This window comes from Nocardia sp. bgisy134 (genome assembly GCF_057708325.1).
Window position 1 is genome coordinate 1 of sequence record NZ_JBYIRW010000030.1, and the last position, 57,186, is coordinate 57,186.

The following is a 57,186-nucleotide window of genomic DNA, read 5'->3' on the forward strand; positions in this document are numbered from 1 at the left end:
AGCACCACAACGCGACATCAAAGCAGACCCTCACCACTCACAAAGCAGATCAGCCACAACAACTTTGAGGACGCACCCTAGCCGGCTACGGCGCTGTCCGGAGCAGCCACACCGCGATCAATAGGGCGCACGCCCATGCCGTCATGCGGCGTCGAGGACTTCCATCACCTCGTCAACCCGCCAACGGAATTCGGGCTATCGCTTTCCACCAGTACCCGTGTTGGCGGCGTTCGAGCAGGACCATGACAACCTCCGCTACCTTTACGTCAACCCTGCGGATCATGGTGCTTGCTCTTTCAGACGTCGCAGCAGCCATTGCCGAAAGATCTTCGCTGGCTGGGTAAGCCACCGTTACATGTGGATCAGATGCCGAGTCTTTTATTGGCGCCTCGGGGAAGACAGATAAGGTTGCCGAACGTAGCGCGTCGCGAAGGCCTCGCACCCGCTCGGCTGGCGACACCTTGAATCCGATTGCACCACGTAGGTTACTGAGCTGCTCAATCGTCATCATAAAGGGTGATTGATCCTGGCCGACGCGGCGAGCAGCGGTGACTATCAAATCAAGCTGCTTCGGTGCATGCACTCCGCTGTATGAGATTCGGTCCAGCGTTAGATGCAGACCCTCCCTGGAGACGGGATAGAAGTACGTAGTTCCTATCGCTTGTTGGCACTCTTCGGTCAGCGAGTGGAGGTCCGAGGCATGCTCGAAAGTGATGAACCAGTAGTAGCCCAGGGTTCCTGCGCGACGATCGCGCCGTTCATCGTCCGCACTATTCATTGGGTCCACCAAGGCTATTCATACTCGCCAACGCCTCGCGTACAGCACGCAATTGTGCCGATTCTCCCCACCTGGCCGCGGCATCTTTCACGAACTCGGAGCCTCGGCGGCGGACTTGCAGCATCGGCTTACCCGGCGACACGTGGAGGGCGTCGAGCATGATCCCCGCCGCGGAATCCAAGTCAGCGTCTTTCGCTAGAACTTGCGACCGAGCCAAGTCGATCATGACGAGCGAACGACCCCACGGCGAGTTCGTGTCATTCATCTCGGGCAAAGCAAGCTCCACATACTGTTCGACCTTGTCCGGCATCGCCAAAGAGAGATACGAGGTGGCTGCGTTGCCGGCCACTTGTGCCGAGCTGTAACTCTCGAGCGAGATGCTGGAGGGAACCCCCTCCGGCGCACCGCTGTTCGTCAAGTGTTCGTAGGCCTGATCGACCGCGCGATGCACACCCTCTATATCGCCGAGCTTTCCCATTGCCCGCGCGACGCCATTGATCGCGAGGCGGGCACGCTGTGGCCCGGATCCAGCATGAGTCAGGCCGTCTTGCGCGTAGTGCAGCGCCCTATCGTACTGTCCCGCGTAGTACTCGCAGAAACTTTGCAGGCCGCGTGCCCATGCTAAGAGAGTGTTGTCCTGCGCATGCTCGCCGAGCTGGAAGGACTCCAGGCAATAGGCGCGGGCGAGCGAGAAATTCCCGCACCCCACAGCGACATAGCCGAGCAGCCCTGAGGTTTCGCATGCGATCTCGAACAGTCGACCCCGCTGTCCCGGATGACCGCACTCGTCGATGAGTTGATCGAGCCAGACCCGCTGCTTCTCGAGTGCCGGAACAAGCTCGGAGGGATCAACCGTTTCGTACTGGGCGATGCTCTCGCACGTGATGCTTTGCAACTGCCGAATGATCTCGGGATTGATCGACCGGCTCAGCTTGTGGACACGAGCGAGTATGGTGATCAACTCTTCACTGATTCCCTGATATGAGGGCGACGACTCACTCGCTTCCTTGTCCCTGGTGCGCGGCATGCTGATCATGTCGTCATCTGCAGGCGTCGCGCTTCCATCCGTTGGCCGACGGGCTGGACGCTGGTGCCGGATACGCCAGGCAGCCTCCCCTTCAGCGACGATCTGTTCGAACCGTATCCGGTCTTCGGGTGTCGCTTTGAAGTCGAGCGTGGTGTCCAGGATGGCCTGCGTGTTCGAACGCGGTTTTACAGAGCTGAGGCCAGTCCGCCAGTTGTTTACGGTTGTCGTCTCCAGTCCTAGCGAAGCAGCGAAATCCCGAACCGATCGCCTCATAGCTTCTTGCAGAGCTACGGCTTCGAAGCCAGTCCATGCCCGCCCTCTGACCATTGCCTTACCTTACGATTTGCGTCCTGACCTGGAGAAATGCGTACGTTAGGCCAACAGTATCCGACCATCACGCGGTTCCGCGTACCAACCACCAACGGGCACTTTTGAACGGTGCCCGGTACCAAGCCGACGCCGCACCCCGTCGGTCGGCGCACCCGCCCCGGTGAGCCGGAGCAGGTGGCGAAAGCCCTTGGTACCGGGCGCCTTGACCGATCCATTTGTCCGCAGGGAAGGTACTCCCCAATGCCCGACGCGACGCCCGCTATCCATCAACTCGCCACCATGACCCCGCCTGAAACCCACCAGGCGCCCAGGCAGCCCTTTACGATCGACCAGGCCCATGCGGTGATGCAATTCCACGTTGCTTGTCGAGCCAAGAAATGCCAGCGCAAAGCCGCTGCACTCCGTACTCTGATCGCAGATGGCCGAGTTGTGCCTTCCGCCAGTAGGCCACGGTGATCAGCATTGAGACTCCTCGCCCATCCCGGCGTATTCGGCACATCCACATCGAATTCGGCACCCTGACGTTGGACTACCAGGCTGGCGCCGAACAGGCGCAGAACGTGGCAGATCAACTAGCACAGGGCTTTCCGGAGCTGATGGTCACCATCGATGACGACGTGCGTGCCGATCTACCTCCGTTACCGTGTGCCGCTCTATGGGATTGAGCCTCCGAGCCTTCCACTTCATTGCCCAACGCCACCAGGTCCTCGCGGCTGATTCGCGAGCACTTTGCGCGGTCGCCCTGGAACGCTGCCGATCAAGACCTCGTCGCGGGCGCCGTGATCAACGGTAGGTTCAGTGCGGTCAATATCCCCGGCGGGGCCGAAACCACCGCGGGCACCGCGTTCACGATCCGCATGGCCGTCGCCAGCAGCGTCGCGTAGTTGTGGTCGCCGCGCGGGCTCGAGGTCACCAGATCCATGGCGTAACAAGGTTCGCCGGTGATTTCCACCCGGTAGGAGCCTTCGGGGTGGGCGGGCTGGGGCCAGTCCGGGCACAGGTCGGGGCGCAGCCGGGTGACGTGTTCCAGCACCGTGACGATGCGCTCGCCGATCATGCCGCGGACCTCGAAACGTAGTGCGGCGGCGGTGCCTTCGGCGATGTGACCGGTGGCGATGTCGAACGATTCGGGTGCGGGGACGCGCTCGTAGGTCTCGGTGACCGCGTCCAGCGTCACGCCGATGCCCGCGGCGAGCTGGCGCACCACGCTCCCCCACGCCAGCGAGAGCACGCCGGGCTGCAACAGCATCGGCGTCTCGTCCAGCGGTTTGCCGAAGCCCATGATGTCGACCATGACCGCGCGGTTGTCGTAGCTGGCGTAGTCGACGATCTCCATGCACCGCAGCTGATCGATGCGCAGGCAGGTGCCTGCGAGCGCGAGCGGCAGTAGATCGTTGGCGAAACCGGGATCGATGCCGTTCACCCAGAGCGACGAATTACCTTGCGCCGCAGCTTCTTGCACCGGCTTCAGCAACTCGTCCGGCAGCACACCGAACGGGTACTGGAAGAACACCGGCGCGCACGCGACCACGTTGACGCCCGCCGCGAGCAGCATCCGCAGGTCCTCGATCGCCTCGGGCAGCCGGTTGTCGGTCATCGAGCAGTAGACGACGCAATCGGGCCGGTCGGCCAGGACGGCGTCGACGTCGTTGGTGGCGGCGACGCCGACGGCACGGTCCAGACCGGCGAGGATTCCCGCGTCCGTCCCGGCCTTCGCGCCGGATACCCACACACCGGTCAGTTCCAGGTCGGGGTTGGCGATGATGCCCGCCAACGCGTGGCGGCCGACATTGCCTGTGCCCCATTGCACTACGCGATAGGTCATGTCACAGATCCGGGATCGGGAGGTCGAGGTTGGGGGTGATCAGGCCGCCGTCGGGCTCGAGCACCTTGCCGGTGAGGTACTTGCCCGCCGGGGACACCAGGTAGAGCGCAGCGGCGGCGATGTCCTCCGGTTCGCCGATGCGGTGCAGCGGCGTCTTGGTCTCCAGCTGGGTGCGCATGGCGTCGTTCGCCGCGACCACTTCGAGCGCCGAGGTGCGGATCGAGCCCGGTGCGATGGCGTTGACGCGGATGCGCGGGTTCAGGTCCAGCGCGGCAAGCCGGGTGTAGTGCGCGAGAGCGGCTTTCGCGGTGCCGTAGGCGGCGAAGGCACGGCCGGGCAACCGGCCCATGGTCGAGGTGATGTTGAGAATCGAACCGCCGCCCGCGGTTTCCAGGATATGTGGCACCGCGGCGCGCACCAGGGCGTGCGCGTTGCCGACGTTGAACGCGAACGCCTCGGCCATCGCCTCGGGCGTGGTGTCCAGCAGCGGGCACGGCAGCGCGCCGCCGACATTGTTGACCACGATGTCGAGCCTGCCGAACCGGTCCACCGCCGTGGCGGCCAGGCCCGCGGCCGCGTCGGCGTCGCTCAGGTCGGCGGGCACCACGTGGGCTCGCCTGCCCACGGCCGCGATCTGTTCGGCGACCTCGTCGAGCTGGCTCTTGGTCCTGGCCGCGACGAGCACGTCCGCACCGGCCTCGGCGAACGCGAGGGCGATGGCCCTGCCCAGCCCGCGTCCGGCGCCGGTGACGACGGCGACCTGCCCGTCGATGCGAAACCGATCGAGAATCATGCGCGCTCCGATCCGATGTCGAATATTCGACACTGATTGTCCTATATTCGTCATCGTAAGTTCGACGACCGGACCGGCACAAGGGGAAGACCGATGCAGCACACCGAGCCCGACGAAGTCGCGCCCCGATCGCCCTCGCCACCGACCCGTCGCGTGGTCGAGATCGTGTCGCTGCTGGCGAGCGCGACGGAGCCGCTGCCCGTCGCCGCCATCGCCGAACGCCTCGGCATCGCCAGGGCCACGGCGACCGCGGTGCTCGCCGAACTCGACGCCGCGGACTGGGCGGTGCGCGTGCCCGACCGCGGCTATCGCATCGGGCCCGCGCTCGTCGCGCTGACCACGGCCCGCCTGCCGCGCGGGATCGGCGAGGTTCTCACCGAGCTGACCGCGAAGACGGGCTGTGGTGCGACGCTGAGCCGCATCGAACCCGATCACCTCACCGTGCTCGACGTCCGGCACGGACTGGACCGCACGGTGCCGGGAATCCCTGTCGGCCACCGGATTCCGCTCCAGTTCCCGGCGGGCGCGGCGGTCATGCCGTGGCGTTCGGCGGCCGAGCAGAACACCTGGCTGGCCACCACGGCCGAACCGGACCGGCGCACCGCGAGCGCCTTGCTCACGCTGGTGCGCGAGCGCGGCGTCGCGCTGTTCCGGCCGCGCGCCGACGACGCGGGCCTGGTCGACCTGCTCGCCGATCTGCTCACGGCCGTGGGAAGCGAACTGCTGCAACCGAATCTGCGCGCGCGGGCGCTGCGCCAGCTGGCCGCGCTCACCGCGCGCCCGTTCACCAGGAGCGAGCTGGACTCCGACGCCGACCTACCGCTGAGCTATCTCGCCGCGCCGGTGTTCGACGCGAACGGATCGGCGGCGTTCGAAGTGCAGCTCGGTCCGCTGCGGACCGGCACGACCAAACCACAGCGCGACGACTACATCGCCGCGACACTGGCCGCCGCACGAGCGCTGACGGCGGCCATCGCGGCGCGGTGAACGATCACGCCCGGTGAACGATCAGGCGCGGCGAGGACTCAGCAGCGGTGACCGACAGGCGCTGTGAGCGCTCAGCGGCAGTAACCGATCAGCGGAGCGAGGATCAGCGACAGTGAACGATCAGACGCGGCGAGCGCTCAGTTGGTCAGCGCGTGCTCGGCGCCGCGGTGCAGCGGCACCGGCGTGGTCTCGCGCGCGGTATCCCTGCTGATGCCTTTGGCGGCCGAGTTCGCCTGTTCCAGTTGCGGTTTGCGATCGAAGAGGGTCTTGGTGAGCACGCACGCCAGGTCGGCGTCGAGGTCGTCGCGGACCAACAGGACGTTCGGGACGACGATGGTCGCCGCGTCGGCGGGCAAGCCGTAGGTGGCGGCGGGAATGGTGCCCGGTTCGTACACCGGGTTCACGGTGCGCAGGCGTGGGGCGAGGTCGGCGATGTCGAGGAAGCGGACCTTGTCGCGCGCCGAGGTGAACAGGTCGGTGATGCCGGGGGTGGGCAGGCCGCCGGAGAAGAACATGGCGTCGATCGAGCCGTCTTTCATGCCGTCGACGGTCTTGGTGAGATCGAGCCGCTGCGCGGAGATGTCGCGGTCGGGGTCGATGCCCGCGGCGGTCAGCACCCGCTGCGCGATGACCTCGGTGCCGGACTTCGGCGATCCGGTGGAGACGCGTTTGCCGCGCAGGTCCGCGACCGAATCGATGCCGGCCCCGGTACGCACGATCACCTGCGTGTAGTTCGGGTAGAGCCGCGAAAGCGCCTGCACCGGTTGCTTTTTGCCGTCGAAGCTGCCCGTGCCGAGCACGGCGTCGGCGGCGGTGTCGGCGAGCGAGAAAGCCACCTGGTAGGTGCCCGCCACCAGCTGCTGGATGTTCTGCACCGACGCGCCGGTCTCCGCCGCGGTGGCCTTCACCGTGCCGCCGGTGGCCTGCGCGACCTGCTCGGCGTAGGCGTTGCCGAGCGCGAAGTAGACGCCGGTGGCGTTTCCGGTCGCGATGCCGACGCGCGAATCCCGCGTCACCTCGCAGGTCACCGTGCCGCCCGCGTCGGTGCGCGGCGCGTCCTGGCGGCCACCGCAGCCCGCCAGCAGTCCGGCCGTCACGGTGGCGACGGCGACAATCGTTGCGACTCTTCTCACTTCGTCCTCCTTCGGGAGAGCATGGTGTACCCGGCGGCGGCCGCGAGCGCGGCGAGCCCGGCGATCAGCGCGGCGGGTTCCAGGTACAGCAGCGCCAGTCCGCCCGCCCCGGCGAGCACGCGCGCGGGCGCCGGGGCCGGGCCGATCCCCAGCAGCCAGCCGCCGCTCGCGGCGGCCAGGGCGGCGACGCCTGCACAGGCCACGACGCTCGTCCACAGCACGTCCAGCGCGGGGCCGGTGCCGAGCAGGTGTTCACCGGATTCGGTGAGCACGAACACGATCGGCACCAAGAACGCGGGCAGCGCGTACTTCAGCGCCTGCCACATGGTCGGCACCGTGCGGCCGCCGGTGACGGCCGACGCGCCGACCGCGGCCAGTGCGGTCGGCGGGGTGACCTCGGAGAGCACCGAGTAGTAGAAGACGAACATGGCCGCCGCGGGCGCGGGCACCTCCAGCGCGAGCAGCGCGGGCCCGATGATCGCCCAGCCGATGATGAACGAGGCGGTGACCGGCACCGCCAGACCGAGCAGCGCGAGGGCGATCGCGGCGAAGGCCACGGTGCACGCGAGCACGACGGTCTGGTTGTCCGACAGCGCCGAGGCGAATCGCACCAGCAGCGCGGCCAATTGGGCGCCGAGCCCGGTCTTGGTGGTCATCGCGGTGATCACGCCCGCGGCGGTGCACACCGCGACCACCGGAAGCGCGGAGCGGACGCCGTTGCCGAGCGCGTGGAAGACCGCTCGCGGCGAACGGGCCAGGCGGCGGGTGCGCGCGTCGAGGAACGACAGGGAGAAGGCCAGCGCGGTGGCGTAGACGACGGCCCGCGTCGCGCTGACGTCGAGGAGCAGCAGCACCACGATCACGATCAGCGACAGGAAGTGATAGCCGAAGCGGGCCAGCAACTTCCAGGCCGACGCGCCGCCGATCTCGACCGGACGCGTGCCGAGCCGCCTGGCGTCGATCTCCACCGCGAGCAGGATGCCCAGGTAGTAGAGCACGGTCGGGATCAGCGCCCACCCGAGCACGGTCACATAGGAGACCTCGAGATACTCGGCGACGATGAAGGCCGCCGCGCCGAGGGTGGGCGGCGACAGGATCGCGCCGACGCCCGCGGCGGCCAGCATGCCGCCCGCCTGCTCCGGCGGATACCCCGCGCGCCGCAGAATCGGCCAGGTCACCGCGCCCACGCTCACCGCCGTGGCGGTGCCGGAGCCGGACACCGTGCCGAGCAGGAAGCCGGAGGCCACCGCCGTGCGCCCGGCCGCGCCGCGCGAGCGGCGGAACGCCGCGACCGACAGATCGACGAAGAACTGCGCGGCGCCGGAGAATTCGAGCACTGCGCCGTACAGGGTGAAGAGCACGATGTAGGTGGCCGCGACGTCGAGCGGGGTGCCATAGAAGCCGCTGCCCGAGTTGTACAGCGCGTCGACGATCTGCGCGAAGTCCAGTCCCGCGTGCGCGATGGTCCACTGCTGCGGCAGCAGTCCGCCGTAGTAGCCGTAGGCGAGGAACGTCATGCAGACCACGGGTAGCACCCACCCGGTGGTCCGGCGACAGGCCTCAAGCACCAGCACCAGCAGCACCGCGCCCATGGCGACGTCCACGGGATCGAGCAAGCCCTGCCGATCCAGGAACGCGTCGTATCCGCCACCGCCGGAACCGATGTCGAACGGCAGCACCGGATACAGGCAGACCGCCAGCGCCAGCGCCGCCAGCGCCCAGTCCAGCGCGCCCGGCCCGGAGGACCGGTCGAGCAGCCGCAGGCCCGAGCGATAGGCCAGGAACACCAGCGGCAGCGTGCCCGCGAGGAACACCACCAGGTAGTACTGGCTCCCCTGCGGCAGCGGCCGAAACACCTGCCACACCGCGAGGATCGCGATCGCGAAGGCCGCGACCGCGACCACCCGCTCGGGCCACCCGCTCAGTTCGCGGGCGGGACGCTCGGCGTCGTCCACCTCGAGCGTGTCGAGTGACGGCCGCTGCCGATCATCAGGCAGCTCCTCGTCGAGCTGCGGGTCCCGCGTGTCGGACATCGTGCGACGATATCAACGCGTCCCGTCCGATTCGCCCGATTTCACGACGGAGATTCGCTCGCGGCGCGCTCACCCCTAAATCTTTGCAGAATCATAAGGTTCGTACAGCACGACCGACCACGGCTTGCCCGGCGTCGCTTCGAGCGCGGCGCGGCGCTCGTGCGGTCCGGTGACCGGGTCCGCGAGCGCGACGCCCGCGCCGCGCAGCGCGGTGACGGTGGCGTCGAGGTCGGCGACCTTGACCGACAGCGCGGCCGCGTCCCCTTCCCGGTCGGACCCGGCCACCATGATTCGCGACGGCCCGACGTCGAACTGCGCCCATCGATCGCCGTCGACGAAGGTGGGCGCGACGCCGAGCAGCGCGGTGAGCAGCGCGACGGTGGCGGGCAGATCGTCGGTGGGCAGGATCGTCCCGATCCGTTCGATGCTCATTCGTCGCTCCCGAAGGCTCGTCGGACGGCCGAAAACGCCGCGGCGGCAGCCGCTTCGGCGTCCGGCAGGTGATCGGCCATGCTCACGAAACCGTGAAACTCCCCGTCGTAGCGAACCGTCTCGGTGGGGACACCCGCCGCCTGTAACCGGGCGGCGTAGGCCTCCCCCTCGTCGCGCAGCGGATCGAACTCCGCCGTGACGACGTGGGCGGGCGGTAGTCCGGACAGGTCGGCGGCGCGCGGCGGCGCGGCGTAGGGGTGATCCCGGTCGCCGCCATCGCCGAGGTACTGCTCCCAGTACCACCGCAGGTGCGCGGCCGTGGTGAAGTACCCGTCCGCGTTGTCCCGGTACGAGACGGTGTCGCAGGCCGGATCCAGCATCGGGTAGATCAGCAGCTGATGCGCCAGCGCGGGCCCGCCGCGGTCGCGGGACATCAGCGTCGCCACGGCGGCCAGATTGCCGCCGGAACTGTCGCCCGCCACGGAGATTCGGGCGGGATCGCCGCCGAGCTCGTCCGCGTGGCCGGCGACCCAGCGCACCACCGCGTAGGCGTCCTCGGCGGCCGCGGGGAACCGATGCTCGGGCGCCTGGCGGTAGTCGACCGACACCACGATCGCACCGACGCCGTTGGTCATCGTCCGGCAGAACCGGTCATGGCTGTCCAGGCTACAAATCGTGAATCCGCCGCCGTGGCAGAAGACCACCACGGGCAGGCCGGGCCCGGCGTCGACGGGCCAGTAGATCCGCACCCGCACCTCGGGCGCCCCGTCCGGCCCCGGCACCGTCCGCTCCTCGACCCGGCCGACCGGGAGCGGCTCGACCGCCGCCGCGGGCCGCGCCGCCAGCAGGCGACGGGCCTCGGCAGCATCGAAGACCTCGGTGCCGAGCTTCGGGAAGCCGGCCGAGGCCAGCTCCACGATGGCGCGGGCTTCGGGTTTCAACGGCACGATCCGCTCCTTACTCCATGCCCGGCAGCTGCGCGCCGGGTGGAATGAACTGTCCGGCGGACAGGCCGCCATCGATCGCGAGTTCCGCGCCGGTGACGAAGGCCGAGGCATCCGAGGCCAGGAAGGCGACCAGATCGGCGACCTCGCCGGGCAGGCCGACGCGCCCGAGCGGAAGCGCCGGGAAGCTCCCCGGACCGGTGTTCAATCCGAGGTGACCGATCATCGGCGTGTGGATCGGACCCGGATGCACCGAGTTCACCCGGATGCCCGCGGGGCCGAGCTCGAGCGCCGCGGTCTTCGTCAGTCCGCGCAGACCCCACTTCGAGGCGCCGTACGCGGCGTGCCCCATCAGGCCCTGCAAACCGGCCTGCGAGGAGATGTTCACGATGGACCCGCCGCCCGCGGCGGCCAGCGGACCGGCCACGGCCTTGATGCCGAAGAAGGAGCCGACCAGGTTGACCCGCAGAATCCGTTCCAGCTCTTCGGCGCTGGTGTCGGTCAGCGCCTTGGTGGTGTAGATCGCGGCGTTGTTCACCAGCACGTCGAGGCGGCCGAAATCGCGTTCGGCGGTCTGCACCGCCGCCGCCCACTCGGCTTCGCTGCTCACGTCGTGCGCCACGAAACGCGCCGCGTCGCCGAGGGATTCGGCTACGGCCTTGCCTTCGTCGGCCAGCACGTCGGTGATCACCACGCGGGCGCCGAGCTCGACGAACAGCCGAGCCTCGGCCTCGCCCTGCCCGCGCGCCGCGCCCGTGATGATCGCGACTTTCCCGTCGAGGGAGGTCATCTCACTCCTCGTTCTTCCGGCTGTAGTGTCCGTTCCGGCTCGCTGCGCTCGCTCGGAAGTGCGGAATCACCGTCTCGCCCCAGTGCCGGATGGTCTCCAGGCAGGCTTCCTGCGGCACGGTGCCCATCTGGATCAGGCACAGGATCTCGTCGGCGCCCGCCGCCTTCAACCGTTCGACGTAGGCGATGGCGTCCTCCGGCGAGCCGTAGGCGTGCTCGGCGTTGAACACCGAGGTCGCGCCGGTCTTCACCGGGATCTTGGCCTCGTGCAGGTAGGCGACGTGGTCGTCGGCGGCCTGCTTGATGGCGGCCAGCTCGTCGGCGTTGGGGTCGACGGCCTCGTCCGGCACCGGGCCCGCGCCGTACCAGTGCTTGATCGACTGCGCGAAGAACCGCTGGCCGCGCGCGCCGATCTGCTGCGCCCTCTCGCGATCCTCCAGCACGATCGTCGGGCACAGCGCCGCGAAGTGATCGTTGACGACGGTGGAAACGAACTTCTCGCCGGTCCGTTCGGCGATGGCCTGGTCGTAGGTGCGGCGCAGTTCGGCGATCTCCTCGACGCCCGCGAAACCGAGGACCAGTGCGCCGATTCCGTAGTCGGCGGCCAGCTTCAGGGTGTCCTTCTTGGTGCACGCCATGAACAGCGGCGGGTGCGGCAGCTGGACCGGGCGCGGCAGCATCGGGTGCGGGTCGATGTCGAGCAACTCACCGTGCCACTCGAATTCGCCCTCGGGGTCCTGCCAGGCCTTGCCGATGATGCGCAGCGACTCCTCGACCTCCTGGTAGGTGCGGTCGGGGTCGACGCCGCACATGGAGGTTTCCTGCGGGGTCGCGCCGCGGCCCGCGCCCAGGTTCACCCGGCCGTTGGAGAGCACATCGAGCATGGCGGCGCGTTCGGCGGCGCGCACCGGGTGGTTGAAGTTGAACGGCATGCAGACCACGCCGTGCCCGATCCTGATGCGTTCGGTGCGCGCGGCCACCCAGGTGAGAAAGATCTCCGGGGCGCTCATGTGCGCGTACCACTTCAACCCGTGATGCTCCACGGCCCAGACGGTGTCGAAGCCCATCTCCTCGGCGAGCACGGCCTGCTCCACGCAGTCGCGCAGCACCTGCCGTTCGTGCTCGGCCGACGGGTCGGTCATCTGCGCCTCGAAGATCATCGAGAACTTCATGCATTGCCTCCACTTCTCAATATGCCTAGTAGAAATATTTCCGATGCTGCCGTGGAGGTCAGGTGCATGTCTCGCTGGCTGAGACTGCGCACCCCCGCGCCGATGCCGGAGACCTAGCTTCGAAGCGAGGCAGCAGAAAGGAAGGACCGCAGTGGGTCGACTCGAAGGCAAGGTCGCGCTGATCACCGGTGGCGCGCGCGGGATGGGCGCCGAACACGTGCGCCGCTTCGTCGCCGAAGGCGCACGGGTGGTGTTCGGCGATGTGCTCGACGAGCAGGGCGAGCAGCTGGCGGCCGAGCTCGGCGCGGCCGCGCACTACGTGCACCACGACGTGACCAGCGAAGCCGGCTGGACCGCGGCGGTGACCGCCGCGACCGAGACGTTCGGCAAGCTCGACGTGCTGGTGAACAACGCGGGCATCTTGCGCTTCCAGAGCATCGCGGACATGAGCCTCGCCGATTTCAGCACCATCCTGAACGTCAACGTGACCGGCACCTGGCTGGGCATCAAGACCGCGGCCCCCGCGCTCACCGCGGCGGGCGGCGGCTCCATCGTCAACATCTCCTCGGTCGAGGGTTTCATCGGCGCGGCGGGGCTCTCCGCCTACAGCGCGAGCAAATTCGCGCTGCGCGGCGTCACCAAATCGGCCTCCCGCGAGCTGGGCAAGGCGGGCATCAGGGTGAATTCCGTGCACCCCGGCGGCATCGCCACGCCGATGACCGCCAACGCCTCCTCCGGCGTGGACGGCGACAAGTTCTTCGCCGGACTGCCGATCCCGCGCTGGGGCAGGCCGGAGGAGGTCACCGAGGCGGTGGTCTTCCTGGCCTCCGACGCCGCAGGCTACTGCACCGGCACCGAGGTCGTCGTCGACGGCGGCATGCTCACCGGCGCAGGCTACTGAACGAGAAAGGCAGACCGATGTCTCAGCAGAAGACCACCGAGGCCGCCTACGACGTGGTGGTCGTCGGTTCCGGCGCGGCGGGCATGACCGCCGCGCTCACCGCCGCCTACCGCGGCCTTTCGGTGGTGCTGATCGAGAAGAGCCGCAGCTTCGGCGGTTCCACGGCGCGCTCCGGCGGCGGGGTGTGGATCCCGAACAACCCCGTGCTGGTGCGCGAGGGCGTGCCGGACAGCCCCGATCTGGCCCGCGTCTATCTGAAATCCGTGGTGGGCGACCGGGTTCCGCAGGCCAAGCAGGACGCCTTCCTGGACAACGGCCCTCGGATGATGACGTACCTGAGCGGCCGCACCCCGCATCTGGAATTCGTCTACGACCGCGGCTACTCCGACTACCACCCGGAACTGCCCGGCGGCCTGGCCCAGGGGCGCAGCATCGAGCCCGCCATCGTCGACGGCCGCCTGCTCGGCGACGACCTGGCACTGATCAACCAGCCGACGATGTCCGGCCCCAAGGGAATCGCCTTCACCGTCAGCGACTTCCACGATCTCAACATGATCGCGCGCACCTGGAAGGGCAAGCGCACGGCCATGAAGGTCGGCGCCAAGGCGGTCGCGAACAAGCTGCGCGGGCGCCTGCCGCTCAGCCTCGGCAAGGCGCTCGTCGCCCGGCTGTGGCTGGCGCTGCGCGACGCGGGGGTGCCGGTGTGGCTGAACACGCCGCTCACCGAGTTGCTCACCGAGGACGGCGCGGTGGTCGGCGTGCGCGCCGAGCGCGACGGCGCGCCGATCGTGCTGCGGGCCCGGCGCGGCGTGGTGCTCGCCGCGGGCGGCTTCGAGCACAACCTGGAGATGCGCAAGCAGTTCTTCGCCGAGCCGGTGAGCACGGACTGGACCGTCGGCGCCACCGAGAACGTCGGCGACGGCATCCGCGCAGGCGAAGAGGTCGGCGCCGCGCTCGATCTCATGGACGACGCGTGGTGGGGCCCTTCGGTGCGCAACCCCGACGGCCCGCCGTTCTTCTGCCTGGCCGAACGCTCGCAGCCCGGCGCCATCATGGTCAACGACGCGGGCGAGCGGTTCACCAACGAATCGGCCAGCTACGTCGACGTGGTGCACACCATGTACGAGCGGAACGCGTCCGGAATCGGCCACGTGCCAGCGCATTTCATCATGGATCAGCGCTTCCGCGACCGGTACCTGTTCCTCGGCACCTTCCCGAAGCAACCCATTCCGCAGAAGTACTTCGACGCGGGCATCATCAAGAAGGCCGACACGCTCGCCGAACTCGCGGCGCAGATCGGCGTTCCGGCCGACGCCCTCACCGCCACCGTCCAGCGGTTCAACGGCTTCGTGGCGGCCGGGCGCGACGAGGACTTCCACCGCGGCGAATCCGCCTACGACCGCTACTACGGCGACCCCACTGTCACGCCGAACCCGTGTCTGGCGCCGATCGACAAGGGGCCCTTCTACGCCGTGGAGATGGTGCCGGGCGATCTCGGCACCAAGGGCGGCCTGGTCACCGACGAGCACTCCCGGGTGCTGCGCGCCGACGGTGCGCCGATCGCGGGACTGTATGCGGCGGGCAACAATTCGGCCGCTGTCATGGGCAACAGCTACGCGGGCGCGGGCGCCACCATCGGCCCGGCCATGGTGTTCGGCTACATCGCGGCCAACCACCTGGCCGATCTCGACCAGGCCCAGGCGTGAAAGGACACGACATGGACAGAGTCAGCGGTAAGACGGTCATCGTGACCGGCGGGGCGCGGGGCATGGGCGCGGCGTTCGCGCGCAAGCTCGCGAGCCAGGGCGCGTCGGTGGTGATCACCGACGTGCTCGCCGAGGAGGGCAAGGCGGTCGCCGCCGAACTGGGCGAGCGGGGGCTGTTCCTGCCGCTGGACGTGACCGACGAAAGCGCTTGGCAGTCGGTGGTCGCCGAGGCCGAGCGGGCCTTCGGACCCGTCTGGGGCCTGGTCAACAACGCGGGCATCGTGCACGTCGACCCGATCGAGAAGCTCGCCGAAGCGGACTACCGCAAGGTGATCGACGTCAACCAGGTGGGCGTGTTCCTCGGCATGAAAGCCGTTGTGCCATCGATGCGCCGGGCGGGCGGCGGCTCCATCGTGAACATCTCCTCCATCGGCGGCATCATCGCCTTCTCCAACATCCTCGGCTACGTCGCGTCCAAATGGGCGGTGCGCGGCATGAGCAAGGCGGCGGCGCAGGAGTTCGGGGCGGACGGAATCCGGGTCAACTCGGTGCATCCCGGCGTCGTCGCCACCGAGATGACCGCCGCGTCGGATCGCTCGAACTCGATGGTGCACGATCAGCCGCTGCCCCGCGCCGCCACGCCCGACGAGCTGGCCAACGTAGTGCTGTTCCTGATCTCCGACGAGTCGGCGTACTGCACCGGCGCGGAATTCGTCGCCGACGGCGGCTTCACGACCAAATGACACGAGGACAACTGCTGTGAAGAACTTCCAGGACAAGGTCGCCGTCATCACCGGCGCCGGTGCGGGGATCGGGCGGGCGCTCGCGCTCGAATTGGCGCGCAACGGTGCGCGTCTCGCGCTGTCCGGGCGCGACCTGGCCAATGTCAGCGAGACCGCCGCGCTGTGCGAGCGGGAGGGGGCGAAGGCGCGCGCCTACAAGCTCGACGTCACCGACCGCGCCGCGTTCTACGCGCACGCGGAGGAAGTGCAGGCCGAATTCGGTCCGGCCAACCTGCTGGTCAACAACGCGGGCGTCTCGCTGACGGCCACCGTCGAGGAACTCAGCTGGGAGGACTTCGAATGGATCGTGAACATCAACTTCTGGGGCGTCATGCACGGCACCAAGGCGTTCCTGCCGCAGGTGATCGCCTCCGGTGACGGCCACATCGCCAATGTCTCCAGTATGTTCGGCCTGGCCGCCTGCCCGAGCCAAGGCGCCTACAACGCAACGAAATTCGGTATCCGCGGCTTCACCGACGCGCTGCGCCAGGAGATGAAGATCGCCGGGCACCCGGTCGGGGTGAGCAGTGTGCACCCGGGCATGGTGAAGACCGAGATCGCGTGGAAGGCCCGCGCGGGCGGCGACCGTGACCGCGATGCCCTGGCCGCCAACTTCGATCGGCTCGCCAAGACCACCCCCGAGTCCGCGGCGAAGATCATCCTGCGCGGCATCCAGAAGGACAAGGCCAAGATCCTCGTCGGCGCAGACGCCCGCGTCATCGATCTGCTCCCCCGCCTCTTCGGGTCCGGCTATCAGCGAATCATCACGGCTCAGATGAAGAACGAGGTCAACTGAGCAAACAGGGCGTTACGGGCGCGGCAACCGGTGGCAAGCTGGAATTGTGCGTGCTCAAGATGTCCGAATCGGGGAACTCTACGTAATCGAAGTGCCCCATCGGTTGCCCGCGCGCGCCGCCAGGGTGCGCGCCGGTGAGTGGGAACTGTGGCGGCTGCGCGGTTGTCGCTTCCGCGCGGTCGTCACCGCGCTCGACACCACCGTGCGGCCCGCCGTCGTCGAAGCGCTCCGGGTGACGCGCCACAGCGTCACCCGGGTCGACCTGTCCGCCGACCAAGCCGCCGCCCTCGGTCTCCCCGACGGCCGATTCCACTTGCTGGGCATGATCTTCGACGACGACGGCCACCCCATCGAACTGCCCGACCTCGAGCCGATCCACGCCTGTGTCCGCTGGCTCTACCCTCTCGCCGAACAACGCCCGCCCGGCACACACCGTGACATCGACTTCCACCCCGCGCTGTGAAGCACATCGAAAACGTTGTGCCCGTGGATCATTCATATCAGCAGCGGCCCACACCGGATGATTTCGCGCTGGACAGGAACTCGGCCACGGGCGGGAGCACGTCGCGGGAGCGGTCCCAGCAGCCTTGGTGGTCGGCGTCGGCGACGGAGAAGAAGCGCGCCTCGTCGGTGCGCTCGGCGAATTCTCGCATCGGCTCGTGCCAGGGATCGGCCGTACCGGCGTACATGAGTACCGGTATCCCGGCTGTGGCAACGCCGATATGCAGGCCGGGTTCACGAGAGAACATCGCGTAATTGGCGCGGAACGCATCTCGCACGCCGGACGCGATCAATGCGGCCTGGTACGGATCGGCAGCGGCGGCCTGCTCCATTACCGGGTAGGCATCGGTGTCCGGCGGCAGACCCAATTCGGCGAGGGTGGGCTCGACCGCGGACCGGAATCCGCCGACGGGATCGAAACCGCCCGCCACCAGGCACGTCAACCGCTCCGGTGCGTGGGAGGCGACCGCGTACCCGGTCATGGCGCCGAGCGAGTATCCCCAGAACGCGGCACGGTCGACACCCACGTCATCGAGAACGGCCGTCACCGACTCCACTCGGCGTTCCAGTCGATAGTCCTCGGCACGCGTGGGCGCGTCACTGTCGCCCAGACCCAGCGGATCGACCGATATCACCGTGAAATCGGAGACGAGAGCTCTGGTGTACCCGCTGATCTGGAACGCAACGGACTTGTCACCCGCACCGTCCATCCGGACTCACCACCCCGCGTCGAATACGCCACCACGCAACTGGTCGAAGACATCCGAGAACCGCTCGAAGCGCTGACCGACTGGGCCAGGATCGCAGCCCCCGCTATCAGCGCGGCACGCAGCAGCTTCGACAACCGAGAAAGAAACAGCTCCAACCCATTACAGGACACGACTTAGGCCGGATCGCCTGCGGCGCGAGGGGCTGGACTTCGGCGGTGCGGACGCGGAATCGGTCGGCGAGCTCGGCGGCATGGATCCGGTGACCACGGTGTGCCGGGTCTGCCACGGCAGGCGGTATCGCCCCGAAGTGCTCGGCTACACGGTGCGCGGGGCGTCGATCGCCGACGTGCTCGACATGACCGCGTCGGAGGCCCTGGGGTTCTGGCGCGGGCGCGACCGCATCCTGACGCCGTTGCGAGCCCTGTGCGACGTCGGCCTCGGGTACCTCACCCTCGGCCGCTCGCTCAGCTCGCTGTCCGGCGGCGAACGCCAGCGCCTGAAGCTCGCCGATCACCTGCACCGCCGCGGCGGGGTGTACGTGCTGGACGAACCGACGACCGGGCTGCACATGGCCGACGTGGACACGCTGATGGCGCTGCTGGACCGCTTGGTGGACGGCGGCAACACGGTGATCGTCATCGAGCACGACCTCGAGGTGGTCGAACGGGCCGACTGGGTCATCGACCTGGGGCCCGAGGCGGCAAGCACGGTGCCGAGATCGTTTTCGCGGGGACGCCGGGCGACCTCGTCGCCGATCGGCGGTCGATCACCGCGGATTACTTGCGCCGCCATCTCGCCACCGCGGCCTGACGACCTCCAACCGAAACCTCACGCACCCGCCGAGGGCGCCCGACACTCGGCAGAGGCGGGTCCGTCGAGCAGAACCGGGACACCGCGCAGACTGCCGGATTCCTGGTGGAGCGGCTCGAACGCACGGACTACATGGAGCGCGCGCCCCGAGCCGGCGGACGACGCGCGGCGGGTTCGGCTCACCGAGAGTGGCGCTCGTCCTGCTGAACGGGACGACGGGTACGCACCTCCGACGCGCACGGGCAGGCTGAAAGGCGCGTCGATGCTGTGCCATTCGCCCGGCACGCCGGTGTGCCGTTCATCAGGCACGCCGGTCGTCGGCCCGCGTCCCCGCCGACCGCGGTGGTGAGTCGAGAACGTGAACCCGAAGGAGTGACATGACGATCGGAGTGGAGCCCGTGGAGCGACCCGAACGCGCCGCCCTGGAGAGCACCGCACCGTCCGTTGCCGAACTCGACGGCACCTGCGCGCTGGGCCGTGACCGCATCGGCGGCAAGGCATGGAGCGTCGACCACATGCGGGCGCTCGGCCTGCCGGTGCCGCCCGCGTTCGCCGTCACCACCGAGGGCTGGGCCGACTTCCGCGCGCGGGGTGCGCTGAGCGAGGAGATCTGGCTCCAGGTGCGGGCAGGCGTCGCGGCGCTGGAGCGCGGCACCGGGCGACGCTTCGGCGACGCCCAGCGCCCGCTGCTGGTGTCGGTGCGTTCCGGCGCCGCGGTGAGCATGCCCGGCATGATGGACACCGTCCTCAACCTCGGCATCAACGACGAGGTGGAGCGGGCGCTCGCCGCCGAGACGCGCAACCCGGGGTATGCCGCGGACACCCACCGCCGATTCCGCTCGCAGTACCGCGAGATCGTGCTCGGCGACCCGCAGGGCGCGGTCCCGAGCGACCCGTGGGAGCAGCTGCGCGGCGCGGTCGCCGCGGTCTTCCGGTCCTGGGATTCCGCGCGGGCCAAGACCTATCGCCGCAGCCGCGGCGTCTCCGACGACCTCGGCACCGCGGTGACGGTGCAGGCCATGGTGTTCGGCAATCTCGACGCGCTCTCCGGCACCGGCGTGCTGTTCAGCCGCAACCCGAACACCGGCGAGCGCGTCGTGTTCGGCGAATGGCTGGTCGGCGGTCAGGGTGAGGACGTGGTCTCCGGCCGCACCACCCCGCGCCCGCTCGACGAGCTCGCGGTCACCATGCCCGACGTGCACGAGCAGCTGCTCGCCGCCGCCGACCTGCTGGAACGCGACGGCCGCGACATTCAGGACATCGAATTCACCGTGGAATCCGGCAGGCTCTGGCTGCTGCAATCGCGGCCCGCGAAGCGCTCGGCCCGCGCCGCGGTGCGCGCCGCGGTCGCCATGGCGAGCGAAGGGCTCATCGATCCGGCGACGGCGCTGCGCCGCGTCGACGCCGAGCAGGTGCGCACGGTGCTGCGACCGGCCTCCGGCGCGGAGACCGATCGGCCGCCGCTGGCCCGCGGCGAGTCGGCCTGCCCCGGCCTGGCCTCCGGCGTCGTCGTCACCGATCCCGACGAGGCCGAAACCCGCGCCGCGGCAGGCGAAGACGTTGTTCTCGCACGGCCGACCACCAGCCCCGACGATCTGCACGGCATGATCGCGGCGCGGGCCATCGTCACCGAACTCGGCGGCGCCACTTCGCATGCCGCGCTGGTGAGCCGGGAACTGGGCAGGCCGTGCGTGGTCGGCTGCGGCCCTGGCGTGGTGGCGGCGCTCGCCGGACGCGTGGTCACCGTGGACGGTGGCGCGGGCGCGGTGTGGCTGGGCGAGATCACCGGAAAGGCCGTGGAGCAGAGCGTGATCGAGGACGTGGCGCAGCTCGCCCGCTGGGCCGCGGTGGCTCCTGACGAACTGGTCGGCCTGCTCGCCGAACGGTCCGCCGACGCCGAAAACCCCTCTTCGGCAACGCATTCGACCGAGAATGGACGAATGACAGCAGGGACCTCGCCTGCGTCCGATCACGCTCTGCCGCACACCACCCCGCGCGACGGCCGGACGCAGCAGCACGCCACCCCCGTTCACCTCCCCGCCTCCGACCTCGACCTGCTCCGCCTGATCGGCATCAAGGGCCGGGTCAACCCCGACGCCGTGGCCGACAGCCTCGCGGACGCTGCGGCCGAGACCGCCTGTGCGGATCTCGTCGTCCGCGGACTGTGCGCGGCCACCCCGGTCGGCGTGCGGCTCACACCCGAGGGCCGCGGCGAGCTCGCCCGCCTGCTCACCGCGGAGCGCGAAACGGTGGATGCCACCGTGATCGCGGCGGCCTACGACGAATTCTGCGTGTACAACGCCGAACTCAAGGAGATCATCACCGCCTGGCAGATGAAGGACGCCGCGACCGTCAACGACCACGCCGACATCGCCTACGACACCGCGGTGCTGGACCGGCTGCGCGCCGCGCACGGCCAGGTCGCGCCGCTGGTGCGCCGGATCGGCGAGATCGCGCCGCGGTTGTCGCGCTACGCGGGCCGCCTCGAACGCGCGGTGGAGCGCATCGACGGCGGCGATCACACCTGGGTGGCGCGTCCGATCATGGACAGCTACCACACCGTGTGGTTCGAGCTGCACGAAGATCTCATCGGCCTGTGCGGGCTCAATCGCGCCGACGAGGCCGCGGCGGGCCGGGCCCACTGACGCCATGCACACCGACAGTTCCCCGCGGCGATGGGTCGAGTTCGCCGAGATCGACAACGTTCGCGACCTCGGCGGGCTGCCCGTGCCCGGTGGCGGCGTCACCCGCTTCGGCGCGGTGTACCGCGCCAGCACCCCGCAGCACCTGACCGAGGACGATCTGGTCCTGCTGACCGGCCGGGTGGGTCTGCGCACCCTGATCGACCTGCGCAACCCCGACGAGGTCGAGCGGGAAGGCTACGGCCTGCTCACCGGCGCCGACGTCCGGCTGGTCAACCTGCCCGTGCGCAAGGCGGCGGCGACCACCGTCACCCCCGCCGATCTCGTACCCGACGCCAAGCACTACGACCTGGTGTCGCTCTACCGCGAACTCCTCGACGGCAGCGTCGCATCCGTGCTCGCCGCCGTGCGGCTGATCACCGACACCGATCGGCATTCGGTGGTCTTCCACTGCGCCGCGGGCAAGGACCGCACCGGCGTCCTGGCCGCGGTGCTGCTGGACGCCGTCGGCGTGCCCGCGGAGGTGATCGCGGCGGACTACGCCCTGTCCGGCGAGCGGATGGCGCGGGTCCGCGCCCGCCTCGACGCGCTGCCGTCGTATCACGGGCTGCCCCCGGTGCGCACCGGGATCCTGGCGGTGCAACCCGATGTGATGATCGCGTTCCTCGAACGGCTCCGGGCCGACCACGGCGGCGCGGAGGGTTGGCTGCGCGCGCACGGCCTCGGTGACCGTGAGCTGGCGGATCTGCGCCGGGTGCTCGTCGAGAACTGACCGCTCGCTGGTTCCGCGCGGTCCGCGGCTCGGGCCAACCCGGCCCGCCGCGGCCCGCGCGGCGGGATCATGGTCATATGGCGACGCGCGAAGTGGTGCGAGCGGGCCGGTTCACCAGGATCTACGACCCCAGCGCGGGCGAGGCACACCCGTGGTACATCAACGACCACACGATCGTCCAGGACCGGGACGGCGGCTGGCACCTGTTCGGTATCACCCACCGCGAACCCGCCGATCCGTTCCACGAGATCGAGTTCGCGCACGCCACCGCGCCGGACCTGCACGGTCCATGGACCAAACGGGAGCCCGCGCTCCGGGTCGATCCCGGCTACCACGGCGAAACCCACCTCTGGGCGCCATACGTGATCCGTTCCGGCGCAACGTATTTCATGTACTACGCCGCGGGCGGCGCCGACCGGACCAGGGCGGCGATCAATCTGGCCACCTCCACCGACCTGGCCCACTGGGAGCGCGCGCCGGGCGGGCCGCTGTTCCGCGACGGCTACGACGCCCGCGATCCGATGGTGCTGCGCATCGGCGAGAAGTGGGCGATGTACTACTGCGCGACCGGCACGCCCGCGGGCGGTCATCACGTCGTCGCCTACCGGCTCGGCACCGACCTGTGGCACTGGGGCGAGCGGCACATCGCCTACGCCGATCCGACGATCGGCACCGAGGCGGGCAACACGGAGTCGCCGTTCGTGGTGCGGCACGAAGACCGCTGGTACCTGTTCGTCGGTCCGCGGCCCGGCTACGTCGGCACCGATGTCTTCCGCAGCGACAACCCTTTTCGCTTCCGCATCGGTGACAAGATCGGCCACGTGGCCGCGCACGCCGCCGAGGTCGTCCGCGACGCGGGTCGCTGGTGGGTCACCAGCGCCGGATGGGGGCAGGGCGGTGTGCATCTCGCGCCGCTGACGTTCCCGCCGCCGCCCGCGGGCGTCGCCGTGCCGCGCTGACCGAGACGCGCCGCGCAGGCTCCCCGCTCGGTGACGATCCCGGCTCCGATTCGCCGAAAGAGGCCGATTCGGCTGGGTGGCCTGGTATCTGTTGAACGAGTCGACTATCCGCCCACCCACCGCGGGGAGGTAACGGCATGGCCCGTATCGGCGTGATCAGTGTTTCCGACGGCCGCGACTATGTGCACACCGGCATCACGGACTTCATCCGGACCACCGAGGACCGCCTCGTCGACGCCCTGACGGCGGCGGGGCACGAGGTGGTGCGCGGCACGGAGATCATCAGCGACAACGCGCTGGCCGGATCGGTGGCGCGCGAGGTGTCCGCGGCGGGCGTCGATCTCACCGTGCTGCACTACGCGGTCTGGGCGTTCCCGCACTTCAGCATGCTCGCCGCGGGCGCGATTCCCGGACCGCTGCTGTTGCTGTCGAACATCGATCCGGTGCAGCCCGGCATGGTGGGGATGCTCGCCGCGGGCGGCGCGCTGGACCAGATCGGCCGCGCGCACACCCGGCTGTGGGGCGATCCGGCGGATGCCGCGCTGATCGAGGCGATCGGGGTGCGGGCCACCGCGGCCGCGGCCGTCTCGGCGTTGCGCGGCAGCACTTTCGGACGCATCGGTGGGCGGCCGATGGGCATGAACACCGCCGTCGCGAACACCGATCAGTGGCAGCAATTGTTCGGCATCGACGTCGAGGAGATCGACCAGTGGGAGATCGTGCGGCGGGCCGAGAGCGCCGACGCCGGTGAGGCGAAGGCCGCGCGGGCGTGGCTGGAGCGCCACGCCACGGTGCACTACGACGGCGCCAAACTCACCCCGGAGCTGCTCGAGCGCCAGATCCGCTCCTATCTGGCGATGCGCGAGCTGATCGCGCAGTGGCGGCTGGACTTCTCCGGCATCAAGGGCCAGCCGGAACTCACCCAGTATTTCGCGACCATGGACGTCACCGAGGCGTTCCTCAACGACCCCTACGACTGGAACGGGCCCAAGGACACCCACGTCTGCGCCACCGAGGCCGACATGGATGGCGCGCTCACCATGCAGCTGCTCAAACACCTCGCGGGCACCCCGGTGCTGTTCGCCGACGTCCGGCACTACCACGCCGACCGCGACATCTGGGATCTGTGCAATTCGGGCCAGCACGCGACCTGGTTCGCCGCCCGCAGCGCCGATCCGGCGGAGAACCTCGCCAGGGTGCACCTGTACCCGGAGGTGTTCTTCTTCCCCGCGGGCGGCGCCTCGGTGCACCATCTCGCCGCGCCGGGCACGATGACCCTGGCGCGGCTGACCCGCAAGGACCGCGACTACCGGATGCAGCTGATGCTCGGCGATTTCGAGACCTACGACGAGCAGACCAACGCATCGCTGATGAAACAGTCCACCAGAGAGTGGCCGCACGCGTTCGCCCGGCTCGACGCGCGCGCCGAGGATTTCCTGTCCCGCTTCGGCGCCAATCACATTCACGCCGTCCCCGGCGACCACCGCGCCGCGGTGCGCGCGACCTGCGACCTGCTCGGCATCACGCTCGACGAGTTCTCCCGCGTCCCGTCCGGCGATCCGCGATGACGCGCGGTCGCGCGGAACGGCGGTGAGCCGATGTTCCTCGGCGTCGATATCGGCACCTCGGCTTCCAAGGGTGTGCTGGTGCGCGCGGACGGCACAGTCGTCGCGAGATCCGAACGCGCCCACGCCGTCTCGACTCCACGCCCGGGGTGGGTGGAGCACGACGCGGAGACGGTGTGGTGGTCGGAATTCGCCGCCATCACCGCGGATCTGGTGGCGGCGGCCGACGGCGAAGGGATCGACGGGCTCGCGGTCTCCGGCATCGGGCCGTGCCTGCTGCCCGCCGACGGCGCCGGCAATCCACTGCGCCCGGCCATCCTCTACGGCGTCGACACCCGCGCCACCCTCGAAATCGCGGAACTGAACGCGGAATTCGGCGCGGACAGCGTGCTGGAGCGCGCGGGCTCGCCGCTGACGAGTCAAGCGGTGGGGCCCAAACTGCGCTGGCTGGCCCGGCACGAACCGCAGGTCGCCGCCCGCACCGACCTGCTGCTGATGGCGAGTTCCTTTCTGGTGCACCGGCTCACGGGCCGGTACGTGCTCGACCACCAATCCGCCAGTCAGTGCGTGCCGCTCTACGATCTGCGCAAGCGGGCGTGGGCAGCGGACTGGGCCGAGGCGGTGGCGCCGTGGCTGACGCTGCCCGAGCTCGCCTGGCCCACCGAGATCGTCGGGCGGGTGAGCGCGACCGCGGCGGCGGCGACGGGACTTCCCGCGGGCCTACCGGTGACCACCGGAACCATCGACGCCTGGGCCGAAGCCGAGAGCGTCGGGGTGCGCGCGCCGGGCGACGCCATGATCATGTACGGCACCACCCTGTTCCTGGTGCAGGTGCTGACCGAGCCCGTCCCGCATCCCGGCCTCTGGGGCACCTGCGGAACCTGGCCCGGCACTTACACTCTCGCCGCGGGAATGGCCACCTCCGGCGCGGTGACCGAATGGCTGCGCGATCTGGTCGGCGGCGACTACACCGAGCTGGTGACCGAGGCCGCCGCGGTGCCCGCGGGCAGCCGGGGCCTGCTCGCGCTGCCCTACTTCGCGGGCGAGCGCACGCCGCTGTTCGATCCCGACGCCCGGGGCGTGATCGCGGGACTGACACTGCGCCACGGCCGCGCCGAGCTGTACCGAGCGGCGCTGGAATCGATCGCCTACGGCGTCCGGCACAACCTGGAGGCGATGACCGAGGCGGGCGGGCAGGCCAGGCGGCTGGTCGCCGTCGGCGGCGGCACCAAGGGCGGACTGTGGACGCGGATCGTCTCCGAGGTCACCGGACTGCCCCAGCAGCTACCCGCCGACACGATCGGGGCCTGCCTCGGCGACGCCATGCTCGCCGCCACCGCGGCCGGTCTGGACACCTCGGCGTGGAATCCGGTGGCCGACACCGTCGTCCCCGATCCGGCCCGCACCGCCGCTTACGAGCCGTACTACCGGCGCTATCGCGAGCTCTACACCGCCACCGCCCAGATCGCGCATTTCCTGGCCGCCGAACAACACAGGGCACACCCGCCTTCCTGATCCCGGAGCGTCGTGCCAGGATGCTTGAGGCAACACCGGCAGGGAGGACCCGCATTGCCCACAGTGACCTTGACCCAACACAACTTTCACCAAGTCGTCAGCAGCAACCACATCGTGCTGATCGATTGGTGGGCGGGCTGGTGCGGGCCGTGCCGCCACTTCGCGCCCGTGTACGAGGCGTCCTCCGATCAGCACCCCGACATCGTGCACGGCAAGGTCGACACCGAGGCCGAAGAGGCTTTGACGGCGACGGCCCAGGTCGACCGTTTCCCGACGCTGATGGCCTTCCGCGAGGGCCTGCTGGTGTTCAACCAGCCGGGTTTCCTGCCCGCCGCCGATCTGGAGGAGGTCGTGCAGCGTGTGCTCTGGCTTGACATGGACGAGGTCCGCAGAGAACTGGCCGCGCAGGGCGGAACCGCGCCGCAGGCCGAGCCGGTCGCCGCGGCTCCGGTGGGCGCGGCGCGCCTCGCGGGACCGGCCCGCGGGCCCGCGCAGTACGGCTGGCCGGGGCTGTGACCGCGGCCGGGTCGCCACAGGAACTGTGGCGGCTCGACGCCGCCCGTACCCGGTCGATCAGCGCCGAGAACCCCACCGGTGCACCCGGCGCGGGAGCCCGCGCCACGGAGGGCACCGGCGCTCATGCCGCTCGCCACCTCGGCCCAGGATGGAAGGTCTCGCCGTCCATCCACTTGGAGCCCGGCGCCACCGCCACCCTGGCCGACATCGCGGGCCCCGGCGTGATCCGGCACTTCTGGCTGACGACCGACCGCACCGCGCTGCGCGAACTGACCCTGCGCATGCACTGGGACGACGCGCCGCGGGCCGCCGTGCGCCTGCCGCTGGGCGACTTCTTCTGCAACGCCTGGGACGAGCTCGCGCTGGTGAACTCGGAGATGGTGGTGGTGGCGCCGGCGGGCGGACTGAACAGCTACTGGCCCATGCCTTTTCGGCAGACGGCGCGGATCGCGCTGCACAACGGCGCCGACCGCGCCGTGCCGGTGTACTACCAGATCACCTACACCGAAGAGGACGTGCCGGAGGAGGCAGGCTACCTGCACACCCAGTGGCGGCGCAGCGCGCCGTTGGGCAGCCCGGCGGTGCACACCATCCTCGAAGGCGTCGCCGGACGCGGCCGCTATGTGGGGACCTATCTCGCCCTCCGGCCGGGCGATCCCGGGTGGTGGGGCGAGGGCGAGCTGAAGTTCTACCTCGACGGCGACTCCGAGCACCCGGGCATCTGCGGCACCGGCACCGAGGACTACTTCGGCGGCGCGTGGAACTTCGACATGGACGGCCGGTACCGGACCTACTCGACGCCGTATCTCGGCCTGCCCCAAGTACTTCCGCCGGACCGGTGCTACGAGGCCGAGCAGCGGTTCGGCATGTACCGCTGGCATGTGCGCGACCCGATCTGCTTCCACAGCGAACTGCGCGTCACCGTGCAGGCGCTCGGCTGGTCCGATCCGGGCACCTACCTTCCGCTGGAACGCGCCGAGATCGCCACCACCGCCTGGTGGTATCAGGGCTGACCGGGCAGCTCCGGCGCGGCGGCGTCGAGTCCGTCCATCAGCTCGTCGGCGCGCGCCAGCGCCAGGTCCAACCCCGCCCCGAGATCGTCGAGCATCGTCAAACCGCCCAGCAGCCCGGACAATTCGCTGCGCACCCGCTCGAGCTCCTCGATCGCCGGATCGACCGGCGACCACACCACGCCCTCCGACCAGCCCGACGCGTCGTCCAGCCAAGCGCACAGCACGTCACGCACCAGGCAGTGATCGGAGGTGAACACCTCGAAGCGCCGCGGGTCGTCGCCGCGGCGGTGCTGGAGTTCGTACATGCCGTCGGACAGGCGACGGGCCCGGATCCACTCCCGTTCCCCCCTGGCCATCTCCAGGAACGGCTGCTCGGCGGCGCCGCGTTCGGCGGGCGCCGCCGTCGAATCGAGGTCACCGGCTGGTCGACTGGGGTCCGCACGCACCGGGTCAGTCTGCCCGATCGTGGCCGCGAATACTCGAAATGCACCGCCGCACGCCGGTCCGGGTGCATGGTAGATGGATGCGCGCGGTGGTCATCGAGACGCCAGGTCGTTGTTCCGTGCAGACCGTGCCGGACCCGTCGCCGGGTCCGGGCGCGGTGGTGGTGCGTGTCGCCGCGGTCGGCATCTGCGGCACCGACGCGCACATCATGGACGGCGAATTCCCCCCGACGCCGTATCCGATCGTGCCGGGACACGAATTCGCGGGCGAGGTGGTCGCCGTCGGCCACGAGGTGGTCGGCGTCGCGGTCGGTGATCGGGTCGCGGTGGATCCGTCGCTGTTCTGCGGCGCGTGCCACTACTGCGCGATCGGCCGCGGCAATCTGTGCGAGCGCTGGGGCGCGATCGGCGACACCGTGGACGGCGCGATGGCCGAGTACGTCGCTGTCCCGGCCGCCAACTGCCACCGTCTGCCGGACGCGGTCTCGCTGAGTCACGGCGCGCTGGTCGAGCCACTGTCGTGCGCGGTGCACGCCTTCGACGTGCTCCCCCGCGCGCTCGGCTCGCACTATCTGCTCTACGGCGCGGGCACCATGGGCCTGCTGATGTTGCAGTTGGCGCGGGTGGCGGGCGCGGCCTCGGTGTCGGTCGTGGATCTCGATACCGCGCGGCTGGCGGTGGCCGAGAAGCTCGGCGCCGACGCGGTCGGCACCGACGCAGACGACTTCGATCGCCCGCACGGATGGGAGGTCGTCATCGACTGCACCGGCGCGATCGCCGCGATCGAGGACGGCGTGACCAGGGTCCGGCGCGGCGGGGTGTATCAGCAGTTCGGCGTCGCGCCCGGCGCGGCGACCGCCGCCATCTCCCCGTTCCGCGTCTACAACGACGAGATCACCATCGTCGGCTCCATGGCGGTGTTGCACAGCTTCGGGCGGGCGGTGGAGTTGATGGGTAAAGGCGTGATCGACGCCGACACCATGATCACCCACAGTTTCGCGCTCGGAGAATTCGGCGACGCGTTCGAGGCATTCCGCGCGCGGGCGGGCCGCAAGATCCAGATCCGGCCGGATCGGTCCGGATGACGCGGGTGGCCGGGGTGGACAGCTCCACCCAGTCGTGCAAGATCGTCGTCTGCGACGCGGCGACCGGCACGGTGCTGGAGCGAGCCACGGCCCCGCATCCCGACGGCACGTCGGTGCCCGCCGAGGCCTGGTGGGACGCGCTCCATGCCGCGGGCGACGGGCTGCTCGATCGGGTCGACGCGATCGCGGTCGGCGCGCAGCAACACGGCATGGTCGCGCTGGACGCCGACGGCGCGCCGGTCCGGGACGCGCTGCTGTGGCACGACACGCGCTCCGCGTCGGCGGCCGAGGAACTCGTCGGCGAGCTCGGCGGCCCGCAGCGGTGGGCCGACGCGGTGGGCAGCGTGCCGGTCGCCTCGTTCACCGTCGCCAAGCTGCGCTGGTTCGCCGATCACGAACCCCGATTGGCGGACCGTACCCGGCGGATCCTGCTGCCCCACGACTACCTGACCTGGCGGTTGCGCGGCCCCGACGCCGAACCCGTCACCGACCGTGGCGACGCCTCCGGCACCGGTTACTGGTCCCCCGCCGAGGGACGCTACCGAGAAGACTTGGTAGCGCTGGCTTTTCGCGGACGTACCCCGCAGCTGCCGCGGGTACTCGCGCCCGCCGAAGCCGCGGGCCGCACCGCGACGGGCGCGCTGGTCGCGGCAGGCACCGGCGACAATGCCGCGGCCGCATTGGGATTGGGCCTCGAACCCGGCGACGTCGTGCTGTCGCTCGGCACCAGTGGCACCGCCTACGCGTGTGCGGGCGCCCCCAGCGCCGACCCGTCCGGCGCCATCGCCGGGTTCGCCGACGCGACCGGCGCGTTCCTCCCGCTGGTCTGCACGCTCAACGCGGCACGAGTGCTGAGCTCCGCCGCGCAACTCCTCGGCGTCGATCTTCCCGGCCTGGAAACCCTTGCCGCCCAGGCTCCTCCGGGTGCGGACGGATTGGTGCTGCTCCCGTACCTCACCGGCGAGCGCACCCCCAACCTGCCGCACGCCACGGGCAGCTTGCACGGCCTGTGCCCGCGCACCATGCTCCCCGGGCACCTCGCGCGCACCGCCTACGAAGGCATGCTGTGCAATCTGGCCGACGCCCTCGACCGCCTCGTGGCCACCGGCATCAGCCCACGCCGCATCCTGCTCATCGGCGGCGCCGCCCGCTCCGCCCTCGTCCGGGAGATCGCCGCGCAGATCGTCGGCCACCCGGTCACCGTTCCCGAACCCGAGGAATACGTCGCCCTCGGCGCGGCCCGCCAAGCTGCCTGGGCCCTCGCGGGCACCGCCGCTCCCCCGCGCTGGCCGACCCGCACCGCCGCCGAAATCCCCGTCTCCGCGGACGACGCCGCCACCGGCCGCATCATCCGCGACAGCTACGCCCGCGCCAGGGACGCGCTCTACGGCTGAGCCGGTCCGATGCCCTCGAGCAGGGCAGATCTCGGCCGATCCGCGATACCGCAGCACCCGACGGCGACGCGCGGCGGCGTCGTCGTCCGCGCGCCCGTCGCCGACATCCCGGCCCGCGCCGAGCACACGCACAACCTGCTCGACATGGCGCAACGCCTCGGCGTCACCGGCGCGCTGCACCGCTTCCCGGATCTGGCGCTCGAATACCAGCTGACCCGGCCGGGGCCGGGCCGCGATTCCTCGCCGCGCTGCTCGACCCGCTCGACGAACACCCGGAACTGCTCACCACCCTCTACTGCTACGTGGCCCACGGCTTCGACCGGCGACGCACCGCACGCGCGCTCCACGTGCACCCCAATACCGTCGACCTCCGTCTCGAGCGCATCGCCCAGCTGACCGGCCTGGACACCGCACCCGCCAACGGAATGTGGCACCTGCGCTCGGCGCTCATCGCCCGAAGCTACCGAGCACAGTCGGACGCCTGAGTATCGTTCGCGCTATGCCCGAGCTGATTGCGCCCACCACACGCCTGCACGCCGCCTGGCTCGAGGCGCACCAGGAGTGGGGGCCCGGTGTCCACGAGGACGGTTTCGGCCTGCGGTTGTCCGACCAGGTCGGCTCGCTCGAGGGGTTCGCGGCCTGGGTCGCGCGGTTGTCCGGCGCACCGGACCCGGCAAAGGTCGTCCCCGTGCGCACCGTCTATCGGTGGATCGTCGACGGCGACCGGGTACTCGGCGGTATCGCGCTCCGGCACGGGTCCGACGAAGTCGTCGAGCGGACGGGCCATATCGGCTACGGCATCCGGCCCTCCGCGCGCCGCCGCGGGGTCGCGACCTGGGCGCTCGGCCGGATGCTCGACGAAGCCCGGGTGCTCGGCATGAGCCGGATACTGGCCATCTGCGCGGCCGACAACATCGCCTCGGCGAAGACGATCGAACGGCACGGTGGCGTGCTGGAGAGCATCCGGGACACCGATCTCGGGCCCGCGTGCCGCTACTGGATCGAAATCGGCGGGCCCAGAGCATGATTCGGCGCCCCGGTTGGGTGCGGAAGCGAATACGCCGAGCGTAAACGGCGCGCGATCGCCTGATTCCGTCGCGACGCCGCGCCCGGCAATCGCTGACCCGGCAGACATCCACCGACCGAGGTCTTCTCCCGTTCCGAACGAGGGCTAGCGCAGAACCACCGAATTTCGCCACGGCGCAGCCGACCACGACTACGCCCGAAGTGTCCGCTTCGTCCTCCCCGGCGCCGTCGGGTCACTTCGCCCGGACAGTGGACTCGTCGCGTCCGCCCGACGGCATACCTTCGTCGTGACGGCCGAGTCCCGGACAACCAGCAGGTGAATCGACCTGATGATGCACGCCGAATCGAACGCGCTGGTCTAGGGTGTGGGTGCGGCGAGGTCGCACAGTCAGTGATGCGTGAACAGCGAGCGGTACGTTCCGTGGTTTTTCCACCGAATCGAAAGGCGCTGCATGTCTGGAGACTTGACGCAACTAGAGCTTTTGCGGGAGCTGGAGCCGGTCGTCGCGACCAATATCGACCGGCATCTGTCCACCGCCAAGGAATGGTGTCCGCACGACTACGTGCCCTGGGACGAGGGCCGCAACTTCGCCGCGATGGGCGGCGAGGATTGGCATCCCGAGCAGTCGCGGCTCTCGGAGGTCGCCAAGGTCGCGATGATCACGAACCTGCTCACCGAGGACAACCTGCCGTCCTACCACCGCGTGATCGCCGAGAACTTCTCGCAGGACGGCGCGTGGGGCACCTGGGTGGGCCGCTGGACCGCCGAGGAGAACCGCCACTCCATCGCCATGCGCGATTACCTCGTCTGCACCCGCGCGGTCGATCCCGTCGCCTTGGAGAACGACCGGATGGTGCACATGACCCGCGGTGTGCATACCCCGCCGGGCTTCGGCGGTGTGTGTGATCAGGTCGCGTACGTGACGTTCCAGGAGCTGGCCACCCGGGTCAGCCACCGCAGCACGGGACGGGTCTGCGAAGACCCGATCGCCGACCGGCTGCTGCAACGGATCGCGGCGGACGAGAACCTGCACATGATGTTCTATCGCAACGTCGCGGCCGCCGCGTTCGACATCGCTCCCGACCAGACGATCGAGTCGGTGACGCCCATCGTGAAGTACTTCGCCATGCCGGGCGCCGGCATGCCGAACTGGCGACGCAATGGCGTGTTGATGGTCAAGCACGGGATCTACGACCTGCGGCAGCACCTGGACGAGGTCGTCATGCCGATCCTGCGCATCTGGAACGTCTTCCACCGCACCGACTTCACCGCACGCGGCGAACGCAGCCGCGAAGAACTCGCCGAGTACATCGAGAAACTCGGACGCGACGTCATCCGGTTCGAAGAACAACGCGAACGCATCCTGGCTCGCGAAGCGGCGCGCGTCGGATAAGGCAAGCCATCGATCATTGATCCGACTGTTCGGACCGGCCATACCGGCCGGTCCGAACAGCTGTGTACGGGTACCGAGATCAGGGACGAACCGCCACGTTTCCCGGCCCGCACTCGACCCCGAGTCCTCCGATGATTATTTTTCGGTTTCGTACACTGTCGGCTCTTCGATGATCCGCGTGCCGACGCGAGATTCCACGGGATCGAAGCCCATTGTCGTCCTTGCGAGACAACGGAGTTCGCGCGGTCCATACTCGGATCGTTCACGCGGGCACGGTGCGGCGATCGGGGTCGTCACACGGTGCGTGGCGAAATCAAGCACTACGTCCATCGCAGGGGTTGACGGTGTCGGCATTCGAAATGATTTCATCGACCATCGCGGCTGTGGCAGTCATAGTCAATATCGCGGCACTGCTATTCCTCGGCATGCAGGTCAGGCAGGGCGTGCACAATGCTTCCGCTGCCGAGGTCACCAGGAAAGAGGAATGGGCCCAGCAGCGCAAAGAGGCGAGCATGCAGTTCTATATGACTACGCTCGAGCGCCGCGAACATCACAGAAGAGAGCTGCCACCCGACCGGGATCGTGAATCCATTCGGCGCATCCTCGCGGAAACCAAGAACGACCCGGCAAAAGACGCCGCAGTCCGCGGGTACCTCAACTACCTCGAGATGCTCGGCACCGGTGTCAACACCGGCATCCTCGACCTAGAGGTCATCGAACAGTTCGGGGGCGGGACCATGATCGCGGCCTGGAACAGTTACGGATTCTGGATCGTCGAAGTCCGCAAGGAGTTCTCGGCGCCCGATATATACCGCCAGTTCCAGATCATGGCTCGAACAATCGCCGATCGACGCGGCGTGGAGGTATGGAGCCCGGAGTCCGAGCCTCGTTCTCCAATGCCGACGAACGCACCCGACGAAGCGGCCCCCGAAGCCGACCCCGTCCGAGAATCCACCGCGGCAGCCTCCGGCGGCCGGTAGACCTACGCACCCTCCGCGGCGTCACTCCCGACCGGCTTCTCTCCGCACCCAGAAGGCGAACCGTTCCGCCGGGCGTCGGTAGCGCCTGGAAGGATTCGGGACATGAGTACCACCGGGGACGATGTCCGTGCCTATGCCTTGTCGTTGGCGGAGACGAACGAGCAGTTCGCTTGGGGGATGCCGATTTTCCGGGTGGCCGGGAAGTTGTTCCTGACATTGCCCGAGAACGAGACATCGATGGCGGTGCGGTGCCCGGCGATCGATCGGGACGAGCTGGTGGTGGCGGAGCCGGAGAAGTTCTGGATCGCGGCGCACGAGGCGAACAATCCGTGGGTCCGGGTGCGGCTCGCGGCGCTGGACGACCGGGACGAACTCGAGGCGATCGTGCTGGACTCGTGGCGGCAGGCCGCCCCTCGCCATCTGCTCGACGACGCGGAGTGAACGACAGCGCCGCCGCCCATGCCGAGGGGCGGCGGCGCTGTCGAACTGGGCGCGGCTCAGTGCTTGGTGAGCAGCTTCGCCTTCACCGCGTCCAGGGTCGCCGCGTCGATGCCGAGGCCCTCGGACAGGAAGCGGTCGAAGGAACCGTAGGACTGCTGGACCTGGTCGAAAGCGGCGTCGAGGAAGTCGCGCTGCACGCCGACGATGGGCTCCCAGAGCGCGCGGTCCTGCACGAGGCCCTGCTGGACGAGGGCGTCGAGCAGCGCCTTGTTGCCCGCGGCGAGATTGTCGTTGGACTCCAGGAAGTCGTTGTAGATCTGGCCCTTCGGGACGTCGAGGGCGCTCATGAGGATGGCGGTCATCCAGCCGGTGCGGTCCTTACCCGCGGTGCAGTGGTAGAGCACCGCGCCCTGAGCGCCCGCGATCTCGCGGAACGCCGAGGCGAACTGGCCGCGAGCAGTCGGGTCGGTGACGAACCAGCGGTAGTAGGTGCGCATGATCTCGGCGCCCTTGCCGTCGCCCAGCACCCGCTGCTGCTCCTCGGGACCGGCCTGGATGAGCCGGGAGACCATGACGAAGAAGTCGTTGGCCGGGTCGTACACCGGCAGCTCGGTGCGCCGCACGCCGGACGGGATCTTGTCGGGATCGCGGCCCGCCTCGATAGGGCTGCGGAAGTCGATGACCTGAGTGATGCCCAGCTCCACCAGCTTCTGCTGTTCGCCTGCGTCGAGCTTGGCGAGCGCGTCGGTGCGGTAGACGACACCGCTGGCGACGCGGCTGCCGCCCTTGGCCGGGTAGCCGCCGATGTCGCGGGCGTTGGGCGCGTGCGCCAAGCCCATCGGCCGGTCGGCCTTGCCCGGCGATTCGAGGACCGGGACCGCCGGGCCCGCGAGAGCGGGCGCGACGGTGACCGGCAGGACGCCGAGGAGTACCGCGGCAGAGGCCGCGACGAGGCCGCGCATGGCGCGTGAAATGGTCACAGGGAGTGTTCCTTTCGATCCTGGGACGGAGGTTTTCACGATCAGTCGGCGAGCAGCGTGACGGTGCCGGCGGCCCCGTCCACGCGCACCCGCTGTCCGTCGGACAGGCTGGTGGTGGCGGTCTTGGTGTCCACGACGCAGGGGATGCCGAATTCGCGCGCCACGATGGCGGCGTGCGAGGCCGAGCCGCCGATGTCGGTGACCACGGCGGCGGCGTAGGCGAACATCGCGGTGTGCCCGGTGTCGGTCACCGAGGCGACCAGAATGTCGCCGGGTTCGATGTCGTCGTCGAGCGAGAGCACCAGCTTCACGGTGCCTTCCACCACGCCGGGGCACACGCCGATACCGGTGAGGCTCTCGTCGGCGGCCAGCGCGCCCGCGTCGGCGACCGGTTCCCACTGTCCGGCAACGACATCGGGCATCCGGATGTCCCGCAGGCGTTTGCGCTCGGCGCGGCGGCGGCCCACCCGCTCGGCCGCATCCGCGGGGAGGCAGAAGATCTCGTCCAGGCTGAGGTAGCAGGCGTCGTCGGTCTCGCGCAGCAGACCGGCTCGGATCAGCCGGTCGGCGCGCTCGCGCACCGCCATGCGCAGGCAGTGCGTGATCCGCACGACGGCGTCGCGGGCCCGTTCCCTGGCGACCGTCGCGCCCGCCGCCATCCGCGCCGTGCGGCTCGTATTCGCCGGAACGGGTTCGCGCGTCGGCGCGGGCATTTGGGCGGCCCGCGCGGCAGCGGTCACCAACAGCGCGGGACGGTCGCCGAAGGTCGGATTGATCAGTTCGCATTCGCCGGGGCCGCGGTGGCCGATCCTGGCGAGTTCCTCCTCCAGTGCGGCGGCGAAGGCAGGCGAGGCGGCCCGCGCCGCCGCGACGTCTCCCGTGCCCGCGATCTCCAGCAGCGCCGAATCGGCGCGGCAGAGGGCGGCCAAACGCTCCACCGCGAGCATCGGTTTCGCCGATTCCAGCCGGTTCAGGTCGATCGCGACCTCGCCCGCGTTCTTGCCGCGGGCGTGCACGGCGGTGGCGGCGCCGGTCATCATGACGCCGATGGAGGCCGCCTGCCATGCCTGGTGCAGCCGGTCGCGCCAGAGCAGCGCCCGCACGTGCAGTTGCTCGTCGGTGAGGGCCGCGATCTGTTCGGCCGTCAGCGCCTCGGTGTGCGAGGCGGCGTTGATCAGTTCCGCGGTCGCAACGAAACGACGGGCGGTGGCGATGACCCTGGAGGTGGCGCGCCAAGTGGCGGCGGTGCTGGCCAGGCCCGTCGGCATCGGCGGCTTCCCGTGCGGCTGTAGCGGAATCTCGTCCGGGATGTTGCCGTAGGCGTCGCGGCGGATGCTCTCCTCGTCCCAACCCGGCATGTTCTCGGCGGCCAGCACGCCGATCGAGGCGTTGATGTAGATGTGGTGGCCGAGCACGGTGGTCACCCGGCTCGTCCAGTGCTCCAAAGCGATTCCGTCGAGCGCGATCATGGTGCCCATCGCCTCGTTGGCGAGCCGGATCGCACCCGCGTGCAGGTCGATGGTGAGCGGCGTCATCGGACCGGGCAGCGCCTCGGAGGTGTTGGTGGCGGTATGCACCGGGTAACGCGGGTCGACGCGGTCGTCGAACTCGCCCTCCAGCCCCTCGGGGGCGACGTCGACCAGACGGTGCCGGTCGGAGGTGGCGGCGCGCGAGGGAATCACGTGCGCGGGCAACGGGATCGCACCACAGCGCGTACGGAAGGAACCGCCCGACGGTTTGCGGCCGACCAGGCCGCGCACCAGATCGGCCGCCGTCTCCGCCGCGGTCCATCCGCAGCGGAACCCCCAGTCCTGCTGCGCCACCGAGGAATTCAGCAGCGGTCGGCGCGCCGACCAGCCCGGAACCCAGGCGGAGTAACGTACCCCGGCCGCGCGCATCAGCGCCCGCACTTCGTCGGTCGTCACCACGCCCGGTGCGGCCAGCTCGACCACGCCGATCCGAGGCGAGGTCGCCGCCACCACCAGGAAACGGTCCAGGTCGTCGCTGTGCAGCAGCTGGAAACCACCACCGGACTTGGCGCCGAGGATCGGTTCGAGCGCACGGCGGGTCTCGTGACCGATCCGGCGTCCCGCGACCTGCGCGGTGCGCACCAGCAGGTGGTCGGCGCCCGATTCCCGAAGCCGTTCGGCGACTTCGGATTCCGGTACGCCAGCCGAGCGCGCCCCCGCCACGACCGGAACCACCACGCGCGCACCGGCATTCCGCGCCGCCGTGGCCATCGCACCGACGCTCGGGCCTGCCAGGTGGACGACGGTGTCGCAGCCCGCGACGGCCTCGGCGCAGGCCGCGGCGTCGGCCGGATCGCCCGCGGTGAACCGCACGCGGGGGTCGACGAAGCGGTGCCACCGGCGGTCCAGGCCGGCCACGTCGTGCCCGGCGGCCAACAGCATGCGCGCCACCGCCCGACCGCTCGGCTCGGTGATTCCGGTGATCAGGACCCGCATCGATATCCTCTCCTCACTGCGCCACCACAAACGTGACGTCGTTCACACACCTTTGCCAGTACGCGACCGCACCAGCCGGTTCAGTCCCACTGAGCGGGAGGTGGCAATCAGCTACCGAGATGATCGGTATCGGGTCGCCCGCTGAGGGGCGACTGTCGCAGGCATGAGCGAACGCAGTGAGCGAATCGTGTGCCGGCGCGCATCGCGCATGCCGGAGCCGAGCGTCAGCGAGGCCCGGGCATGAGCGAAACTCTGGACGCTCGCCGCTCGGTCGCGCCGCGGCCCGCGGCGGAGGTCGACGCCTACGACATCGACACCGACGTTCTGGTCGTCGGCTACGGATGTGCCGGAGCGGCAGCGGCTTTCGAGGCGGCCCAGGCGGGCGCGCGGGTGCTGGTGCTGGAGCGCTCTGGCGGGCCGGGCGGCGCCTCGGCCATGTCGGGCGGCGAGATCTACCTCGGCGGCGGCACACCCATCCAGCAGGCGTGCGGTTTCACCGACACCCCCGAGCAGATGGCGGCGTTCCTGCGTGCCGCGCTCGGCCCCGGCGCGGACGAGGCCAAGATCGAGCGGTACTGCGCCGACAGCGTCGAGCATTTCCACTGGCTGGTGGCGCGCGGCGTGCCGTTCCAGCCGACCCTGTGGGACGCGCCCGCCTGGGTGCCGCCCACCGACGACGGACTCATGTGGCTCGGCGAGAACAGCTGGCCGTTCACCGAACTCGCGACGCCCGCCCCGCGCGGACACCGGCCCGCCGCCAACGATTTCGGCGGCAAGCTGCTCATGGACGTGCTCACGGCGGCGGCCGAACACGCCGGTGTGACAACACAATTCGACAGCTACGCGACGAATCTGATCAGCGCCGAGGACGGCACGATCACCGGCGTCACCGCGCGCCGCTACGGCCGCGAGTTCGCGGTGCGCGCGCGGCGCGGCGTCGTGCTCACCACGGGCGGGTTCGTCGACGACGACGGGATGCTGGCCGCCCACGCGCCCCGCCTGCTGCACCACACCAAGGTCAGCGCGGGCACCGACGACGGCAGTGGCATCCGGATGGCGCAGGCGGCGGGCGCGGCCGTGCGCCACATGTCCGCGGGACAGGTCGGCATCGCGCTGATCCCCGGATTCGCGGCCCGCGGCATGGTCGTCAACGGTCGCGGCGCGCGCTTCGTCAACGAGGACACCTACCCGGGCCGCATCGGCCAGGCCGCCCTGTTCCGGCAGGACAACATGGACGTCTGGGTGGTGCTCGACGAACAGGCCTACGAGGCCGTGCCGGAACCGCAGCGCTGGGGCGTGCGCCCCACCCACGTCGCCGAGACCGCCGAGGAGCTCGAGCAGCTGATCGGCACCCCGCCCGGCGCGCTCGCCGCGACCATCGCCAGGTACAACGAATTCGCCTCGCGCGGTGTGGATCCCGATTTCCACAAGGCGCCGCGCTGGCTGCGTCCGCTGACCGCTCCGCTGGCCGCCATCGACGTGCGCGCGGGGGTGCGCCCGCCCGCGGAGACCGGCGACCGGCGCGGCACCGGCGCCTCGGTGTTCACCCTCGGCGGCCTGCACACCACCGTGGACGGCGCGGTGCTCGATCTCGACGGCACGCCGATCCCGGGGCTGTTCGCCGCGGGCCGCGCCAGCTCCGGCCTGCACGGCGAGGGCTACATCAGCGGCACGTCCCTCGGTGACGGCACGTTCTTCGGCCGCCTCGCGGGCCGCGCCGCCGCCGGCTGAGCGCCGGAAATCCCAGCTCACATGGTTCCGATCACCGGGACTGACCTACCGGACGCGGGGTGGACCGCCCTAGCGTCACCACCATGGCGGGGGCCGCGCGTGCGGTTCCCGGCCCGACGAAACACAGGAGGACACCCGTCATGACCAACAAGGTGCTCGATCGGGTCCGTGACCTGCTTCCGGCGATCCGCGAGCGCGCCGCGGACACCGACGCGCAGCGGCGGGTCCCGGTGCAGAGCATCCGAGAGCTGACCGAGGCAGGCGTGTTCCGGATGCTGCAGCCCGCCCGGTTCGGCGGTGACGAGTCCTCCCCCGTGGCCTTCTACGAGGTGATCCGCGCGATCGCCTCGGCGTGCCCGTCCACCGGCTGGGTGTCCTCGGTGCTCGGCGTGCACCCGTGGCAGCTCGCGCTGTTCCCGCTGGAGGCTCAGGAGGAGGTGTGGGGCGCCGACTCCGACACTCTCATCTCCTCGTCCTACGCGCCGACGGGCATCCTGACCCCGGTCGAGGGCGGCTACGAGGTGAGCGGACGGTGGAGCTTCTCCTCCGGCTGCGATCACGCCGAGTGGGCGTTCCTCGGCGCGCTGGCGCCCGACGAGAACGGCAGGCCCAGCGACTATCTGACGATCTTGGTGCCGTGCGCGGACTACGTCATCGACGACGTCTGGCACGTGGTCGGCCTGTCCGGCACCGGCAGCAACGACATCGTCATCGAGAAGGCGTTCGTGCCGCACCACCGCGCCTACAGCGCGACCGAGCAGTCGCAGCTGCGCGGGCCGGGCCAGGAGGCGAATCCCGCTCCGCTGTACAAGATTCCGTTCGCGGGTGTCTTCTCCAACACCATCACCGCGCCGATCATCGGCGCCGCCCAGGGCGCCTACGAAGCGCATATCGAGCGGATGCGGGAACGGGTCCGGCTGTCCTACGGCGGCCAGAAGGTGGCCGAGGACGCTTTCGCTCACGTCCGGGTCGCCCGCGCCGCCTCCGAGATCGACGCCGCGATTCTGCAGATGGAGCACAACATCTCCGAGCAGCTGCGCTATGCCGAAGCGGGCGAGCCGATTCCGGACGAAGTGCGCCTGCGCACCCGCCGCGACCAGGTGCGCGGCACCGAGCGGGCAATTCAGGCGATCGAGCTGCTCTTCGACAACTCCGGCGGCCACTCGATCCGCAAACCGAATGCGATCGAACGGCATTGGCGCGACGCGCACGCGGGCAGCGTGCACGTGATCAACGACGTGGAGCGCGCGCTGGCCATGTTCGGCCGCGGCGAATTCGGCCTGACCGTCGAAGATCGGATGGTGTGACGGTGGCGCTCACCGCGGAGGAGACCACCCGCTGGGTGACGGTCGACGGACTGAAACTTCGCTACCACGAGGCGGGTTCGGGTCCGCCGCTGGTGCTGCTGCACGGATCGGGTCCCGGCGTGTCCGGCTGGGCCAACTTCGGCGGCAATCTCGCGGCGCTGTCCGAGCATTTCCGGTGCCTGGTGCTCGACCAGCCGGGCTTCGGCGCCAGCGCGCGCCCGGAGGTCTACGACCGCAACTATCTTCGCATCTCCGCCGACGCCGTGATCGGCCTGCTCGACAGCCTGGAGCTGCCGAGCGCGCACCTGCTCGGCAATTCGATGGGCGGCGCGGTGGCCACGCTCGTCGCCCTCGATCACCCCGGGCACGTCGACCGGCTGGTGCTGATGGCGCCGGGCGGGGTGGGGGTGAACGTGCTGGGTCCCGAACCGTCCGAAGGCATTCGGCGACTGCTCGACTTCACCGCCGACCCGACGCGCGAGCGAGTGCAGGCATGGCTGCGCACCATGGTCTTCGACGAGCGGATCCTCACCGACGAGCTCGTGGACGCACGCCTGGCCGCCGCGGCGGAACCCGCTGCCATCGCCGCCATTCGCGACGCCTACGCCACGTTCGCCGATCCCGCACTGGCCGAACGGGTTCCGCTGTGGGCGCGGCTGCGCGGCCTGCGCAACGAGGTGCTGATGCTGTGGGGCCGTGACGACCGGGTGACCCCGGTCGAGGGCGCCCTGCTCCCCTCGCGGCAGCTGCCGAACGTCGATCTGCGGCTGTTCGGGCGCTGCGGGCACTGGGTGCAGATCGAACGCAAGGCGGCCTTCGAACGCGCCGTCGCCGATTTCCTCCGGCACGGGCTGTAAGCCGCGGTGCGGGCGTGCCCACCGGCCCGCCCGCACCGAAAATCGAAGGCGCCCTTCCCGACCGGACGATAGCCTCGGCCCATGACGTGGACCGCCCCCGAGATCGAACGGACACCCACCCCGCTCGTCGCCGACGAGCGACCCATGCTGCAAGCCTGGCTCGATCGGCACCGCGAGACCTTGCTCTGGAAGTGCGCCGGTCTGAATGCCGAGCAGCTGCGCTCGCGCCCGCTGGCGCCGTCCGGCCTCTCGCTGCTCGGCCTCGTCCGTCACATGAGCGAGGTGGAACGCGGCTGGTTCCGCATCGCCGCGGCCGGTGCGCCGCTGGACTACCTCTACTGTTCGGAGGACAACCCGGACGGCGATTTCGACGACGTCGCCGACGCCGATCCCGAGGACGCCTTCGCCACCCATCACCGCGAGGTGCGCGCCGCCGATGCCGCGGTCGCCGCGCTCACGCTGGACCACACGTTCACGCACCCACTGCGCACCGCCGTCTTCAGCCTGCGCTGGGTGTATGTGCACATGATCGAGGAGTACGCCCGCCACAACGGCCATGCCGATCTGCTGCGCGAACACATCGACAGTCGCACGGGACACTGACCACACCGGCACGGCGCACTTACGATGCTGATCGTGTCTGATGTTGTGCGTGACGGTGATTCGGGCGCCGGGCCGGTCGGGCAGGGTGCCTGGTGGAGGGATCCGGTGTTGCTGGTGCGTGGGGATTTCGAGCGTGTGTGGGGGCTGCTCGATTCGGCGCCGGACGCTCAGGCCCGCTCGGTGGCGGCGGTATATCGGGCATCGGCACATCTGCACGGTGACGCTTCGCCTGCGGTGCGTCGGCAACTGCTGGCGCTGGACGCCGCCCGGTACGGACACCGAGAGCTGGCCGCCATGATCACCGCCGTACCTGTGGACGGGGGAGAACACGCGCGGTGGGGGGTGGAGTGGGCCACTGCCAGCCAGGTCGATTCCCGTTTTCGATACGCCCTGACCGGCTGGAAGGTGCCGTCTGTGGCGACAGCCGTGGTGGATGGGCGTGCCGTCGCCGTGGGCCCGTCGTGGAGCGGGGGCAACAACAGCAGGGCACTTCGGGTGTGGGACCTGATGACCGGCGAGCAGATCGGCGAGCCCTTGGTCGGCCATGACGGTTCGGTGCGAGCGGTGGCGACGGGAGCGATGAACGAGCGCCCTGTCGCCCTCACCGGAAGCGAGGACGGAACGGCGCGGGTGTGGGACCTGTTCGGCCACAGGCAGATCGGCGAGCCCCTGGCCGGCCACGACGGCTGGGTGCTGTCCGTGTCGACGGCCCTGGTGGACGGCCGCCTCGTTGCGGTCACCGGCGGTACCGACCACACGGCGCGGGTGTGGGACCTCGGCACCGGACGGCAGATCGGCGTTCCGTTGGCAGGCCACAGCCACTGGGTGGTGGCGGTGGCGACAGCCGTGGTGAACGGCCGTCCCGTCGCCGTCACCGGCAGCTGGGATGCCACGATCCGGCTATGGGACCTGCGTACCGGAGTGCAGGTCGGCGATCCGCTGACCGGCCACACCGATCAGGTGCTGGCGGTGGCGACGGCCGTGGTGGACGGTCGGCCGGTCGCCGTCACCGGAAGCAATGACAAGACGACAAGAATGTGGGATCTCACCACCGGTGAACAGGTCGGCAATCCTCTGACCAGCCACTCTCACAAGGTAGGGGCCGTCGCGACAACCATGGTGAACGGCCGCCCGGTCGCCCTCACCGGCGGCGGGGACGCCACGGTCCGAATGTGGGACCTGACGACCGGCGAGCAGTTCAGCGACCCGCTGACCGGCCACACCGATCAGGTGGGCGCCGTGACGGTGGAGGATGTGGACGGTATCCCCGTCGCCGTCACCGCCGGTGCGGTCACCGATACCGATCACACGGTACGCACGTGGAGCCTGCGGGAGCGCCGCCGGACCGCCGAACCCTCGGATGGGCCCAGCGGCACCGTGGTCGCGATGGCGACGGCGACGGTGGACGGGCGGTCGGTCGCCGTCACCGGCAGCGGCGACGGCACGGCCCGCATATGGGATCTCGCCGCGGGTGAGCGCATGGGCGCCCCCCTCACCGGCCACACCGGTGAGGTGCACAAGGTGGCGGCCGGGACGGTGGAAGGCCGCCCGGTCGCCGTCACCGGCGGCCACGACGCACTCCGGCTGTGGGACCTTGCCACGGGTGACCCCCTCGGCGAACCGCTGACCGACCCCGACGGACCCACCATCGCGCGGGCCATGGCAATGGTGGACGGCCGTCTCCTGGCCGTCACCAGCGGCGGCCATCGCAGCGGCAGACCCCTGCGGGTATGGGACCTGGCCGCCCGCGAGCCGATCGGCGGATTCCCCGCAGGCCGCCGCCGCGGCTACGCCGACAAGGTGATCGCGGTGACGTTGGGGCAGCTGGACGGCAGGCCGGTCGCCGTCACAGGCGCCGACGACCGAACGGTACGCGTGTGGGACGCGACCACGGGGAAGCAGCTCGGTGAGCCCCTGATCGACCATGACTGCTCGGTGCGGGCAGTGGCCACGGCGGCGGTGGAAGGCCGCCTGATCGTGGTCATCGGCAGCGACAACATGACAGCGCGAACAGCAGACCTGACCACGGGCCTGCTGATCGGCGAACCTCTCCGCGGCCACACCGACGTGGTGTGCGCGGTGGCCGCGGGCACGGTGGACGGACGCCCCATCGCTGTCACCGGGAGCTGGGACGCCACGGTGCGCGTGTGGGACGCCATGACGGGCGAACAGATCGGCGAGCAGCTGGTGTTCCCCGCGATGGTGAACGCGGTCGCCGTGACGCCGGATGGGCGCCTGGCAGTCGGATTCGGCACGGAGCTGGCCATCCTGGCCCCGCGCTGACCCCGTCCTCCTCAGCCCTCCCGGCAGGGCCGGGACCTAGCGCAGATGCTCGGCGACCCAGCTCGCGATCTGGGTCCGGGAATCGAAACCGAGTTTGGTCATGATGTGGTCGACGTGGCTTTCCGCCGTCCGCACCGAGATCACCAGTTCGGCCGCGACGCGTTTGTTGCTGTACCCGGCGGCGACCAATTTGGCCACGTCCTTCTCCCGCCGCGTGAGCGCGTCGGCCGCAACGGGTTTGGGGGCACGCTCGACGACGATCGGCGCGGTGCCCAGCGCGTAGCGCACCGCCTCGTCGGTGTCCAGCGCGGCGCCGCTGTCGAAGGCGGCGCGAAACTCCTTGTCGCCCATCGCCCGATGCACCTGGTCGCGCACCTTGTCGCCGACCACCTCGGTCATCGCGTGCGCCAGCCGCTGCTTGCTGCCGTGCCGCACCGTGGACGCCGCGCCCATCAGTCGCGCCGCCCGCACCCGATCGCCTTCGGCGGCCGACACCCAGGCCAGCCCGTCGAAACCCGAAGCGGTCCAGACACATCGGTCGAACAGCCGGAACTGCTCGACCGCGTGCCGCAGGTCGACGGCGGCGCGGTCCTGTTCGCCGTGGCGCCAATGATTCGTGCCCACCGCCCAATACGCGAGCCCGCCGAGCAGATGCGAACCGTGCTCGGCGGTTCTGGCCAGGAAGTGTTCGGCGATGGCGTCGGCGCGCTCGTCCTCCAGCACGAGCGCGCACACGTAGGCGAAGGCGAAGCTCTCCATCTCCGTGCCGTGGTGGGTGACCTCGCCCGCGCGTTCGGCCGCCGTGAGCGCGATCTCCAGCGCGCGGTGCGGATCGTTGCCGCTGAAGGCCAGCAGCGCCGAGAGCAGCGTCGCCTCCACCAGGACCTCGGCGGCGTCGAGTTCGATGGCCAGCTCGACGCATTCGCGGGCGTAACGGGTGGCCTCGGCGTTGTCCGACAGCATCGCCGCGATCACCGAGGCGGCCGCGAGCGCCCTGGCCCGATCGACGGTGTGCGCCTTGTCCTTTGCGATCGCCTCCACCAGCCAGCGGTAGCCCTCCAGCAGGAACCGGTAGTGCTCCCAGAACGGGCGGAGTTCGGTCGCGATCTCCAGCGCCCGATGAGCGCCGTCCGGATCGGACAGCGAGAAGTGCAGCGCGGCACGCATATTGGCGTGCTCCCTGGTGACGTCGCGGAACCAGGTGACGTCCTCGCCGCCCCAGTAGGCGGTGCGGCCGCGGCGGGCGATGCGGTGGTAGTGATCGCGATGGCGGATGCGCACGGCCCGTTCGTCGCCCGCGGCGGACAGCCGGGCCAGCGCGAACTGCCGCAGCGGCTCCAGCATGGTGTAGCGGCCGCTGCCGTCGCTGTCGTGCCGGTGCCCGAGCACCGATTTCTCGACCAGCCCGGTCAGCGCGTCCACCAGCGCGTCGGGCGGATCCACCACGCACACCGCCTCGGCCGCGTCCAGATCGAAGCCGCCCGCGAACACGGCGAGCTGCTCCCACAGCCGCTGCTCGTCGGGCGTACACAGGTCGTAGCTCCAGCTGATCGCGGCTTCCAGCGTCTGCTGGCGGCGTGGTGCGGTGCGCAGGCCCGTGGTGAGCAGCCGCATCGCGTCGTCGAGGCGGGCCAGCACCTGGTCGGGGGTGAACATCCGCAGCCGCAGCGCCGCCAGTTCCAGCGCCAGCGGAATGCCTTCGAGCCGACGGCAGATCGCCGCCAGGACGCCGAGATTGGCTTCGGTGACCCGGAATTCGGGGTTGGCGGCCGCCGCGCGGTCGATGAGCAGGCGCAGCGCCTCGCTCTCGCCCGCGACGATCTCCCCGGTCAGCTCGTCGGCCGCGGGGACGGGCAGCGGGGCGACCGGCATGACCTGCTCGCCGTCTACGCCGAGCGGCTCGCGGCTGGTCGCCAGGATCCGCACGCCCTCGGTGGCCGGGATCAGCCTGCTCACCAGCGCCGCGCAGGCGTCGATGAGGTGTTCGCAGTTGTCCAGGACGATCAGCAGGTTCTTGTCGGCGAGGAACTCGACGAGCCCGGCCAGCGGAGCGCTGGTGTCGTCGCGCAGGCCGAGCGCCTGCGCGACGCTCAGCGCCACCAGATTCCCGTCGTGGACGTGGGCCACCTCGACCAGCCACACCCCGTCGGGAAACGCCCGCCGGACCGACTCGCCCACCCGCCGTGACAACCGGGTCTTGCCCACGCCGCCGGGCCCCGTCAGGGTGAGCAGCCGTGTGGTGGACAGCAGCCGTTTCGCCGCGGCGACCTCTTCCCCACGTCCGACGAAGCTCGTCACCTCCGCGGGGAGATTTCCTGTCACGTGCCGCACCACGCCGATTACCTTCGCACGTGCGGCCGACACGGCGGGCGTTTTGCCGCTATTCGGGCGCCGATGCCATGCGGTTGGCGGCCCGCACCAGGGCCGCGAGCGAGGCCGCGAGCACGGAGTCGCCGCGACCGCAGCACCAGCCGGTCCGCTCCCCCGCCCGGTATTCCAGATAGGCGATCGCACCGCCATCGCCTGCCGCGCCGATCGTCTGCTGAGTCAGGGTCAGCACCCGCACCGGCAGGCCCGCCGCCGCCAGCGCGGCGGTGAGCGCCTCGACCGGTCCAGCGTCGCGGTGCTCGCTGGTCGACGTCTCCCCGCCGACGGTGAGCGTGATGTCCGTGGTCGTGGCGCCGGTGTTCCACTGCTTCAGCACCACCGGAGCGGATTCGGCGTCCGCCAGGTACGCGGCGGTGAACAGCTCGTGCAGCTCCGCCGCGGTGATCTCCAGTCCGGTGTGGTCGGCGTGTACTTGGACGCGGCGGGCGAACTCGATCTGCCACCGCCGCGGCAGGTCGAGGCCGTATTCGGTGTGCAGCAGGTAGGCGATGCCGCCTTTGCCGGACTGGGAGTTGACGCGGACGACGGCGTCGTAGGAGCGGCCGAGGTCGGCCGGGTCGATCGGCAGATACGGTACGCGCCAGTCGATCTCGCGCTCCGGCCGCCCGGTCGCCGCGGCGCGGGCGCGGTGTTCGGCCATGCCTTTCTTGATGGCGTCCTGATGGGTGCCGGAGAACGCGGTGTGCACGAGCGCGCCCACGTACGGGTGACGTTCGTGGATGGGCATGCGGGTGCAGTACTCGACCGTGCGCGCGATCTCGTCCACATCGGAGAAGTCGATCATCGGATCGACGCCCTGCGCGTGCAGGTTCAGCGCCAGCGTCGCGAGATCGACGTTGCCGGTGCGCTCCCCGTTGCCGAAGACGCAGCCCTCCACCCGCTGGGCGCCGGCCAGCACCGCCAGCTCGGCGCAGGCGACGCCGGTGCCGCGGTCGTTGTGCGGATGCACCGAGAGGATCACGCTGTCCCGGCGGGACAGGTTGCGGTGCATGTACTCGATCTGGTCGGCGTACACGTTCGGGGTGGCCACCTCGACGGTGGCGGGCAGGTTCAGCACGACGGGTCGTTGCGGGGTGGCGTCCCACAGGGTCGTCATGCGGTCGCACAGGTCGAGCACGAAATCGGGTTCGGTCAGATTGAACACCTCCGGCGAGAACTCGAATCGCACCGAAGGCAGGTCACCGGCGAACTCGAGCACGTCGCGGCCGCCCGCCAGGATCAGCTCGCGCAGCGCGTCGCGGTCCTTGCCGAGCACCACCTCCCGCCAGGTCGGAGCGGTGGCCGTGTACATGTGCACGACCACCTCGTTGCGCAGGCCGCGCACGGACTCCACCGTGCGTTCGATGAGATCGCGCCGCGCCGGAGTGAAGACGACGATGGTCACGTCCTCGGGCGCGAGATCGGTGTCGGCGAGCAGTCGTACGAAATCGAAATCGGTCTGCGAGGCCGACGGGTAGCCGACCTCGATCTCCTTGTAGCCCATAGCGACCAGCAGTTCGAAGAAGCGCCGCTTCCGGTCGGGGTCCATCGGCTCGGCGAGCGCCTGATTGCCGTCGCGCAGGTCCACCGGGACCCAGAGCGGCGCGGCGGTGATCCGCGCGTTCGGCCAATCACGCTGTGCCAGTGGGACATCCACACGGTCGTAGACGCTGCGATACCGGTGCGACGGCATCCGCGAATGCCGCTGTCTGTTCCAGTCCGGCGCACCGGCGGCGAAAGGCCCGGCGGGGGTATCGATGGTGGGGAAAACGCTCGTGGTCATGGAGGTTTCTGCTGCTTTCCGGCCGAGGCGGCCTGCGCATACGAAGCGATGACCGGCCACGACGAAGCCCCACGGCGGGCGGCCGGTCGGTCAGGCCCCGCCGTGGCGGCTAAGCAGAAGCATGCGCGTCATGATGGCTAGACTATACACAACTCCTCAGACAAGTAGAGAGGTTCGGATGGTCTCGCAGGTTCGCCGCCACCCGCTCGCCGCACAGGCGGCCGAGCTGTTGCTGGCCCGTGTGCGCGCGGGCGAATGGCCGCTCGGACACCGCCTGCCCGGCGAGACGACGCTGGCCGCGCAGCTCGGCGTCGGCCGGTCGACGCTGCGCGAGGCCATCCGCGAACTGGCGGGCAAGGGCGTGCTCGACAGCCGTCAGGGCGCGGGGGTGTTCGTCACCGCGCTGGACGTGACCGAGGAGTGGGACGCGGTGCTGCGCCGCGCCGCCATCGCGTCGGTGATCGAGGCCAGGATCGCCATCGAAGCCGAGGCCGCCGCGCTCGCCGCCGCCCGGCGCACGCCCGCGGACCTGCGGACGATCCGGCGCGCCCTGGCCGCACGCGAGGCTCGGGGCGAGCCGGTCGATGAGCACGTCGACGCCGACATGGCGTTCCACCGCGCGGTCATCGTCGCGGCGCACAACGACGTGCTCACCCAGCTCTTCGACAGCTTCCTGCCCCGCCTGCGTCAGGCCATGATCGACATGCTGAAGATTCGCCCCGTGCCCTCCGAACCCGAGGACCACGAGGCGCACATCCGGCTGGTCGATGCCATCGCCCACCGAAATCCCACGGCCGCAGCCGAATTCAGCCGCGCCCATCTCACCGCACTGAAAGCGGCGTTCTCGTGACTGCCGAGGAAGGAACATCCGTGACCACACCCGTGCTCGAGCTGACCGACGTGACCTTCCGCCGCGACGGCAAGCAGATCATCGACGGCATCTCGCTCACCGTGCGCGCGGGCGAACACTGGGCACTGCTCGGGCCCAACGGGGCGGGTAAGAGCACGCTGCTCGGATTCTGCGGCGCGGTCACCTTTCCCACCTCGGGCACGGTGCGCATCTTCGGCGAGCGAATGGGGCGCGTCGAACTCGCGGCGCTGCGCCACGCGATCGGCCACGTCAATCCGCGCCATCCGCTGCGCTATTCGCTCACCGTTCGCGAGGTCGTGCTCACCGGCCTCACCGCCACCATCGACACCCCGATGCGCTGGACACCCACCGCGGAGCAGTTGCGCAGGGCCGACGCCATGATCGAGTCCGTCGGCCTGAAAGGCAAGGGGGACAACACCTGGCCGACCCTCTCGCAGGGTGAGCGCGGGCGCACGCTGATCGCCCGCGCGCTCGTCGCCGAACCACGGCTGCTGCTGTTCGACGAGCCGACCACCGGTCTCGACGTGGCCGCCCGCGAACAGCTGCTGGAGACCATCGACGGCCTCGACCGCACCCATCCCGAGGTCGCGTCGGTCCTGGTGACCCACCATCTCGAGGAACTGCCGACCAGCACGACGCACGCCCTGCTCATCGCGGAGGGCCGCACCGTCGCCGCGGGCCCGGCCCGCGACACCCTCACCACCGGCACCGTCTCCGCGGCCTTCGACCATCCCGTCGAGGTCGCGTACAACCGCGGACGCTGGACCGCGCGCGCGAAGGTCGATCCGCTTCGCACCTTCGCCCAGTGACGCGGACACCAGACCACGGAGCGCTCAGTCCCCGTCGCGGCGTGCGGCGTCGAGGCGAGCTTCGGCCTCGGCCAGCTCACGCAGTGTGAGCAACTGCTTGCGGGTCATGAAAACGTCACCGAAGGCGAGCGGCCGGGCGACGATTCGCGGTGTACCGAAGCGCGCTCGAACCACGAGCCGAGTGCCCGCCCCCTCCGGGCGCACGGCGTAGGTCACGGCGATCCGTCCGGCGACCAGCGTGATGTGTCGACCGAGGACGAACGACTTCAGGTCGAAGGCCGACATGAATCGCTGACCGACCTCGAGTTCGGTGAGATGCGGGTCGCGCTCACGCGGGCTGCGCTTGCCCCAGTTGTCCAGCAGATCGTAACTGTATGGCGCGACCCGCAATTGACACAGCCAGCTGTAGACCAAGCACGGCGACGCGGCGATGCTGATGGCCCGATCGGCTTGCAGCCCACGGGGTTCCAGCTCGTCGCACGGCAACGGAGCGTCGCGCTCGGCTTCGGTGGCGCCCCAGACCGTTCCGCTGATCATGCCGCGGCCGCGATTCGGCCGAGCATGCGCCGCACCACGAACGCGTGACCGCCGCTGCCGACCACCAGCGCGCGATAGATCCTGCCGTGCAGACCGGGAAAATCCCCTCTGCTCACGGCCCGCACCCTGGTCCGGCTCGGCCCCTCGTCATCGAGTTCGAAGATCAGCTCGTAACGGGAGAACCAGTGCTGCCCGTGCATCGCGAACCGGGCCGGTTCCTCGGCGGTGTCCAGGACGAATCCGGAGGGAACGGTGGCTGGGTCGTGCGGGTCCTTGCAGACGACTCGAAGCAGCGCTTTCCAGGTCCGGTCGCGATTCGCGTCGACTTCTCTGGCATGCTCGTCGATATAAGACAATCGCTCCATATAGAAGGAACGTACTAGTAGATGGCGCCACCCCGCAAGCACGACACCGATGTGATCCTCGACGCAGCGCGCGCCCTCGTGCTCGCCGACGGACCGCGCGCGGCCAGCGTGGCGGCCATCGCCAAAGCCAGCGGCGCGCCGGTCGGCACGCTGTACCACCGCTTCGGCAATCGCAACGGCGTGCTCACCGCCGCGTGGATTCGCGCGCTGGATCGCTTCCAGCAGCGGACCTTGGCGGCCGCGGACCACCCCGACCCCGTCGAGGCCGGGGTCGCCATGGCGGGCGCGGCCATCCGTTTCGGCCGTGAGCTGCCCGAGGACGCCAGGCTGCTGCTCGAGCTGCGCCCGCGCGACCTGCTCGACGGCGGCCCCGACGCGGAATTCCGCGCCCGGCTGGACCGGATGAACGCGCCGCTGATCGACCACCTGCGCCGCGTCACCCGCGACCTGTTCGGGACAGAAGGGCACCGGGAGATCGACGCGGTCAGCCGCGCGGTGGTCGACCTGCCCTACGCCGCCCTGCGCAGGCACGCGCACGCCCCGGCGCTGCCGGACTGGCTGGACGCCGACCTGGCCGCCGCCACCCGAGCCCTGCTCGAGTCGTACCGCCGCTGAGCAGCGTGTTCAGTCGCCCGCGACCAGCGCGGGGGTGAGTTCGTCGAGCCCGCCGATGACCTGAGCGGCGAGCGCGACGGCATCGGGGTCGAGCGGATACTCCGGACGCGGCGCGGCGATCACGCGCATGCCCGCGGCGTGCGCGGCGCGCAGCCCGTTGCTCGAGTCCTCCACGGCCGCGCAGTCGGTCGACTTCTTGCGCAGGAAGCCCGCGACCGCCACGTACACATCCGGCGCGGGCTTGCCGCGATCGACCTCCTCGGTGGAGAACGTCACGTCGAAGAACTCGATCAGCCCGGTGCGGCCGAGGACGGTGTCGATCAGCGTCCTGGGCGAGGAGCTGGCCACCCCGAGCGGCCAGTTCTCGCTCATCCGCTGCACCGCGGACACGGCGCCGGGCAGCAGCGGCACCGTCCGGTCGTAGTGCGCGGCCATCCGCTCGATGACGTCGTCGGCCACCCGTTCCGGCGGCTCGCCGACCCCGAGCTCACCGCTGAGATATTCCGACCACTCCCCCGTGCTCATGCCCATCAGTCGCTTCTGCGTATCCGGTAGCCAGCGGCCGCCCTTCTCGGCGACGTACTCGCGCCGCACCTGCTCCCAGACCGGTTCGGAGTCGATCAGCACGCCGTCCATGTCGAACACGACTGCCGTAATACGCATCGGTGCAACGCCTTTCGCCGTTCACGAGGGCACGCCCGCCGGGCCGTCACGGACCGGCCGCGCCGAGCTCGCGTGGTGTATCGGTAGACCTGATGGGTGAACGGGTACCCAGCGTAGGGGTGTCCGATTCCCCGCGCGGCCCGGGGCCGCCGGTAGGCGCCTCCCCCGCCGCGCGAGCATCCCACGGGCTACCGATAACTTGTTCTCATGAACGAAGAGCAGGCCGGCGCCCCGCTGCCGAACCAGGAGCACCACGAGGGCGGGTTCCGGCCGATGACCGAGTTGATCGACGCCGCGGCCAACGAGGTCGACATCTCCCGCGGCGGGCCGCACTACGGCGCCTTCATCGAACAGGTGCGCGGCCTGATGGACCGGGCCCGGCTCTCGTCGCCGTCCGACGAGCTGGCGCTGGAGACCATCGCCGTGCTCAAGGAGCTCAACGACAAGCTCGACGCCGCGGTCGTCGACGAGTGGTCGGCGCCCGCCTGGACCCGGGTCGACCTGCCCGCCCGCGGCAACGTCACGCTGCCGCCCTTCGTGGTGGACCGGGCGGACCGGGACGGCGTCGAGGCCCGCATCACCTTCCGCACGTACCACCTCGGCGGCAACAAGGCCGCGCACGGCGGTCAGATCGCGGTCGGCTTCGACGACCTGCTCGGCATGGCGGCCGCCGTGCACGCGGGCGGGGTGACCCGTACCGCCTCGCTCACCATCGACTATCGCTCGATCACCCCGTTGAACACCGAGCTGCGGCTGCGCGCGTGGGCCGAGCGCAGGGACGGCCGCAAGGTCTACGTCCGGGCCACCCTGCACGACGGCGATCGGCTCTGCGCCGAAGCCAACGGCCTGTTCATCGTGCTGAAGCCCGGCCAGCAGTAGCCGGGGGCCCGCCGGGCGCGGTCGCGAACCGATAGTTGGCCGGGTCGGGCGTGCGCTGCATCAGCGCGCGATGCCGGGCGGGGGTCCACGGCCACAGTTCCGGCTTGCCGTCCTTGCCGAGATACCAGCTCTGGCAGCCGGTGGCCCACACCGTCTTGGGCAGGGCGGCGCGCAGTCGCGCGTAATAGCGCTCGGTAGCGGCCTCGGTCGGTTCGACGGTGTCGAATTCGCCCGCGCACCAGCGGCGGATCCAGCCGAGGATGTGCTCGGCCTGCGTCTCGGCGATCAGCGTGAGCGGGTAGTTGCCCACCGGGCTGTGCGGTCCGATGAGCAGAAACATGTTCGGAAAGCCGGGCAGCGCAACGGTTTCGAAGGCCTGCGGCCCGTCCGCCCATGCCTGGTCCAGGGTGCGGCCGTCCGCGCCGACGATGCCCATCGGCCGCATGAAGGCGTGCGCGTCGAAGCCGGTCGCCAGCACCAGCACGTCCAGTTCGTGCACACGGCCGTCGGCCGTGACGACGCCGCGCGGCACGAGGTGGTCAACGGCGCTGGTCACCACGGCCACGTCGGGACGCTGGACGGCGCGGTAGAAGCCGCCCGAGATCACCAGCCGCTTGCACATCGGCTCGTACTCCGGCGTCAGCGCGGCGCGCAGGGCCGGATCGCGCACCGTGCGCAGGTTGGCCCGGCAGAACCCGGCGACCATCTCGCGCCTCGGCCCCGGCTCGATGAGCGCGCCCATGAGGAACTCGAAGATCCGGTGGGTGACCGCGTAGCCGAGTTCGTCGAGCACCGGGAAACGCCGATGCGCGGCGCGAGTGAGCCGGGAGTAGCGGCCGTTCGGCAGCGGCGCGACCCACTGCGCCGTGCGCTGGAACAGCGTCAGCCGCCCCGCTTTTCCGGCCAGATCGGTCACGATCTGCACACCGGTCGAGCCGGTGCCGAGCACACCGACGCGCTTGCCGGTCAGCTCGATGCCGTGATCCCAGCGCGCCGAATGGAAAGCCGCGCCCGCGAAGTCGTCCAGGCCGGGCAGGTCCGGCGTCCTGGGGTGGTGCAGGATGCCGGTGGCGCACAACACGAAGTCGTAGCGCTCGCGCGCGCCCTCGGCGGTCGTCACCGTCCACCGCCCGTTCGCGAACTCCGCGCCGCACACCTCCGCGCCGAACCGAGTGATGCTCGGCAGCCCGTACTCGTGCGCCACCCGCGTGAAGTACTCCTCGATCTCGGCCCCCGGCGCGAAGAACTGCGACCAGTCGGGGTTCTTCGCGAAGCGGAACTGATAGAACCGCGACGGCACATCGCAGGTCAACCCGGGATAGGTGTTCTCGCGCCAGGTGCCGCCGAACCGGTCCGACTTCTCGAAGATCGTGACATCGCGAAAACCCGCGCGCAGCAACGTGATCGCCATGCAGATTCCCGACATCCCCGCGCCGATCACCGCGATCGCGGGCTCGCGCGGCGCGCTCATCGGACGCTCCGCCCAACGAGACGACCGCCGCCACGGACCAAATCACGCATACGACACCGCGTCGCCTCCCGGTCGGCGGCCACCATCAGGCCGCGCCGACCCGGCGACGGCCCAGCCCAGTCCGCCGCCCGCACCGACCACAGCCGGGCGATGGCATCGGCCGTGACAAAGCACCGCGGCTTCGCTCTCATACTTCAACGCTATGGCGCGCGACCGTCCTGCGGAAGGCCTCGCGACGACAGGAGTCCGGAGAACCTCGCTCACCGCGTGACGACGAATACCCAGTACCCGATGATCAGCGCGGTCAACACCGCCGGGATGGCCGCCACGCTGGGGGTGACAGCCGCGCGGGCGAGGTCGCGGATCGGTCGGCCGGAGTCGGAGATCATGTCGAACGGGTGCGGGCCGGATGGCGACGGGGTCTGTAACTGCTGCGCTACGGAGGCGAAGAGGCGCCGGTAGCGGCGTTCCAGGCTCAGGTAGTACCCGTCCAGGCCCCAGAAGATCCACGCGGGCGCCAGCGCGGGCAGGATCAGCTCCGATCGATACTGGGCCTGCGCGGTGAGCAGCGCGAAGATCACCGAGACGAGGGTCACCGACCACCCGCGCACAGTGAACGACTGCTGACTCAATCGCGCGATGATCGTCTGCAATATCTCGAGATGCTTGACTCGGTAGTCGGTATTCATATGGGGCCGATCTCTTTCTGACACAGGGTGATTCGTCCACACGCCGGCGCGGCGGCCATCCGCCCTTTCTCGATATGCCGCACGGTTTCCGGCGGTACACTCGCGGAAACCGAAGGGTTGCTGGTGGCGCCTTCGGCACGCCCGCGGCGGCGCGGGCGCGACGAACGACGCTGTCGTGCAAGAAGTTCTGCGACCGGAGACGGTGGTTCTGGGGAAAGTGATGACACGAGCTGAATTCGGCCGAGAGCTGCGACGACGTCGAACCCGGCAGGGGTTGACCCTCGGCGAGCTCGCCGAGCTGGTGCACTACAGTCGCAGCCATCTGAGCAAGGTCGAGAACGGGCACAAGTCGCCTTCCGCGCAACTGTCGCGCAAGTGCGACGCGGTCCTGTCCGCCGGTGGCGAACTGCACGCGATGGCTCCGGCGGACACCCGGCCGGAGAGCGACACCGGGCCCGGCCCCGACGCACGCGAATACGGGCACACGCAATGGAACCTGCGCCTGTATTCCGATGGCTCCGGGACATTCGAGATCGGTGAAGCCGGCGCGCCCGCCGTGACCGAGCTGCCGCAGCCCGCCGCCGCCTCCGCCGACACGCTGCCCGGCCTGGCCGCTCTGTTCGAGGAGACGAAGCGCCTCGGCCGCACCAGCAGCCCCAGCCTGGTGCTGCCGATGGCGATCACACAGGCGCACGTCGCGGACTCCTCGGCCCGGCAGAGCACGGGTGAGGATCAGCGGCGGCTGCTGCGGCACGCCGCCCGCACCGCGGAGTTCGCCGGGTGGATGGCGCAGGAGTGCGGTGACGACCGGGGTTCGCTGTGGTGGACCGACCGCGCGGTCGTGCTGGCCTCGGTTGCGGGCGACGAACACATGACCAGCTATGCCCTCGTCCGCAGGGCCGTGGTGAGCCTGTACCGCGGGGATTCCTCCGCGACGACCGGGCCCACCGAGCAGGTGCTCGCCGACGACGCCATCCACCCCCGCATCCGCTGGCTGGCCGCGCTGGGCGCGGCGCAGGGGTACGCCATCGGCCTGGACCACGCCGGCGCGATGCGCGCCTTGGACACGGCCGCAAGCCTTTTCGAACAAGCGCAGCGTCTCGAGGGTGACGAACAGCTCGGCCCGTCGGCCATGCACGGTCGTCCCCTCCTCATCGAGGCGTGGTGCCAATACGATCTGGGCAACCTCGCCGCGGCCGCCGCGCTCTTCGAGCGGGCGATGTCGCGGCCGCTGCCCTCGGACCGCGATCACGCGCGATTCGGTACGCGCCACGCGCTGGTGTACGCCGCGCTGGGCGAGCCGGATCGGGCGAGCGAACTGATCGGGCCACTGCTCGATGTCGTGCGCTCGGTCGATTCGGCGACGATCCGCGCCGACCTGCGCGACTTCGCCCGCACGATCACTCGTTTCCGTGGGCACCCCGGGACTCATGACATCCAGGCTGCCCTGATGGCGGCTCTGGTCAAGCGCTGAACAGCGCGTTGTCCGTTGCCGGTCGATCGGGCAACGGACAACGGCTGTCGGGGCGCCGCCCGCTGCCGGATGCTGGAGCAGAGCCAGGATCGGCAGCCGCGGGCCGGGCGTATGCGCTTGCGACCGTGCGCCGTTCGCGATTCGCCTGCCCGGAACAAGAGTGATCTGCCGGTAGATCGGGCTCGGCGTCCGAGACCTGGATGTGGCAACGACGTCTGTTCGGACTGTGACCGCATATATACG

The 57,186-nt window shown here is 69.9% G+C and carries 53 protein-coding genes and 1 pseudogene; 33 read left to right on the forward strand and 21 right to left on the reverse strand.

The annotated features are described in order from the left end of the window. Positions 1-172: 172 nt before the first annotated feature. The gene (locus AC3ERS_RS34215) at positions 173-778 is read right to left on the reverse strand and encodes a 2'-5' RNA ligase family protein (RefSeq protein ID WP_431972299.1); all 606 of its coding nucleotides are present in this window, start codon (positions 776-778) and stop codon (positions 173-175) included. Further along, a complete protein-coding gene (locus tag AC3ERS_RS34220; protein ID WP_488186256.1) occupies positions 771-2,132 on the reverse strand; it encodes an NsdA family TPR-like regulatory protein in 1,362 nt (453 codons plus the stop codon). The genes AC3ERS_RS34215 and AC3ERS_RS34220 overlap by 8 nt, the downstream gene beginning before the upstream one ends. Before the next feature lie 455 nt (positions 2,133-2,587). Here AC3ERS_RS34220 and AC3ERS_RS34225 point away from each other — a divergent pair, with 455 nt between their 5' ends. After that, positions 2,588-2,800 (forward strand): hypothetical protein, encoded by a 213-nt coding sequence (locus tag AC3ERS_RS34225; protein ID WP_431972301.1) that lies wholly within the window; start codon positions 2,588-2,590, stop codon positions 2,798-2,800. Positions 2,801-2,892: 92 nt separating this feature from the next. Here AC3ERS_RS34225 and AC3ERS_RS34230 read toward each other — a convergent pair whose 3' ends face one another. Both AC3ERS_RS34230 and AC3ERS_RS34235 read right to left on the reverse strand, forming a co-directional pair. Continuing rightward, positions 2,893-3,960 carry an NAD(P)H-dependent amine dehydrogenase family protein gene (locus tag AC3ERS_RS34230; protein ID WP_431972302.1) on the reverse strand — a complete coding sequence of 356 codons (1,068 nt, stop codon included), beginning with the start codon at positions 3,958-3,960 and terminating at the stop codon, positions 2,893-2,895. 1 nt (position 3,961) lies between these two features. Beyond that, positions 3,962-4,753: an SDR family oxidoreductase gene (locus AC3ERS_RS34235; protein WP_431972303.1), complete on the reverse strand. Its 792-nt coding sequence runs from the start codon at positions 4,751-4,753 to the stop codon at positions 3,962-3,964. A gap of 93 nt (positions 4,754-4,846) precedes the next feature. Here AC3ERS_RS34235 and AC3ERS_RS34240 point away from each other — a divergent pair, with 93 nt between their 5' ends. Then, on the forward strand, positions 4,847-5,740 hold the full coding sequence (locus tag AC3ERS_RS34240; protein ID WP_431972304.1) for a helix-turn-helix domain-containing protein: 894 nt from the start codon (positions 4,847-4,849) through the stop codon (positions 5,738-5,740). Between the two features lie 137 nt (positions 5,741-5,877). On the opposite strand, the gene AC3ERS_RS34245 is transcribed toward AC3ERS_RS34240, so the two are convergent. The 6 genes from AC3ERS_RS34245 to AC3ERS_RS34270 all read right to left on the reverse strand — a co-directional run bounded on the left by AC3ERS_RS34245 (position 5,878) and on the right by AC3ERS_RS34270 (position 12,243). Further along, positions 5,878-6,873: a TAXI family TRAP transporter solute-binding subunit gene (locus AC3ERS_RS34245; protein WP_431972305.1), complete on the reverse strand. Its 996-nt coding sequence runs from the start codon at positions 6,871-6,873 to the stop codon at positions 5,878-5,880. After that, positions 6,870-8,906, reverse strand: coding sequence for a TRAP transporter permease (locus AC3ERS_RS34250; protein ID WP_431972306.1), 2,037 nt, complete (start codon positions 8,904-8,906; stop codon positions 6,870-6,872). The genes AC3ERS_RS34245 and AC3ERS_RS34250 overlap by 4 nt, the downstream gene beginning before the upstream one ends. A 75-nt stretch (positions 8,907-8,981) precedes the next feature. Then, entirely contained in the window at positions 8,982-9,338 is a 357-nt protein-coding gene (locus AC3ERS_RS34255) for a VOC family protein (protein ID WP_431972307.1), read from the reverse strand. Further along, positions 9,335-10,285 (reverse strand): alpha/beta hydrolase, encoded by a 951-nt coding sequence (locus AC3ERS_RS34260; protein ID WP_431972308.1) that lies wholly within the window; start codon positions 10,283-10,285, stop codon positions 9,335-9,337. The genes AC3ERS_RS34255 and AC3ERS_RS34260 overlap by 4 nt, the downstream gene beginning before the upstream one ends. Before the next feature lie 10 nt (positions 10,286-10,295). After that, on the reverse strand, positions 10,296-11,072 hold the full coding sequence (locus AC3ERS_RS34265) for a glucose 1-dehydrogenase (RefSeq protein ID WP_431972309.1): 777 nt from the start codon (positions 11,070-11,072) through the stop codon (positions 10,296-10,298). Between the two features lies 1 nt (position 11,073). Beyond that, positions 11,074-12,243, reverse strand: a complete 1,170-nt coding sequence (locus AC3ERS_RS34270) for an LLM class flavin-dependent oxidoreductase (RefSeq protein ID WP_431972310.1) — start codon at positions 12,241-12,243, stop codon at positions 11,074-11,076. 151 nt (positions 12,244-12,394) lie between these two features. Here AC3ERS_RS34270 and AC3ERS_RS34275 point away from each other — a divergent pair, with 151 nt between their 5' ends. The 5 genes from AC3ERS_RS34275 (at position 12,395) to AC3ERS_RS34295 (ending at position 16,891) form a co-directional block, all read left to right on the forward strand. Further along, complete coding sequence (locus AC3ERS_RS34275) at positions 12,395-13,144, forward strand: glucose 1-dehydrogenase (RefSeq protein ID WP_431972311.1); 750 nt, start codon at positions 12,395-12,397, stop codon at positions 13,142-13,144. 17 nt (positions 13,145-13,161) lie between these two features. Beyond that, complete coding sequence (gene kstD, locus AC3ERS_RS34280; RefSeq protein ID WP_431972312.1) at positions 13,162-14,850, forward strand: 3-oxosteroid 1-dehydrogenase; 1,689 nt, start codon at positions 13,162-13,164, stop codon at positions 14,848-14,850. 11 nt (positions 14,851-14,861) lie between these two features. Then, positions 14,862-15,593, forward strand: coding sequence for a glucose 1-dehydrogenase (locus tag AC3ERS_RS34285; protein WP_431972313.1), 732 nt, complete (start codon positions 14,862-14,864; stop codon positions 15,591-15,593). Positions 15,594-15,609: 16 nt separating this feature from the next. Beyond that, entirely contained in the window at positions 15,610-16,428 is an 819-nt protein-coding gene (locus AC3ERS_RS34290; RefSeq protein ID WP_431972314.1) for an SDR family NAD(P)-dependent oxidoreductase, read from the forward strand. Between the two features lie 91 nt (positions 16,429-16,519). After that, positions 16,520-16,891 (forward strand): hypothetical protein, encoded by a 372-nt coding sequence (locus tag AC3ERS_RS34295; protein ID WP_431972315.1) that lies wholly within the window; start codon positions 16,520-16,522, stop codon positions 16,889-16,891. 37 nt (positions 16,892-16,928) lie between these two features. On the opposite strand, the gene AC3ERS_RS34300 is transcribed toward AC3ERS_RS34295, so the two are convergent. Next, the gene (locus AC3ERS_RS34300) at positions 16,929-17,639 is read right to left on the reverse strand and encodes an alpha/beta fold hydrolase (protein ID WP_431972316.1); all 711 of its coding nucleotides are present in this window, start codon (positions 17,637-17,639) and stop codon (positions 16,929-16,931) included. Here AC3ERS_RS34300 and AC3ERS_RS34305 point away from each other — a divergent pair. The 9 genes and pseudogenes from AC3ERS_RS34305 to AC3ERS_RS34345 all read left to right on the forward strand — a co-directional run bounded on the left by AC3ERS_RS34305 (position 17,604) and on the right by AC3ERS_RS34345 (position 27,431). Continuing rightward, positions 17,604-17,816 (forward strand): winged helix-turn-helix transcriptional regulator, encoded by a 213-nt coding sequence (locus tag AC3ERS_RS34305; RefSeq protein ID WP_431972365.1) that lies wholly within the window; start codon positions 17,604-17,606, stop codon positions 17,814-17,816. The two genes, AC3ERS_RS34300 and AC3ERS_RS34305, sit on opposite strands and share 36 nt — an antisense overlap. 73 nt (positions 17,817-17,889) lie before the next feature. Continuing rightward, the gene (locus AC3ERS_RS34310) at positions 17,890-18,798 is read left to right on the forward strand and encodes an ATP-binding cassette domain-containing protein (protein ID WP_431972317.1); all 909 of its coding nucleotides are present in this window, start codon (positions 17,890-17,892) and stop codon (positions 18,796-18,798) included. Between the two features lie 28 nt (positions 18,799-18,826). Next, positions 18,827-21,094, forward strand: a complete 2,268-nt coding sequence (locus AC3ERS_RS34315) for a pyruvate, phosphate dikinase (RefSeq protein WP_431972318.1) — start codon at positions 18,827-18,829, stop codon at positions 21,092-21,094. Between the two features lie 4 nt (positions 21,095-21,098). Continuing rightward, positions 21,099-21,863, forward strand: coding sequence for a tyrosine-protein phosphatase (locus tag AC3ERS_RS34320; protein ID WP_431972319.1), 765 nt, complete (start codon positions 21,099-21,101; stop codon positions 21,861-21,863). 77 nt (positions 21,864-21,940) lie between these two features. Then, complete coding sequence (locus AC3ERS_RS34325) at positions 21,941-22,822, forward strand: glycosyl hydrolase family 32 (RefSeq protein ID WP_431972320.1); 882 nt, start codon at positions 21,941-21,943, stop codon at positions 22,820-22,822. 137 nt (positions 22,823-22,959) lie between these two features. Next, positions 22,960-24,390, forward strand: a complete 1,431-nt coding sequence (locus AC3ERS_RS34330) for an L-fucose/L-arabinose isomerase family protein (protein ID WP_431972321.1) — start codon at positions 22,960-22,962, stop codon at positions 24,388-24,390. Between the two features lie 30 nt (positions 24,391-24,420). Beyond that, positions 24,421-25,902, forward strand: a complete 1,482-nt coding sequence (locus tag AC3ERS_RS34335; RefSeq protein WP_431972322.1) for an FGGY-family carbohydrate kinase — start codon at positions 24,421-24,423, stop codon at positions 25,900-25,902. Between the two features lie 54 nt (positions 25,903-25,956). Beyond that, positions 25,957-26,310 (forward strand): annotated as a pseudogene (locus tag AC3ERS_RS34340) (thioredoxin family protein); the annotation flags it as partial. 104 nt (positions 26,311-26,414) lie between these two features. Continuing rightward, complete coding sequence (locus AC3ERS_RS34345) at positions 26,415-27,431, forward strand: glycoside hydrolase family 172 protein (protein WP_431972323.1); 1,017 nt, start codon at positions 26,415-26,417, stop codon at positions 27,429-27,431. On the opposite strand, the gene AC3ERS_RS34350 is transcribed toward AC3ERS_RS34345, so the two are convergent. Then, positions 27,422-27,877, reverse strand: a complete 456-nt coding sequence (locus tag AC3ERS_RS34350; RefSeq protein WP_431972324.1) for a hypothetical protein — start codon at positions 27,875-27,877, stop codon at positions 27,422-27,424. The genes AC3ERS_RS34345 and AC3ERS_RS34350 overlap by 10 nt on opposite strands. A gap of 77 nt (positions 27,878-27,954) precedes the next feature. Here AC3ERS_RS34350 and AC3ERS_RS34355 point away from each other — a divergent pair, with 77 nt between their 5' ends. From AC3ERS_RS34355 to AC3ERS_RS34385, 7 genes are all read left to right on the forward strand, one after another. Further along, positions 27,955-28,959: a zinc-dependent alcohol dehydrogenase family protein gene (locus AC3ERS_RS34355; RefSeq protein WP_431972325.1), complete on the forward strand. Its 1,005-nt coding sequence runs from the start codon at positions 27,955-27,957 to the stop codon at positions 28,957-28,959. After that, the gene (gene xylB, locus AC3ERS_RS34360) at positions 28,956-30,353 is read left to right on the forward strand and encodes a xylulokinase (RefSeq protein ID WP_431972326.1); all 1,398 of its coding nucleotides are present in this window, start codon (positions 28,956-28,958) and stop codon (positions 30,351-30,353) included. Before AC3ERS_RS34355 ends, xylB begins: the two co-directional genes overlap by 4 nt. 302 nt (positions 30,354-30,655) lie before the next feature. Further along, positions 30,656-30,838: a helix-turn-helix domain-containing protein gene (locus AC3ERS_RS34365; RefSeq protein ID WP_431972327.1), complete on the forward strand. Its 183-nt coding sequence runs from the start codon at positions 30,656-30,658 to the stop codon at positions 30,836-30,838. Positions 30,839-30,852: 14 nt separating this feature from the next. Continuing rightward, positions 30,853-31,380 carry a GNAT family N-acetyltransferase gene (locus AC3ERS_RS34370; protein WP_431972328.1) on the forward strand — a complete coding sequence of 176 codons (528 nt, stop codon included), beginning with the start codon at positions 30,853-30,855 and terminating at the stop codon, positions 31,378-31,380. A 451-nt stretch (positions 31,381-31,831) separates the two neighbouring features. Next, a complete protein-coding gene (locus AC3ERS_RS34375) occupies positions 31,832-32,773 on the forward strand; it encodes an acyl-ACP desaturase (protein ID WP_431972329.1) in 942 nt (313 codons plus the stop codon). 344 nt (positions 32,774-33,117) lie between these two features. After that, positions 33,118-33,753: a DUF4760 domain-containing protein gene (locus AC3ERS_RS34380; RefSeq protein WP_431972330.1), complete on the forward strand. Its 636-nt coding sequence runs from the start codon at positions 33,118-33,120 to the stop codon at positions 33,751-33,753. 102 nt (positions 33,754-33,855) lie between these two features. Next, positions 33,856-34,194 carry an MmcQ/YjbR family DNA-binding protein gene (locus AC3ERS_RS34385; RefSeq protein WP_431972331.1) on the forward strand — a complete coding sequence of 113 codons (339 nt, stop codon included), beginning with the start codon at positions 33,856-33,858 and terminating at the stop codon, positions 34,192-34,194. A gap of 56 nt (positions 34,195-34,250) precedes the next feature. Here the strand turns inward: AC3ERS_RS34385 and AC3ERS_RS34390 are convergent, their stop codons facing one another. Together AC3ERS_RS34390 and AC3ERS_RS34395 are read right to left on the reverse strand one after the other, a co-directional pair. Further along, entirely contained in the window at positions 34,251-35,174 is a 924-nt protein-coding gene (locus tag AC3ERS_RS34390) for a tyrosine-protein phosphatase (protein ID WP_431972332.1), read from the reverse strand. A gap of 41 nt (positions 35,175-35,215) precedes the next feature. Next, on the reverse strand, positions 35,216-37,639 hold the full coding sequence (locus tag AC3ERS_RS34395; protein WP_431972333.1) for a PEP-utilizing enzyme: 2,424 nt from the start codon (positions 37,637-37,639) through the stop codon (positions 35,216-35,218). A 240-nt stretch (positions 37,640-37,879) separates the two neighbouring features. On the opposite strand from AC3ERS_RS34395, the gene AC3ERS_RS34400 reads away from it, so the two are divergent. The 5 genes from AC3ERS_RS34400 to AC3ERS_RS34420 all read left to right on the forward strand — a co-directional run bounded on the left by AC3ERS_RS34400 (position 37,880) and on the right by AC3ERS_RS34420 (position 44,420). Then, positions 37,880-39,370: an FAD-dependent oxidoreductase gene (locus AC3ERS_RS34400; protein WP_431972334.1), complete on the forward strand. Its 1,491-nt coding sequence runs from the start codon at positions 37,880-37,882 to the stop codon at positions 39,368-39,370. 140 nt (positions 39,371-39,510) lie between these two features. After that, complete coding sequence (hsaA, locus tag AC3ERS_RS34405) at positions 39,511-40,677, forward strand: 3-hydroxy-9,10-secoandrosta-1,3,5(10)-triene-9,17-dione monooxygenase oxygenase subunit (protein WP_431972335.1); 1,167 nt, start codon at positions 39,511-39,513, stop codon at positions 40,675-40,677. A 2-nt stretch (positions 40,678-40,679) separates the two neighbouring features. After that, entirely contained in the window at positions 40,680-41,534 is an 855-nt protein-coding gene (locus tag AC3ERS_RS34410; RefSeq protein ID WP_431972336.1) for an alpha/beta fold hydrolase, read from the forward strand. Between the two features lie 81 nt (positions 41,535-41,615). Then, complete coding sequence (locus tag AC3ERS_RS34415; protein WP_431972337.1) at positions 41,616-42,137, forward strand: DinB family protein; 522 nt, start codon at positions 41,616-41,618, stop codon at positions 42,135-42,137. Between the two features lie 33 nt (positions 42,138-42,170). Continuing rightward, positions 42,171-44,420: a WD40 repeat domain-containing protein gene (locus tag AC3ERS_RS34420; RefSeq protein ID WP_431972338.1), complete on the forward strand. Its 2,250-nt coding sequence runs from the start codon at positions 42,171-42,173 to the stop codon at positions 44,418-44,420. A gap of 36 nt (positions 44,421-44,456) precedes the next feature. Here the strand turns inward: AC3ERS_RS34420 and AC3ERS_RS34425 are convergent, their stop codons facing one another. Both AC3ERS_RS34425 and AC3ERS_RS34430 read right to left on the reverse strand, forming a co-directional pair. Then, entirely contained in the window at positions 44,457-46,742 is a 2,286-nt protein-coding gene (locus tag AC3ERS_RS34425) for a LuxR C-terminal-related transcriptional regulator (protein ID WP_431972339.1), read from the reverse strand. Between the two features lie 58 nt (positions 46,743-46,800). Beyond that, positions 46,801-48,480, reverse strand: coding sequence for a 2-isopropylmalate synthase (locus AC3ERS_RS34430; RefSeq protein ID WP_431972366.1), 1,680 nt, complete (start codon positions 48,478-48,480; stop codon positions 46,801-46,803). A gap of 268 nt (positions 48,481-48,748) precedes the next feature. Between AC3ERS_RS34430 and AC3ERS_RS34435 the strand changes: the two genes are divergently transcribed. After that, the gene (locus AC3ERS_RS34435; protein ID WP_431972340.1) at positions 48,749-49,420 is read left to right on the forward strand and encodes a FadR/GntR family transcriptional regulator; all 672 of its coding nucleotides are present in this window, start codon (positions 48,749-48,751) and stop codon (positions 49,418-49,420) included. Between the two features lie 20 nt (positions 49,421-49,440). Beyond that, positions 49,441-50,250 carry an ABC transporter ATP-binding protein gene (locus tag AC3ERS_RS34440; protein ID WP_431972341.1) on the forward strand — a complete coding sequence of 270 codons (810 nt, stop codon included), beginning with the start codon at positions 49,441-49,443 and terminating at the stop codon, positions 50,248-50,250. Positions 50,251-50,274: 24 nt separating this feature from the next. On the opposite strand, the gene AC3ERS_RS34445 is transcribed toward AC3ERS_RS34440, so the two are convergent. Continuing rightward, a complete protein-coding gene (locus AC3ERS_RS34445; RefSeq protein WP_431972342.1) occupies positions 50,275-50,787 on the reverse strand; it encodes a hypothetical protein in 513 nt (170 codons plus the stop codon). Further along, positions 50,784-51,152 carry a hypothetical protein gene (locus tag AC3ERS_RS34450; protein ID WP_431972343.1) on the reverse strand — a complete coding sequence of 123 codons (369 nt, stop codon included), beginning with the start codon at positions 51,150-51,152 and terminating at the stop codon, positions 50,784-50,786. Before AC3ERS_RS34450 ends, AC3ERS_RS34445 begins: the two co-directional genes overlap by 4 nt. A 21-nt stretch (positions 51,153-51,173) precedes the next feature. On the opposite strand from AC3ERS_RS34450, the gene AC3ERS_RS34455 reads away from it, so the two are divergent. Further along, positions 51,174-51,767 (forward strand): TetR/AcrR family transcriptional regulator, encoded by a 594-nt coding sequence (locus AC3ERS_RS34455; RefSeq protein ID WP_431972344.1) that lies wholly within the window; start codon positions 51,174-51,176, stop codon positions 51,765-51,767. Positions 51,768-51,776: 9 nt separating this feature from the next. On the opposite strand, the gene AC3ERS_RS34460 is transcribed toward AC3ERS_RS34455, so the two are convergent. Then, a complete protein-coding gene (locus AC3ERS_RS34460) occupies positions 51,777-52,430 on the reverse strand; it encodes an HAD family hydrolase (RefSeq protein ID WP_431972345.1) in 654 nt (217 codons plus the stop codon). A 207-nt stretch (positions 52,431-52,637) separates the two neighbouring features. On the opposite strand from AC3ERS_RS34460, the gene AC3ERS_RS34465 reads away from it, so the two are divergent. Continuing rightward, entirely contained in the window at positions 52,638-53,309 is a 672-nt protein-coding gene (locus tag AC3ERS_RS34465; RefSeq protein WP_431972346.1) for a PaaI family thioesterase, read from the forward strand. On the opposite strand, the gene AC3ERS_RS34470 is transcribed toward AC3ERS_RS34465, so the two are convergent. Together AC3ERS_RS34470 and AC3ERS_RS34475 are read right to left on the reverse strand one after the other, a co-directional pair. Then, a complete protein-coding gene (locus AC3ERS_RS34470; protein ID WP_431972347.1) occupies positions 53,281-54,780 on the reverse strand; it encodes a flavin-containing monooxygenase in 1,500 nt (499 codons plus the stop codon). The genes AC3ERS_RS34465 and AC3ERS_RS34470 overlap by 29 nt on opposite strands. A gap of 260 nt (positions 54,781-55,040) precedes the next feature. Further along, positions 55,041-55,469, reverse strand: coding sequence for a hypothetical protein (locus AC3ERS_RS34475; RefSeq protein WP_431972348.1), 429 nt, complete (start codon positions 55,467-55,469; stop codon positions 55,041-55,043). Positions 55,470-55,689: 220 nt separating this feature from the next. Here AC3ERS_RS34475 and AC3ERS_RS34480 point away from each other — a divergent pair, with 220 nt between their 5' ends. Beyond that, positions 55,690-56,943 carry a helix-turn-helix domain-containing protein gene (locus tag AC3ERS_RS34480; protein WP_431972349.1) on the forward strand — a complete coding sequence of 418 codons (1,254 nt, stop codon included), beginning with the start codon at positions 55,690-55,692 and terminating at the stop codon, positions 56,941-56,943. Positions 56,944-57,186: the final 243 nt, after the last annotated feature.

Coding starts and splice junctions, on each gene's coding strand:
- AC3ERS_RS34320 (WP_431972319.1), top strand. CDS start 21,099: ATGCACACCGACAGTTCCCCGCGGCGATGGGTCGAGTTCGCCGAGATC.
- kstD (WP_431972312.1), top strand. CDS start 13,162: ATGTCTCAGCAGAAGACCACCGAGGCCGCCTACGACGTGGTGGTCGTC.
- AC3ERS_RS34355 (WP_431972325.1), top strand. CDS start 27,955: ATGCGCGCGGTGGTCATCGAGACGCCAGGTCGTTGTTCCGTGCAGACC.
- AC3ERS_RS34255 (WP_431972307.1), bottom strand. CDS start 9,338: ATGAGCATCGAACGGATCGGGACGATCCTGCCCACCGACGATCTGCCC.
- AC3ERS_RS34415 (WP_431972337.1), top strand. CDS start 41,616: ATGACGTGGACCGCCCCCGAGATCGAACGGACACCCACCCCGCTCGTC.
- AC3ERS_RS34450 (WP_431972343.1), bottom strand. CDS start 51,152: ATGGAGCGATTGTCTTATATCGACGAGCATGCCAGAGAAGTCGACGCG.
- AC3ERS_RS34310 (WP_431972317.1), top strand. CDS start 17,890: ATGGATCCGGTGACCACGGTGTGCCGGGTCTGCCACGGCAGGCGGTAT.
- AC3ERS_RS34400 (WP_431972334.1), top strand. CDS start 37,880: ATGAGCGAAACTCTGGACGCTCGCCGCTCGGTCGCGCCGCGGCCCGCG.
- AC3ERS_RS34475 (WP_431972348.1), bottom strand. CDS start 55,469: ATGAATACCGACTACCGAGTCAAGCATCTCGAGATATTGCAGACGATC.
- AC3ERS_RS34235 (WP_431972303.1), bottom strand. CDS start 4,753: ATGATTCTCGATCGGTTTCGCATCGACGGGCAGGTCGCCGTCGTCACC.
- AC3ERS_RS34325 (WP_431972320.1), top strand. CDS start 21,941: ATGGCGACGCGCGAAGTGGTGCGAGCGGGCCGGTTCACCAGGATCTAC.
- AC3ERS_RS34270 (WP_431972310.1), bottom strand. CDS start 12,243: ATGAAGTTCTCGATGATCTTCGAGGCGCAGATGACCGACCCGTCGGCC.
- AC3ERS_RS34470 (WP_431972347.1), bottom strand. CDS start 54,780: ATGAGCGCGCCGCGCGAGCCCGCGATCGCGGTGATCGGCGCGGGGATG.
- AC3ERS_RS34435 (WP_431972340.1), top strand. CDS start 48,749: ATGGTCTCGCAGGTTCGCCGCCACCCGCTCGCCGCACAGGCGGCCGAG.
- hsaA (WP_431972335.1), top strand. CDS start 39,511: ATGACCAACAAGGTGCTCGATCGGGTCCGTGACCTGCTTCCGGCGATC.
- AC3ERS_RS34240 (WP_431972304.1), top strand. CDS start 4,847: ATGCAGCACACCGAGCCCGACGAAGTCGCGCCCCGATCGCCCTCGCCA.
- AC3ERS_RS34230 (WP_431972302.1), bottom strand. CDS start 3,960: ATGACCTATCGCGTAGTGCAATGGGGCACAGGCAATGTCGGCCGCCAC.
- AC3ERS_RS34455 (WP_431972344.1), top strand. CDS start 51,174: ATGGCGCCACCCCGCAAGCACGACACCGATGTGATCCTCGACGCAGCG.
- AC3ERS_RS34445 (WP_431972342.1), bottom strand. CDS start 50,787: ATGATCAGCGGAACGGTCTGGGGCGCCACCGAAGCCGAGCGCGACGCT.
- AC3ERS_RS34215 (WP_431972299.1), bottom strand. CDS start 778: ATGAATAGTGCGGACGATGAACGGCGCGATCGTCGCGCAGGAACCCTG.
- AC3ERS_RS34220 (WP_488186256.1), bottom strand. CDS start 2,132: ATGGTCAGAGGGCGGGCATGGACTGGCTTCGAAGCCGTAGCTCTGCAA.
- AC3ERS_RS34335 (WP_431972322.1), top strand. CDS start 24,421: ATGTTCCTCGGCGTCGATATCGGCACCTCGGCTTCCAAGGGTGTGCTG.
- AC3ERS_RS34315 (WP_431972318.1), top strand. CDS start 18,827: ATGACGATCGGAGTGGAGCCCGTGGAGCGACCCGAACGCGCCGCCCTG.
- xylB (WP_431972326.1), top strand. CDS start 28,956: ATGACGCGGGTGGCCGGGGTGGACAGCTCCACCCAGTCGTGCAAGATC.
- AC3ERS_RS34370 (WP_431972328.1), top strand. CDS start 30,853: ATGCCCGAGCTGATTGCGCCCACCACACGCCTGCACGCCGCCTGGCTC.
- AC3ERS_RS34430 (WP_431972366.1), bottom strand. CDS start 48,480: ATGCCGTCGCACCGGTATCGCAGCGTCTACGACCGTGTGGATGTCCCA.
- AC3ERS_RS34250 (WP_431972306.1), bottom strand. CDS start 8,906: ATGTCCGACACGCGGGACCCGCAGCTCGACGAGGAGCTGCCTGATGAT.
- AC3ERS_RS34375 (WP_431972329.1), top strand. CDS start 31,832: ATGTCTGGAGACTTGACGCAACTAGAGCTTTTGCGGGAGCTGGAGCCG.
- AC3ERS_RS34385 (WP_431972331.1), top strand. CDS start 33,856: ATGAGTACCACCGGGGACGATGTCCGTGCCTATGCCTTGTCGTTGGCG.
- AC3ERS_RS34285 (WP_431972313.1), top strand. CDS start 14,862: ATGGACAGAGTCAGCGGTAAGACGGTCATCGTGACCGGCGGGGCGCGG.
- AC3ERS_RS34395 (WP_431972333.1), bottom strand. CDS start 37,639: ATGCGGGTCCTGATCACCGGAATCACCGAGCCGAGCGGTCGGGCGGTG.
- AC3ERS_RS34300 (WP_431972316.1), bottom strand. CDS start 17,639: ATGGACGGTGCGGGTGACAAGTCCGTTGCGTTCCAGATCAGCGGGTAC.
- AC3ERS_RS34465 (WP_431972346.1), top strand. CDS start 52,638: ATGAACGAAGAGCAGGCCGGCGCCCCGCTGCCGAACCAGGAGCACCAC.
- AC3ERS_RS34460 (WP_431972345.1), bottom strand. CDS start 52,430: ATGCGTATTACGGCAGTCGTGTTCGACATGGACGGCGTGCTGATCGAC.
- AC3ERS_RS34265 (WP_431972309.1), bottom strand. CDS start 11,072: ATGACCTCCCTCGACGGGAAAGTCGCGATCATCACGGGCGCGGCGCGC.
- AC3ERS_RS34480 (WP_431972349.1), top strand. CDS start 55,690: ATGACACGAGCTGAATTCGGCCGAGAGCTGCGACGACGTCGAACCCGG.
- AC3ERS_RS34330 (WP_431972321.1), top strand. CDS start 22,960: ATGGCCCGTATCGGCGTGATCAGTGTTTCCGACGGCCGCGACTATGTG.